Origin of the sequence: Enterococcus sp. DIV2384 (assembly GCF_050534975.1) — a bacterium.
In the GTDB taxonomy this organism is placed as follows: Bacteria; Bacillota; Bacilli; order Lactobacillales; family Enterococcaceae; genus Enterococcus; species Enterococcus faecalis.
In genome coordinates this window covers 2,695,001-2,743,156 of record NZ_CP172905.1, presented here as the reverse complement: position 1 = coordinate 2,743,156, position 48,156 = coordinate 2,695,001, and the positions used below count along the sequence as shown (strand labels likewise).

Below are 48,156 nucleotides of genomic sequence, written 5' to 3'. Positions count from 1 at the left end.
ACAGTGACCTCCTATATGTTTAAATTTTGGTTATCTAAAAAATGTGGATAACTTAAAAGAATGAGCATAGTCGATTTTAGCATTTTTTTAAAACTTTTTCCACAAGCAATTGTTCAATGTGGAAAAAAAGTACACAAGGGTGAAAAAAGTTTTCCACAGGGTGTCGACACTTGCGGAAGAAAGTGGTTGCTGAATGAGTTATCCACAAAAAGTTGAGAATAATTAAGCTTGACACAATCATGTTTCAAGAACTTATCAACAGCTGAAAAAACACCTGTGCAAAACTTTTTAACAGGCTGTTTTTTTGTGTAAAACTAGTGGAAAAATGGCTGTGAACAGAAAAAAATGTGGAAAACTATCCACAAGCTACTCACAGGAAAATTTAATTTGTGGATAATTGAAACGAATCTTTCTCAGGAAATATTTCTTAAATTTTATTGACAAAAGACCCTATTACTCGTTATACTATCAAAGTATGTCTATATATTGATGGATAGTTACAATTTCAGGAGGTGTAATTGCATGAAAAGAACGTATCAACCAAATAAACGTAAACGCCAAAAAGTTCACGGATTCCGTAAACGTATGAGCACTAAAAATGGCCGTCGCGTATTAGCAAGCCGTCGTCGTAAAGGTAGAAAAGTTATTTCTGCTTAATGATGGTCTGGTCTTTTAAACAGTCAATTTCTAAGAACCCTTAGTTATCTCCATAATTTTTTGGAAGATGTGAAGATAACTAAGGGTTCTTTTTCTGTTTTCAATAAAAGAAAGCAGGATTCTATAGAAAAGGCTACTAAAAAAGAGCGGAAATATGCTATTATTATTAAGAAGTAAAAAAATATAGAAACAAAGGGATGCCGATGAAAAAGTCCTACCGTGTCAAGAAAGAAAAAGAATTTCAACAGGTGTTTAATAAAAAACAATCTTGTGCAAATCGTCGTTTCGTGGTGTACGTTTTAGAGAAACCACAACAAGCCCATTTTCGAGTGGGGATTTCTGTTGGGAAGAAAATTGGAAACGCGGTCACAAGAAATGCTGTGAAGCGGAAAATCCGCGCGAGTTTATTTCAATTAAAAGACCGTATCTCTCCAGAAATTGATTTTATCGTGATTGCACGTCCAGGATTGGAAAAGTTATCGTCTGAAGAAGTGAAAGCTAATTTAACACATGTGTTAAATTTAGCTAAAATATTAGATGTAAGAGAGGGAATTGAGTAGTGAAGAAGTATAAGCGCTTATTATTAATGGCTGGGTTAGTGACCTTAGTCTTTGTTTTATCCGCCTGCGGAACCGCGCCCGTAAGTGAAAGTAGTACAGGAATTTGGGATCGATACATTGTTTATTATTTTGCCCAAGCGATTAAGTTCCTATCATTAGGCGGCAGTGTCGGAATTGGGATTATCCTATTTACGTTAGTCATCCGGATTATTTTATTGCCGTTGATGCATTTCCAAACGAAGAGTATGCGTAAAACACAAGAGTTGCAACCGCAATTAAAGGCCTTGCAACAAAAATATTCTTCAAAAGATCCTGAAACACAACGCTTATTCCGAGAAGAACAGCAACGTTTGTATGCAGAGAATAATGTGAATCCTTACATTGGCTGTTTACCACTGTTGGTTCAACTACCAATTATGATGGCTTTGTATCAAGCCATTTCACGCGTGCCTGAGTTAAAAGAAGGAACGTTCTTGTGGTTAAGCCTCGATAAGCCGGATCCGTATTTAATTTTACCGATTTTAGCGGCTGTCTTTACGTTTGCTAGTACGTATCTTTCAAGTATGAGCCAACTAGAAACAAATGCCTCACTAAAAATTATGAATTACGTTATGCCAGCGATGATCTTCTTTATGGGGATTTCATTAGCCAGCAGTTTATCTCTTTACTGGGTGGTCTCAAATGCCTTCCAAACAGGGCAAACATTGTTATTAAACAATCCATTCAAAATCCGTAAAGAGCGGGAGGAAGCAGCACGTCAAGCCAAAGCACGGGAGCGAGCGCTTGAACGAGCAAAAAGTCCTAAGAAAAAAGGGAAGAAAAAATAAAGGAGGTCGTTCAGATGCCGATTTATGAAGGAAATACAATCGAAGAAGCAACGCAGAAAGGCTTACAAGCACTTGGTTTAACCAAAGAGGATGTTACAATTGATGTGTTAGACGAAGGAAAAAAAGGATTTTTAGGTCTAGGAAAAAAACTTGCCCAAATTTCAATGGAACCAACGATTAGTGAGCAAGTCACAGAAGCGGTCGAAGAAACAGTGGAAGATATTGTTGTTGCCGATGAAGCAACAGCAGTGGAAGAAGCAGTTGAGGAATTAACCGAAGCAATTCCTAGTCTCTCAGAGGAATCAACACATTCTTTAGAAAATCTGGAAGACGAAGCTGCTATTACTGAATTAGCGATGTATTTAACGAATATTTCAAATGAACTGAACGCCCCTGCCATGGTTCGCTTAGCGCGCGAGAATGGCAATATTATCTTCCATTTAGAAACAGAAAAACAAGGTATCTTAATTGGAAAACACGGAAAAGTGTTAAATGCGTTACAGTATTTAGCGCAAGTCTTTATTCACCGCATTGCAAGCAATAAGCTATCGATTGTTGTGAATGTCGGAAATTATCGTGAAAAACGTCATGAAATTTTGGAACGTTTAGCGAAACGCACCGCGGAAAAAGCCAAACGCACTGGGCGGCCAGTCTTCTTGGAACCAATGCCGGCTTTTGAAAGAAAACAAATTCATCACACGCTAAGTAAAGATGAGCAAATCAAAACCCATTCTGAAGGGGATGAACCTTATCGGTATTTAGTGGTTGAACCAGTTAAGAAGTATTTTTAAACAGAGGTCGGGACGGAACCGTTTAGCTCCGAGAAATAAGAAGGAATTTCCGAAAATTGCTTTTTAATTTTTGGAGAATTTCGGCTTATTTCCGAAGGAGTTGGTTCTGTTCCCGCCGTTTATCAGGTTTTGAGCATGGAACAAAAATCCAAAGTGATTTTTGTTCCATGCTCTTTCCCAGTTAAATGATTTTTTAGCCGTCTTCGTTTCTTTTTTTGTGTTATGATAATCAGTAATTACTCCAGTAGTAAATTCAAATGAAAAAGTTTTGTAAAGAGACGTAGGGGGAGCAACAGGTATGCGTACGGAGAAAATACTGGTTGTAGATGATGATGCAGCAGTTCGTCGTTTGATTTGGAAAGCGTTACAATCAACAGGTATTCTTATTTACCAAAGTGAATCAATTGAAAAAACAAAAGATATCGTGTCCAGAGTTACCTTTGATTTGTTCATTTTAGATGATAACTTGGAACATGACAGCGATGGTTACTACTTAGTCCAAATGATTAGAGAGAAATATCCACTGGTGCCAATTATCTTTTTTAGTAGCAAAAAAGAAGAAGAGGATATTATTGCAGCCTTGGAAATGGGCGTGGATAGTTATATAACGAAACCTTTTTCCTTGAATGTTTTTAAGGCTCAGGTGATTGCTTCGTTGAATCGAGCTCGAATGATTCGAAAACAATTGAATGTTTACAAAAAAGAAGAGCTACAGGTAGGCGATTTCCGTTTTGATTATGGTCGTTATCAACTATTTAAAAAGGATTTACCTATCTCATTGTCTTCGAAAGAAGTTCAATTAATTCAATTTTTTCTGGAGAATCCCGAGCAAGTATTCTCTAAAGAACAAATTTACAGCAGTGTTTGGGGTACTGGGGATGTCGATGCGAATACGATTATGGTTTTTATTAATCGTTTACGAAGTAAATTAGAAGAAAACCCGAAAGAACCTTGTTACCTTCGGACCGTTTGGGGCATTGGTTATACCTTTACGCCAGATGGTTGCGTACAAAAAAAATGAAAAAAGGCCCGCAGTTGCACGAGCGACTGCGGGTCTTTTTTGCTTATTCAATTTGTCGACGTTCCATTTCTTTCAAAATAAATTGAAGCGAACGATTTAGATGTTCATGGGTTAAAAGTGTGATCTGGTCAATATTCTTTGTTTTCATTCCGCGGAAAATTAACCAATGTTCTTCTAGGGCAATACTACGACGTTCTGAGGCACGAATCGCAATATCTCTGAAATAGATTAAGTAAGCATGGAGATCAGTCACAATTTTTTTTAAACGTAGCATCTGACTCTTAGTATAAATAAAGGAATTAAAATCTGAAAAGTTCTGTAGTAAGTCATCTACTTGGTTATTTTTATTGTATTGTTCTCCTTCGAGAAGTAAGGCTTCCAATTCATCAAAATCTTCTGGTGTCATGAGTTCCATGGCTTTAATGGTTGCTAAAGTGTCCAAAGATTTACGAATATCATAAATTTCATAAGCATCTTTCATACTAATCCCTTTAACCACGATACCCACCATAGGTATATGTTCCACCAATTGTTCTTTGACCAATTCTTGTAAAGCAAAGCGAATGGGCGTCCGACTAATGTTTAATTGCTCGGAAAATTCTTTTTCGTTAATCCGTTCACCCGCAGGAATATCCCCTAAAATAATGGTTTTTTTAAAGGCTTCATAGGTACAAATTTTTAGAGGTTTACTGCTGGTTAAATCTAAGTTCCGTTTTACTGCTTCAACCGTTGGATTCATATGAGGCACCTCCCTATAGGTTATTTTTATAGATAATAAATATAATATTAAAAATGAAAATATAACGCAAGAAAAGACAAAATGAAAAGAAAACCGAGGAGAAAAGGTACTCCTACGGTTTTAGCGACGACGTTTAATTTTGTGGAATAAATAAAGGCATGTGACCTAAAGCAACAATTGTTACAACGAAAATAACGAAAATTCCTAAGGCATATTTTGCCGATTCTTTTTGCCATTGACCCATATCTAAACCAGTTAAACGTAATAGCAAGTAAATAAATGCCACTAATGGACTTAATAAGTGGAACGCTTGCCCCATTAAGGAAGCTAAAGCCATAGACATATTGTCAAATCCATAAGAACGTCCAGCTTCTGCTAGGACTGGTAAGACACCGAAATAGAAACCATCGTTTGAAATAAAGAATGTTCCTGGTGCTGAAATGAACGCAATCACTAAGCCCCAAGCGCCGGCTAATTGTTTTGGAATAATATTAACAAAGCTATTTGCTAAGGCATTGGCCATACCAGAACCTTGGAATAAGCCCATGAAGACGCCAGCAGCAAAAACTAAGATAACTACTTGCACAGCATCACCAGCATTTGCACTGATGCGGCTGCTTTGATCTTTTAATTTTGGATAGTTAATCATTAAAGCGATACAAGTACCAACTAGGAATAATAATAACGGTGGCATTTCAATCCACGAAGGCAAACCTAATTGACCAACGAATGAACTTAGGACTAACCAACCGATTAAGACAATCGTTAAAATACCATTGAACGCAAAATTCTTTGGACGACGAATTTCTAATAACTCAGGATCGTTAACAATAGTCATTTCTTCCAATTCTTTATCAGTAAGCGTTGTCACGCCTAAGCGAGCACGTTCTTTTTTCCCCATGCGATAAGCAACAAAGAAGATAACATACAATACAGATAAAATCATACCAGGTGCTAAATAAGAAAGAATGTCGGCATCAACTTCTAGTACGGCCATGGCACGAGCTGTTGGACCGCCCCAAGGTAATAAGTTCATAATGGTGTTTTGTAAGATAACAAGCACACCTAAATTCATCAATTTCATATTAAGTTTTTTGTAGATGGGAATAAACGCAGAACAGCAAATCAAGGTCGTGGTTGTTCCATCTCCGTTTAAGGAAACAGCAGCAGCAACTACCGCAGTAGCCATCAAGACTTTCATTGGATCGCCTTTAGCAAAGTAAATCATTTTTTTAGTGATTGGGTCAAACAAACCAGCATCCAACATAATAGAGAAGTAAAGAATGGCAAATAATAACATAATACCAGTTTTTGAAGTAGTTGAAATCCCATCTAAGACGAAATTCCCAATGTTGACTTCAGGGACAACACCGTCAGCACCAGGTGGCGGACTCGCTACTCCAGTTGCAATTGCAATCAAAGTAAAAATAAGAGGAATAATTACTAAAGATGTAAACGGTGACAATTTCTTTTTCATGATTACATACATAAAGATGATAATCATACCATAAGCTAAAATAGTGAGTAACATGTTTTTCTTCCTTTCTTTTTTTAGAACTTTTTTGTAAGCGTTAACAACCGGTGTTAATAAAAAAGAATAGCCATGAGAAATGTTTCACAGTATTCTGGTTTACAACAAAAAATATTTTTTGTGTTTGTCTATAGTGTGAGAATATACAAACTTTCGCAGAGAATAAATAGCCTAAAACAAAAAGAACATCAAAAAAACAATTCAACAATCAAATTCTTATTAATAACTTAATATAATATTAATAGAATCTTAACGGCTGGTAAATGCTTATATACCAATGTTTACAGAGTTTTTTTCACAAAATAAACAATAAAAGAACAATCTGAGCTAGTGTTTTCACTAGGTTTTTTAACGGTTTTTTCTATAATGAACGTATACCAAGAATTAGTGAAAGGAGAGACAATATGGGCCTATTTAAGTCCTTATTCAAGAAAGAGCAACACACACAGGATACCGAGATTAATGAAAGCGTTATCCAACGTGAAGCGGATAACTTGGAAAAGCGATGGATAGATATACCAGCATATATTCCTGCTGAGCCAAAAGAATATCAATTGGTAAGTATTGTGGCCACTGCCATCGCAGCAGGAGAGTTTCCAGAAAGTCGTTTTGTTATCAAAAAAATCGCAAAACGAAATCCAGAAGCAAAAGAAGTTGCCATTATTGCAGCCAGTATAGCTGCAGAGCTTTCAGAAGAGTCTCAGCTAGTTGTCAAAAGAATTTCAAAACAAAACCTTGAGGAGGATCATTATGTTACGCAAATTTAAAATTTCAATTGATGGGAAAGAATATTTAGTCGAGATGGAAGAAATCGGTGGCGTCCCACAACCAGCACCTGTTGCGCCACAACCAACAGCGCCAGTTGCTACGACAGAAACACCAGCCCCTGCTGTTGAAGAAGCCCCAGCGCCAGCAGCACAGCCAGCCGCCCCAGCAGGAGCAGATGCAATGCCTGCGCCAATGCCAGGAACTGTGTTAAAAGTATTAGTCAATGTTGGTGATACGGTGTCTGAGAACCAACCATTGTTAATTTTAGAAGCAATGAAGATGGAAAATGAAATCGTTGCAGGAAAAGCAGGTACGGTAACAGGAATTCATGTTACCCAAGGCCAAATTGTGAATCCAGGGGAACCATTAATAACAATTAACTAGAATTAATTTAAGAAGAGGAAGTGATTTGTGTGGAGACACTGATTCAAGGTGTTATAGGAATGGGCCAAGAACCAGGACGCATTGTGATGATGCTGATTGGTGGACTATTAATGTATTTAGGAATAAAAAAAGAGTATGAACCAACACTTTTAGTGCCGATGGGTTTAGGAACGATTTTAGTGAACTTTCCTAATTCCGGCGTATTGAGCGCTGGCGGCGAGCCAGGTCCGTTTAATGTTCTTTTTGATTTTGGAATAAAAACAGAATTATTCCCGTTATTATTATTTATTGGGATTGGGGCAATGATTGATTTCGGGCCATTGTTACAAAATCCGTTTATGTTGATGTTTGGTGCCGCTGCACAGTTTGGGATTTTCTTTACAGTTATTATGGCTGTTTTATTAGGTTTTGATTTAAACGATGCTGCTTCGATTGGGATTATTGGTGCCGCTGATGGTCCAACGTCTATTTTCGTAGCAAATACCTTACATTCAAAATACATGGGGGCCATAATGGTTGCCGCTTACTCCTACATGGCGTTAGTTCCGATTATTCAACCAGTAGCGATTAAAGCAGTGACGACGAAAGCCGAACGTCGGATCCGTATGACTTATCGGGCCGGTGAAGTTTCTCAAACAGCGAAAATTCTTTTCCCGGTTGTTATTACGATTGTCGCAGGGTTAATTGCGCCGGTGTCATTACCATTAGTTGGTTTCTTAATGTTTGGGAACTTATTAAGAGAATGTGGCGTTTTGGATCGTTTATCCATTACAGCTCAAAATGAATTGGTAAATATTATTAGTATCTTGCTAGGACTATCTATTTCCGTTAGCATGAACTATGCAGAGTTCTTAAAAGTCGATACGTTGATGGTTATTGGCTTAGGGTTAGTCGCCTTTATTATGGACTCAGTCGGCGGCGTGCTTTTTGCTAAATTCTTGAATTTATTTAGAAAAGAAAAAATCAATCCAATGATTGGTGCTGCGGGTATTTCCGCTTTCCCAATGTCTAGTCGGGTTATTCAAAAAATGGCTACGGATGAAGACCCACAAAACTTTATTTTAATGCATGCTGCTGGTGCCAACGTTTCAGGACAAATCGCTTCTGTAATTGCTGGTGGCTTACTATTAGCCTTTTTAACATAGGACGGAAAGGAGAACGAATACATGTCTGTTAACATGGAAGATTTAAAAATTGCTTTTGAACTGTTAGGTTTTGGTTGGGGCGGCGTTTTCGTTGTTTTATTTATCATTTATCTAGCATCTAAATTACTAACAAAATTATTTCCAATTAAAAAATAAAGGAGGTTATTGCTGTGAGCAGCGTATATACAATGAAAAGAATCTGGTTGCAAAAAGATAAAAAAGCTTATCAAGCTTGGCGCGAATTAATGGAAAAAGCCGCATTGCAAACGACAGAAGCACTTGATTACACCGTTGGCATATATGATGACACAGCATTAATCGCCTCTGGCTCGCTTTCAGGCAAAACGATTAAGTGCGTGGCCGTTTGTAAAAAATATCAATCTGAAAATTTGTTAACCCAATTGGTAGTTCATCTACTTGAAAAACTGAGAGAAGAAAACCAATTACACAGTTTTTTGTATACAAAACCAAAAAATGAACAAATTTTTCAGTCGCTAGGCTTTCAAAAAGTGGTTGCGAATCAAGAGGTGCTATTTATGGAGCAAGGCAAACCAGATTTTGCCGATTATCTTGGTTACCTGACACAGCATAAAAAAGCAGGACCAGCCAGTAGCATTGTCATGAATGCAAATCCTTTTACGAAAGGCCATCAGTACTTAGTCGAAAAAGCAGCCCAAGAAAGTCCGCACGTTTATGTGTTTGTTTTATCTGAAGATAAATCGCTGTTTTCAAAAGAAGCACGTTTCGCAATGGTGCAAAAAGGGGTAGCCCATTTACCCAATGTGACAGTCCTATCTACAGAAGATTACTTAGTTTCGTCTGCGACTTTTCCTACCTATTTTTTGAAAGAAAAAGCGCCATTAGAGGTAGCTGCAATTCAAGCAACGCTTGATGCAACGTTATTTAAAGAAAGAATTGCGCCAATACTTGAAATTCAGCAACGTTATGTGGGAGAAGAGCCTTATTCAGAAGTGACCGATGTCTACAATCAAGCAATGCAACAAGTTTTCGGAAAAACGATAACGCTAACCATTGTCCCGCGATTAGCGATTGGTGGAGAGCTGATTAGTGCGACGAAAGTTCGCAAAGCGATGGCTGAAGGCGACAAAGAGACACTCAAGAAGTTTTTACCAGCAACAAGTTATCAATACTTAGTAGAACACAAGAAACTAATGAGGTGAAGAAAGTGAAGATTATCAAAAATGCTACTGCAGGGACAGTAGAATCAAGTGATATTATGATTACCGTCCAACCCATTGAATCAACAGAAAATACCATTGAATTAGAAAGTAGTGTCGAAAAACAATTTGGCAATCAAATTCGTCAGGTGATTACGACAACTTTGGAACATTTAGATGTCCAAGGCGTTGCGGTCAAGGCGATTGATAAAGGGGCATTAGATTGTACGATCAAAGCTCGGATGATTACAGTTTTACATCGAGGCGCTGAAAAAGAAACATATGATTGGAAGGAGTTGGACTCATGGAACGTTTAAGAAGAACAATGATGTTTGTCCCTGGAGCGAACGCAGCAATGCTAAGAGATGCACCTTTGTATGGGGCAGATTCAATCATGTTTGATTTAGAAGATGCAGTTTCATTAAAAGAAAAAGACTCTGCCCGTGTTTTAGTCCATTCTGCTTTGAAAACTTTCGATTATGGCAATATTGAAATTGTTGTTCGAATCAATGCTTTAGATGCCGGTGGCGCAGAAGATATTGAAGCAATGGTCTTAGCTGGTGTCGATGTGATTCGTTTACCAAAAACAGAAACAGCCCAAGATATAATTGATGTCGAGGCAGTCATTACAGAAGTAGAACAGCAAAATGACATTCCCGTAGGAACAACGAAAATGATGGCTGCTATCGAATCGGCTGAAGGTGTTCTAAATGCGCCCGCGATTGCCAAAAGTTCAACTCGCTTGATTGGCATCGCGTTAGGCGCCGAAGACTATGTTACCAATATGAAAACACGGCGCCATCCAGATGGCCAAGAACTATTCTTTGCTCGTAGCATGATTTTACATGCCGCTCGAGCAGCTGGGATTGCAGCTATTGATACGGTCTATTCAGATGTAGACAATACGGAAGGCTTTGAAGCCGAAGTTCGTTTGATTAAACAGCTAGGTTTCGATGGGAAATCGGTGATTAACCCTCGTCAAATCCCATTAGTTAATACTATTTATGCGCCAACAGAAAAAGAAATCCAGAATGCTAAGGAAGTAATCTGGGGCATTCGGGAAGCCGAAGCAAAAGGTTCCGGTGTTATCTCCGTAAATGGAAAAATGGTTGATAAACCAATTGTTGAACGAGCTGAACGGGTCATTGCGTTAGCATTGGCGGCTAAATTAATTACCGAGGAGGAAATATAGACATGGTAGTAAATAAAGTAGGCAAAGACATTCCTCAATCTTATGCAGAGCAATACGGCATTTATGAAGGAGAATTAGCACACATTGATGCTTATCAAGAAGCGAGCCGAGCAATTAAACCAGTGAAACCTCGGGAGACAAAACTTTTAGGAAGTATTCGTGAAGCAATTGAAAAAACAGGGTTGAAAGATGGCATGACCATCTCTTTCCATCACCATTTCCGTGAAGGAGACTATGTGATGAATTTAGTTTTAGCCGAGATTGCCGCCATGGGGCTGAAAAACATTTCGATTGCACCTAGTTCAATTGCAAATGTTCATGAACCTTTGATCGAACACATTAAAAATGGAGTAGTCACCAACATTACTTCTTCAGGTTTGAGAGATAAAGTAGGCGCCGCTATTTCAGCAGGTATCATGGAAAATCCTGTGGTGATTCGTTCACATGGTGGCCGGGCACGGGCAGTAGCAGCAGGTGATATCCATATTGATGTAGCTTTCTTAGGTGCACCAAGTTCAGACGCTTATGGAAATGCGAATGGAACCAAAGGAAAAGCTACCTGTGGTTCTCTTGGATATGCGATGGTCGATGCAAAATATGCGGATCAAGTGGTCATCATTACTGACACATTAGTACCATATCCTAATACCCCTATCAGTATTCCACAAACAGATGTTGATTATGTGGTAGAAATTGATGCAATTGGTGATCCAGATGGAATTGCCAAAGGCGCGACACGTTTTACAAAGAATCCTAAAGAATTATTGATTGCTGAATATGCCGCAAAAATAATTACACATTCTCCTTACTACAAAGAAGGCTTCTCATTCCAAACAGGAACAGGTGGCTCTTCACTAGCAGTTACGCGGTTCATGAGAGAACAAATGCTTAAAGATGGCATTAAAGCAAGTTTCGCTTTAGGCGGAATTACGAATGCAATGGTGGAACTTTTGGAAGAAGGCTTAGTAGAAAAAATTATTGACGTCCAAGACTTTGATCATCCATCAGCTATTTCTTTAGGGGAAAATGCCAATCATTATGAAATTGATGCCAATATGTATGCTTCACCGCTTAGCAAAGGGGCGGTTATTAATCAATTAGACACAGCTATTTTATCTGCTTTAGAAGTGGACACAGATTTTAATGTAAATGTCATTACTGGTTCAGATGGTGTCATCCGTGGTGCTTCTGGCGGACATTCCGATACAAGTATGGCTTGTAAAATGAGTCTAGTGATTGCACCACTTGTTCGTGGACGGATTCCAACAATCGTTGAGCAAGTAAATACAGTCGTTACACCAGGTACGAGTGTCGATGTCGTAGTAACGGAAGTCGGCATTGCAATCAATCCAAAAAGAACAGACTTAATTGATTGTTTTAAAACCTTAGATGTTCCTCAGTTTACGTTAGAAGAGTTGAAAGACAAAGCCTACAACATTGTTGGCACCCCGGAACCAATTAAATATAGAGACAAAGTTGTTGCGTTAATTGAATACCGAGATGGTAGTCTAATTGATGTGGTACGCAATGTTTAATGGGGAAAAAGTAACACTTTTAGAGATGTTGGATGCTCGCGAACAAAGAGCTGCCACACAGAAGGAGTTGTTAGAAACAGCACCAGAAGCTAGTCTCTTATCTGCCACAATGAATATTCCTGGAGAAGTGAAAAATTCGCCCACCTTAACGGCTGTTTTTTTAGAAGTAATTGACGAAGTCGAGCAACAATTGCTGGATCAAGTACCGATTGTTAATTTTTACCGGAATGAAAAAACAGGGCCTGAATATTATTTGGCAGTTTCGTTAGCCCCACAAGAATTAAAACAAAGAATGGTCAAAATTGAAGAAACACATCCTTATGGTCGTTTAGTGGACCTAGATGTTTTATGGGGAAATGAGGAACTAAAAAGCCTTCATCGAGGAGATTTAGGCTTGCCACCACGGCGCTGTTTTATTTGCCAAGAAGAGGCGAAAGTCTGTGGACGAAATCGACGTCACAGTCTTGAAGCAATGCAAGAAAAAATAACAGAAATAATTTTGACACGAAAGGAGCAGCCAAGTGAGTAAAAAAATTCGTTTTACAGAAACGGTGCTACGGGATGGACAACAAAGTTTAATTGCAACACGGATGCCAACCTCAGATATGCTGCCGATTATTAAAACAATGGACGAGGCAGGATTTCATGCATTAGAAATGTGGGGCGGGGCAACGTTTGATTCCTGTGTCCGCTATTTAAACGAGGATCCTTGGGAACGTCTTCGCCAAATTCGCAAAGAAGTTAAAAATACCAAACTTCAAATGTTATTACGAGGACAAAATTTACTAGGATATCGTCATTACGCTGATGATGTGGTGCGGGCCTTTGTCGAAAAATCAGTTGAAAATGGGATTGATATTATTCGTATTTTCGATGCCTTGAATGATGTCCGTAATTTACAAACAGCAATTCAAACAACAAAAGAAGCTGGCGGACACTGTCAAGCAGCGATTTCTTATACTACGAGTGAAATTCATACCATCGATTACTTTGTAAAATTAGCCAAAGAATTAAGTCAAACAGGAGCGGATTCCATTTGTATTAAGGATATGGCAGGCGTTTTGACGCCACAAACTGGTTTTGAATTAGTGAGCAAAATGAAAGATGCCATTGATTTACCTTTAGAGGTGCATACGCATGCGACTAGTGGTATTTCTGAGATGACCTATTTAAAAGTTGCTGAAGCAGGTGCGGATATCATCGATACAGCTATCTCTTCTTTCGCTGGCGGTACGAGTCAACCAGCCACAGAATCTGTAGCCATTGCGTTAGAAGATTTAGGCTTTGAAACAGGTTTAAATATGGAAAAAGTAACAGAGATTGCTGACTATTTCAATCCGATTCGTGATCGTTTTAGAAGTGAAGGCATTTTAAACCCTAAAGTTAAAGATACGGAACCGAAAACCTTGATTTATCAAGTACCTGGTGGTATGTTATCAAACTTATTAAGTCAATTAACGGAGCAAGGCTTACAAGACAAATATGAAGAAGTTTTAGCTGAAGTACCTAAAGTAAGAGCAGATTTAGGGTATCCACCACTAGTTACGCCGCTTTCACAAATGGTTGGAACACAAGCCTTAATGAATGTGATTTCTGGGGAAAGATATTCCTTAATACCGAATGAAATCAAAGATTATGTGCGCGGAGAATATGGCAAATCACCAGCACCTATCGCAGAAGAGATTAAGCAAAAAATCATTGGGGATGAAGAAGTGATTACTTGTCGACCAGCGGATTTATTGAAACCAGAGTTGCATAGTTTAGAAAATGAAATCCAACAATATGCAAAATCTGAAGAGGATGTCCTATTATATGCGATGTTCCCACAACAAGGAAAAGACTTTTTAGGACGTCGTGAAGATCCTTTTTACGATGTACCGTTACAGAAAGTGACAGTCAAACTTGACTTGCCAGAATAGAACGGGCAAGTGCTCCGCAAATGTATAAAGAAGCAAGGGTTTGAGCGACGATAACGGTTGTTCAAACCCTTGCTTCATCAAATATAAAAAAGGCAGCCCGTGAAAGGAAGTGACAATGTGTTAGAAGAAGTTCTAGCAATTCATCAAAAAAATATTGGTGTGCTAAGTCTTGAAGCAACAGAAGCGGTGTTAAACCATCATGATTTAGCCAAAATGTATACACCTGGTGTCGCAGAATTGAGTTTAATGATTGCCCAAAATCATGAATTAGCGCGCGAGTGGACCATTAGTGGTAAGTTAATTGCGGTTATTACAGATGGGTCAGCTGTTCTGGGTCTCGGCAATATGGGCACGCAAGCGGGCTTGCCAATTGTTGAAGGTAAAGCTTTGCTTTATAAAAATTTGGCGGGGGTCGATGCTATTCCTTTAGCACTGGAACAAAAATCAGTGGACGAGATGGTTCAAACAATTGAAAATTTACAAAATAGTTTTGCAGGAATCCATTTAGAAGATATTTCTGCACCAAAATGTTTTGAAATTGAAGAAAAACTTCAACAACGTTTGAACATTCCTGTGTATCATGATGACCAAGAAGGCACAGCCATTGTCGTTTTAGCTGGGCTAATCAACGCAGCCAAAATTAAAGGAAAACCTTTAAATCAATTACGTGTGGTGATTAACGGAGTTGGTGCTTCTGGTGTAGCGACCGCTAAGTTATGTATTCAAGCGGGGATTACGCATCTCACCTTAGTAGATCGCCAAGGTGTTTTAAGAGAAGAAGACCCGACATTGAATCCTTACCAACGTGCTTTGCTTCGACAGGTAATAAAACCATCAGTAGAAAACAAAGATTTAGCCACCGCTGTCGTCAATCAGGATGTTTTTTTAGGCTTATCAGAAGCGGATGTGCTAACGCCAGCCCTGATTGAATCAATGAACCAAGACCCAATTATCTTTGCTTTAGCAAATCCTAAACCAGAAATTGAACCAGCCCTCGCCCAAGCCAATGGCGTCCGTTTATTAGCAACTGGTTCTTCCAAATATCCGAATCAAGTGAACAACATTTTAGCTTTTCCAGGTCTTTTTAAAGGGTTATTGGCAGCGAAAGGCAGAAAAGTCGATGTCGGTTTGCAAATGACAGTAGCACGAAGCTTGGCCGCTATGATTTCAGAACCCACAGCAGAAAAATTCATACCTAATGTATTTGATGGCGGCGTAGTTGACACGGTTTTTAATGCTGTACTAGACTATATAAAACAAGAAAAGGCCACGGCAGAAGAAGGGACGTAAAAGGCAATGACAAAGCAAGCAAGGAGTAAATTAGCGCAGCAAGCACAATTGGCACTACTCTATGAAGTGACCTGTTTAAATAAACCAGGCTTGGTGGATCCAGTCGATGCAGGCGCCCATCAAGATATGGATGTTTTCACTTTTTTAGAAAGTAGTGTGGTTTTGACTCCTTATTTTGAAACCTTCGTTCAAGCTGGGACAGAGCTACGTCATTTGCCGATTGAGGCAACATTTCGCACGATTCGACAAGTTGGTTTAGAAGCAGAACGAGCGATGTTTGAGGCAACAGAAGGGATCAATACACATAAAGGAGCGATTTTTTCTCTAGGTATTTTTTTAGCTATCTGTGGTCGTTTAATGATTTGGGAGACCCCTTGCACCTTACAATTGTTTCAACAAACGCTTCAAACAATGACGCAAGACTTATTGGCTGACTTTGAAAACCTCGCTACGAATGAGCTAGAAAAACTAACTTGGGGTGAACGACTATTTGTTCAGCATGGTTTGACTGGAATCCGTGGTGAGGCGCAACAAGGTTATCCCGCTGTCTTTGAACAGGGAGTGCCTTATTATCAAAAACATCAAGGCACACAACAACAAAAACTCATTGATACGCTCCTTTATTTATCGCTCTATGTTGAGGATACGAATTTGATTAAACGAAGTCAAAATGTCCAAATTTTTGAAATATATCAACCGTTAATCCAGGAATATTTTGCTTTAGGGGGGACACAAACGTTACGGGGAACCCTTTGTTTAGAAAGATTGAATCACTTATTCAAAGAAAAAAATTGGAGTATTGGTGGCAGTGCAGATGCTTTAATTTTGGTGGTGTTTTTAGATAAACTAATGAAATTAAATTGGCTGACCCCTTAATTAAAAAGATAGTTACAACGCTGATTTGGTCAGTTATTTTGACCTTATATGCTTATGGAAAGGTCTCAAGAGAATTCAAGAAAGCGATTGACAAATACCACGAAACACAGTATATTTTATTACGAAATCATTCTTATCAGAGTATACAAATACGATGATAAACAGTTGAAGCGAATCTTGATTTGCTTTTCCTAAACCTGATTCTTTTAGAATCAGGTTTTTGTTTATCTAAAAGGCGGCATTCGTTCAAAAACGGCTGTCGCCTTTTTTTATGAAATTTTTTTAATATAAAAAATTTCATAAAAAAATCTTAAAAACAGAAAAAATTGTTATAGATTAGAGTCATTTTTTTGATGTAAAGTTTTTATGACTTACAGCCATAAAATTGATAAAAACAGTCAAAGAAGCAGAAAAAATAATAGTGGAATTTCTCAAAAAAATAAAAAAATTTTCCGTTATTTAATTATCGATTTATCAAACGATAAGTTATAATAAAATAATTTATTTATCTTTAATGATTGGGGAGAAATGTATAAACTTCCTCATTTTCCTCTCATTGTATAATAACTCACTAATGAATTAGTGAGTTTTTTAACATATCCAGGATGTTTGTTATCAAATGAATTTTTATATAAAAATTCACAGCATTATATTTTGAAAAGCTGAGGAAATGTACTAAACTGCAGGTGTTAAATCCATTTAAATCGCTAAAGGGGGAGATGAACAACTAGGGGAAGCTAATGATCTTGGTATTTATCGTTTATTTTAAAGAAAAGAGGGACGATCAGATGAAAAAGAAAATTGTTGAGGATTTTAATCGGAAAAGTCAGCATAAAAAATGGACAAAACGCAAGATGCTTAATTTAGCAATATCAAGTGGTTTATTATTTACGTCATTAGCAATCCCTGTAAGTATAGCTGTTACCTCTGGCACAATCAGTGCATCAGCAGCGGTCTTGGATATCGAACTATTATCAAATGTTACGTCAAATAATGACAGTGGCACTTCAACGAGTAATCGTTGGACAGCCGCAAACCAAAATCAACCAGTTAATTTCACGGTTTCTGGTGGCGCTTTAGCAGATGCTTCCGCTGTGTTTAGTGGACAAAAACAAGCGGTGTTAGTGGTTCCTCCTGAGTTAAGAGGAAATGTAGCTGCAGCAGGCAGCGCAGCAATCAATACCAATGTCACGATTGATCTTTCAAAAGTTACTTTTTTGACCGCCGTTTTGAATGCAGCCAATGATTTAACCAATGTGATTACTCAAATTACCAGTGGGGCTTTAGGGAATTTAACTGGTGTTGATATTGATTTGACGGAAGTGAATCGTCAGTTGGAATTAGTGAATAACATTGAAAACTTAGGTGCTGCTTCATTTACAGCTCCGGAAACATTAGCAGCTGACGGCTCATACATTAGCGCACCAATTAGTGATGGTTTAGGGTTAGTTTTAGCCCAAAATGTTTCAAACATCTTACAAGATTTGAATGCGGCAGTTCAAGCTTTGGAGGCAAAAGGAACCAGTATCCCAAGTAATCTTGTCGCTACAGCCATAAATGCAGCCTTGCTTCCTGTCAAAGGCACGGTGAACGTGGCTGTTTCAGGTGCTTTGCCTTTATTAGCGGTTGGTGGTTCAGGCGTAAATGAGTTAGTGGATGCTTCTTTACTAGGCGCAACTACGGTTACTTTACCAACTACCGTTTCAACACCTCAAAATTTATCCAATAATTTAGATGCTCGTTTTGTAGGAACAGTCGTTCAAACAGATCTTTTAGACGTTAATTTATTAGCAACAGCAGACGGTGTATCCAACATTTATTTTGCTGCAGGTACTACTAGTGAAGTAACCGCACCTACCGTAACAGGAGTAACAGGCAATTCAACAGCAGGTTACGAGGTCAAAGGCACCGCCGACGCCAATGCCACGGTTGAAATCCGAAATGCAGGAGGTGCCGTGATAGGTACAGGTACTGCTGATGGGACAGGGGCATTTACAGCTACCATTCCCGCAGGTGAAGCAGGCACCAATGAAACATTAACCGCCGTAGCGAAAAACGCCAGCGGTACAGAAAGTACGCCAACAACGTTCCAAACGCCAGCGGATGAAGCAACCGTAACCGCACCAACAATCACAGGAGTGACAGGTAATTCAACGGCAGGTTACGAGGTCAAAGGAACTGCCGACGCCAATGCCACGGTTGAAATCCGAAATGCAGGAGGCACCGTAATAGGCACAGGTACCGCCGATGGGACAGGGGCATTTACAGTTACCGTTCCCGCAGGTGAAGCAGGCGCCAATGAAACGTTAACCGCCGTAGCGAAAAACGCCAGCGGTACAGAAAGTACGCCAACAACGTTCCAAACACCAGCGGATCCTAATACGCCCGTGGCGACGCCAATTGTTGAGACTGTAACAGGTAGTACAACAAAAGGCTATGAGGTCAAAGGGACTGCTGAAGTTGGCACCACCATTGAGGTTCGCGATGCAGCTGGCACGGTCCTTGGTACTGCAACAACTGGAACTGACGGAAAATATACAGTGACTTTAGATCCAGGAAAAGCAACAGCCAATCAAACGCTGAGCGTTGTAGCGAAAAACGCTAGTGGCACGGAAAGTCAACCAGAAACGGCGACAACACCAGCTGATGTCACTGCACCAACAGTTGATAACATCACAGGCAACTCTGGTTCGGGTTATAAAATTACAGGAACAGCAGACCCTAACACAACAATCGAAGTTCGTGATCCAGCTGGGGCAGTCATTGGTACAGGTACCTCTGATGCGAATGGTGATTTTACTGTAACGCTACCAACGGGAACGACAAATCCTGGGGATACGTTAACAGTGATTGGAAAGGATAACGCAGGAAATGAAAGTCAACCGACTGAAGTCCTTGTTCCTGCTGATGCCACGGTGACAGCACCAACTGTAACAGGAGTAACAGGTAATTCAGTTGCTGGTTATCAGGTGACAGGCACCGCTGATCCGAATGCTACCATCGAAATTCGTGATGCAGATGGGAACGTGATTGCAACAGGGACTGCCGATGGGACTGGTTCCTTTGCTGTGAACCTTCCAGCTGGGACGGCAAATGCGAATGAAACATTGACAGCGTTAGCCAAAGATCCTGCTGGCAATACAAGTACACCGACAACCTTCCAAACACCAGCAGATGAAGTAGTGGCACCGCCAAGTGTCGACAAAGTTACTGGGAATACAACACAAGGATATCAAGTGACAGGTACCGCTGAACTTGGCACCACCATTGAAGTTCGTGCAACAGACGGAACAGTTTTAGGCACCGCAACAACTGGACCGACTGGCCAATATACTGTGACGTTAGCTTCAGGAAAAGCAACAGCTAAACAAACAGTGAATGTAGTTGCTAAAAATGATACTGGACTTGAGAGTCAACCAACTACAGCTATGACACCCGCTGATGTTACCACACCAACAATTGGTGACATTACTGGAGATTCAACAACTGGTTATGAAATCACTGGGACGGCGGACCCTAATACCACCATTGAAGTACGGAACCCAGATGGAACAATTATTGGTACAACGACAACGGATGATCAAGGAAACTTTACTGTGGACCTTCCAGCGGGAGCCGCTAATCCTGGTGATACATTAACAGTTGTTGGAAAAGACGGTGACGGCAATGAAAGTCAACCAACGGAAGTGACGGTCCCTGAAGATGCAACCGTAGCAGCACCAACTGTGACGACTGTTACAGGAACAACTGCCACTGGGTATCAAGTAACCGGCACGGCAGAGCCAAATGTCACCATTGAGATTCACAATGAAGCAGGTTTAGTTATTGCTACGGGAACGACTGATGGTGCTGGCGCCTTTACAATCACTCTTCCGACGGGCACAGCAACAGCTAACGAAGCCTTAACTGCCATTGCGAAAGATGCTGCTGGGAAAGAAAGTAATCCGACTGCTTTCAAAACACCTGCTGATCCAGATGCACCAGTCGCGACACCTACTGTTGACAAAATCACTGGTAGCACGACAAAAGGCTATCAAGTAGTAGGAGCAGCAGAAGTTGGTACAACAGTTGAGGTGCGTGACGCCGATGGCACAGTCCTTGGCATGGCAACTACTGGAACTGATGGCAAATACACAGTGACTTTAGAGCCAGGGAAGGCCTCAGCTAACGAAACAATAACTGTCGTAGCGAAAAATGCAACAGGAAAAGAAAGCCAGCCAGCTACAGCAACTACACCAGCCGACTTAGCCACACCAACCATTGATTCTATTACCGGAAATTCTAGTAAAGGTTACGAAATCACTGGAACGGCGGAGCCAAAAACCACTATTGATGTCCGTGACGCAGACGGAACCATCATTGCTGCTACAACTGCTAACGAAACCGGCCAATATACGGTGACTCTACCAGCTGGCGTAGTGACACCAGGAGAAACGATTACGATTATTAGCAAAGATGGCGCTGGCAATGAAAGTCAACCAGCTACAGCCGTTATTCCAGCGGATGTTGTTTTAGCGGCGCCAACTATTACGAAGGTTGAAGGAAACAAAGCCAATGGCTATACAGTCACTGGAACTGCTGATCCAAATGTCACGGTTCAATTTTACAATAGCAGTGAACAATTATTGGCAAGTGGCAATACAACTACTGGAGGCACCTTCTCCGTTCATATTGCAGCAGGGTTAGCAACAGAAAAAGAAACGTTAACCGCACTAACCACAGATACACAAGGAAATGTGAGTCCTAAAACCACATTTATGACGCCAGCCGATATTACGGGAGAACCAGAGATTAAAATTGCGGCACCAACTGTTTCTTCAGTTTTAGGAACGTCTAAAGCCGGCTACCTTATCAAAGGAACAGCTGAACCAAACCGAATCATTCAAATTAGTAACCGACTATTAAGAAGTGTGATTGCTGTAGGTGCCACCGATGCTGAAGGCAACTTCGCTATCCAATTAACAGCGGGACAAGCGACTGCTCAACAAAGTTTACTTGCGACAGCTACCGATGGCGCAGGACATTACAGTACGGATACAACCTTCATGACACCAGCTGACCCAACGAATCCTGGAGGAGGCAATGGTAACACTGGCGGAAATAACGGCAATACAGGCGGCAATACAGGAAACAATGGCGCAACTGGCGGGAATAATGGGAATGGTTCAAACACAGGTTCAAATCCAAATGGGGGTTCTGGTTTAGGCACAACAGGTTCTGGCTTAGGTTCACTAGGCAATGGCCTCGGTGCAAATGGTAGTGGCTACAATCCGAAACTAAGTACCATCAGTTATGGCACTGGAAATCACGGGAAAACAGGCTACTTACCTAGTACAGGTGAAAAAGAGTCCTCAGCCGTGACAACAAGTTTGTTTGGCGCCTTTGTCGCACTCCTTGCGAGCATGGGAATCATCAAACGCAAACGTAAAAACTAGCTCTCTCCTTTAATTCCTATAGATGAGAAAACGTATTGTTGAGAATTCCCCACTCAATGATACGTTTTCTCGTTCCATTTAATGAAGAAAAATTGCCAAATAGAATAAAATGTGCTATTCTATTTTCAGAAAATCGAAGGAACAAGCAGTGAAAGTGCTAAATCCAACCTGAATTTTTTAATGCAGGAGGAGTGGGCGCTTTTTTTGTTGTTATGAAGAAAGGAAGCTAATTATGCAATCAGCTACAATGGAATTTGATACAATTGCGGCGATTTCTACGCCGCCAGGTGAAGGTGCGATTAGTATTGTTCGTTTAAGTGGCGAGCAAGCAGTTGCTATTGCAAACAAAGTTTATCGGTCAGGCACTAAAGATTTAGCTAAAGTCCCCACGCACACGATTCATTATGGTCATATTGTTGATCCGCAAAACGATCAATTGATTGATGAAGTCATGCTTTCTGTGATGCGGGCACCGAAAACATTTACACGAGAAGACGTGGTAGAAATTAACTGTCATGGCGGCATTGTCGTGGTGAACCAATTATTGCAATTACTGTTACGTGAAGGCGCACGAATGGCCGAACCTGGGGAATTTACAAAACGTGCTTTTCTAAATGGCCGAATGGATCTTTCACAAGCAGAAGCAGTGATGGACTTAATCCGTGCTAAAACGGATAAAGCGATGAATGTTGCATTGAATCAATTGGATGGTAACTTGTCGACGTTAATTCGTTCATTAAGACAAGAAATTTTAAATACTTTAGCGCAAGTAGAAGTTAATATTGATTATCCAGAGTATGATGATGTCGAAGAATTAACCACGAAATTACTTTTAGAAAAAGCCGAATTTGTGAAAGCGCAGATTCAACAATTATTAACGACCGCTAAACAAGGAAAAATTTTGCGAGAAGGCCTAAGTACAGCAATTATTGGCCGACCAAATGTCGGGAAATCCAGTTTGTTAAACCATCTGTTACGAGAAGAAAAAGCTATCGTTACAGATATTGCTGGAACGACACGTGATGTCATTGAAGAATACGTTAACGTTCGCGGTGTTCCTTTAAAATTAATTGATACAGCGGGGATTCGCGAAACAGAAGACATTGTGGAACGAATTGGTGTCGAACGCAGCCGCAAAGCGTTAGCAGATTCGGATTTAATTTTGTTGGTCTTAAATCAAAGCGAAGAATTGACAGAGGAAGATCGTCAACTGTTGGAAGCAACGAAAGGCTTAAAACGCGTTATTCTTTTAAATAAAATGGACTTACCGACAAAACTAGATCCTAACGAATTACAAGAATTAGTCCCTGCAGAAGAAATTTTATCCGTTTCGGTGTTGTCAAACACAGGCTTAGACCAGTTAGAAGCGAAAATTGCTGATCTTTTCTTTGGCGGCCAAACAGGCGAAAAAGATGCTACCTATATTTCTAATACACGTCATATTGCTTTGCTAGATCAAGCAGCGCTTTCGTTACAAGAAGTGATTAACGGCATCGAAGCAGGTATGCCAGTCGATTTAGTTCAAATTGATATGACCCGTTGTTGGGATTACTTAGGGGAAATCGTCGGCGATAGTGTCCAAGATGAATTAATTACACAGTTATTTAGTCAATTTTGTTTAGGAAAATAAGACAAGAGAGGAATTTTTTATGAATCAATATCAAGCAGAATCATATGATGTTATTGTCGTCGGTGCTGGACATGCTGGCTCTGAAGCAGCCTTAGCAGCCGCACGAATGGGCGTTAAAACGTTACTTTTAACGATTAATTTAGATATGGTTGCTTTTATGCCATGTAACCCTTCTGTTGGTGGACCTGCCAAAGGAGTCGTTGTCCGAGAAATCGATGCATTAGGCGGCGAAATGGGTAAAAACATTGATAAAACCTACATCCAAATGCGGATGCTAAATACTGGTAAAGGTCCAGCAGTGCGTGCGTTGCGCGCGCAAGCTGACAAACATGCCTATGCGACAGAAATGAAACATACCATTGAAAAAGAAGAAAATTTAACCCTTCGTCAAGGGATTGTTGAAGAATTAATCGTGGAAGATGGCGTTTGTCGTGGTGTTGTAACTTCAACAGGTGCCGCATACCGTAGTCAAGCAGTGGTGATTACTGCCGGTACTGCCTTGCGTGGCGAAATTATTATTGGTGAATTAAAATATTCATCAGGACCAAACAATTCGCAACCTTCCGTTGGTTTAGCCAATCATTTAAAAGAATTAGGTTTAGAAATCGATCGCTTTAAAACAGGAACGCCGCCACGAGTAAAATCAAGTACGATTGATTATTCTGTGACAGAGGAACAACCAGGCGATAAAGAACCCAACCACTTTAGTTACAGCACGCCAGATAGTGCCTACAATCAAAACCAAGAACCTTGTTGGTTAACTTATACGAATGAAACAACGCATGAAATTATTCAAAAAAATCTACACCGCGCCCCAATGTTTACTGGGATTGTTGAAGGTGTGGGCGCTCGGTATTGCCCATCCATCGAGGACAAAATTGTTCGTTTTGCAGACAAACCAAGACACCAATTGTTCTTGGAACCAGAAGGGTTGAATACCGAAGAAGTTTACGTCCAAGGCTTATCTACTTCTTTACCAGAAGATGTCCAAACAGAAATGCTTCATTCTGTTGAAGGATTAGAAAAAGTAGAAATGATGCGTACTGGTTACGCCATTGAATACGATGTGGTAGTCCCTCACCAATTACGCCCAACATTAGAAACAAAGGTCATTGAAAATCTTTATACAGCAGGTCAAACGAACGGAACTAGTGGCTACGAAGAAGCTGCTGGTCAAGGCTTGATGGCAGGAATTAATGCTGCATTGAAAATTCAAGGCAAAGAGCCTCTTGTATTAAAACGTAGTGATGGCTATATTGGCGTCATGATTGATGATTTAGTTACAAAAGGCACTAACGAACCTTATCGCTTATTAACGTCACGTGCGGAGTATCGTTTGATTTTACGACATGACAATGCGGACTTACGTTTAACAGAAATGGGTCATGAAATTGGCTTAGTCAAAGAAGAACAATATGCCGCCTATCTAGTCAAAAAAGCGGCTGTTGAAGCGGAAATTGCCCGCTTAGGCAAACATCGGATTAAACCAACCAAAGAAGTGCAAGCATTTTTGGAAACCAAAGGCGCTGCTGGCTTAAAAGACGGTATTTTAGCTAGAGATTTTCTGAAACGCCCAGAAATCAGTTATCAAGAAGTCGCTCAATTTATTCCCGCACCTGAAGAGGCGCTCGATCCGAAAGTAATTGAACAAGTAGAAATTCAAATCAAGTACGAAGGCTACATTAAAAAAGCCATGGAAAAAGTTGAGAAACTAAAACGCATGGAAGCAAAACGCATTCCAGAAAACATTGATTACCAAGCGATTAACGGCTTGGCGACAGAAGCAAAACAAAAACTACAAAAAATCCAACCAGAAACGATTGCCCAAGCAAGCCGTATCAGCGGTGTGAACCCCGCTGACATTAGCATTTTGATGGTCTACATCGAACAAGGAAAAATCGCGAAAGTGCAAGGATAATAAAAATTTGAAGCAGTTGCTTCTTCACGGATGATTGATTGTGAAGAAGCAACTGCTTTTTTGTTTTGAATTAGTCTACTCTTTTTTCTAAACTACAAAAAAAGACTGTCTTAAATAATTTCACAAACTGACCTATACTGAAAGCGCAAACAAATGATAGGAGTGGAACAAATGACAGATTGGTTAGGAATTAAAGGAAAAGTAGTGATTGTTACAGGAGGCTCATCTGGTATTGGTCACAGCATTGTTGAAAGCTTGTTAGCACAAGAGGTCTATGTCGCTAATTTTGATATTTCAGCATCAGAAACGCAACATGAGCATTTACTCTTTGTGAAAGTCGATGTAACTTCTCGAGCAGAAGTAGAAGCAGGTGTCGCTCAAGTGGTTGAAAAATTTGGAACCGTAGATGGCCTAGTAAACAATGCCGGCATCAATATTCCACGTCTATTGGTGGATAAAAATCATCCTCATGGGCCTTATGAATTATCGGATGAGGTATTCGACAAAATTGTAGCCATCAATCAAAAAGGGCTCTACCTAATGAGCCAAGCAGTGGGCCGGATTCTTGTACAAAAACAAGCAGGTGTCATTATTAATATGTCTTCAGAAGCTGGATTAGAAGGCTCCGAAGGGCAAAGTGCTTACGCTGCAACGAAAGCAGCGGTCAGCAGTTATACACGTTCATGGGCTAAAGAGTTAGGAAAATCAAACGTCCGTGTCGTGGGGATTGCGCCAGGTATTATGGAAGAAACGGGCTTGCGCACTTTAGCATACGAAGAAGCATTGGCTTATACACGAAATATTTCTGTTGAGCAATTGCGAGCAGGTTATTCAAAAACAAGTACGATTCCATTAGGTCGTAGCGGAAAACTCCATGAAGTCGCTGACTTAGTATGCTATTATTTATCAGACCGTTCAAGCTATATTACAGGCATCACCACAAACGTAGCTGGAGGTAAAACAAGAGGATAGAGGTGGGAAAACTAAATGACGCTAGTAAATAGATGGTACCAAGTAATAAAATTACTAGTTGATCACAAAGGAATGAGCTTACAGGAATTGCAAGAGAAATTAGCCGCAAGTCCTCAAACAGTTCGTAAAAACATTGATACATTGAATGATGAATTAATCGGTATCGCCCAAATTATTCAGAAGGAAAATCTCTTTCAGTTAGAAATCAATAACTTTGAAGGTTTTGAAGAGGTTTTGTCTGGACGGCTAAAAAGGGAATCTGATTTTAATTCTTCAAGCAAGCGTGTTTCCTACATTATCAAACGATTAATAGAAGAAGATCAATTTATTTCAACTTATGATTTATCCGAAGAACTCGCCGTTAGTCGCGGCACAGTTAATAAAGACATTAAGCGCATGAAAGAGCTGATTGCTCCTTGGCAGGTTGCGGTTGTAGGCACGCCAAACCGTGGCATTCATTTAGAAGGAAAAGAGTTTGATTTACGCTTACTTCATGTGAATTACGTCCAAGAATATTTTGAAGAACAGTTTCTTCATGAAACTACCAAACAAATGATACAAAAAATAATCAAAGAAACAAGACTAGCAAAACAAGATAGTTTTCTTTTACGAAGAGTGGTTTCAATTGTTTTGCAGCGTGTTTTAGCTGGAAAACTCATTACGGAACTACCACCAGAATATGTTGATTATGTTCGTCATAACGAGCAGATTGAAGAACTGATGTATCATTTGGAAATAACCTATAATGTAACGTTAAGCCAATGGGAACGTTCCTTTATCAGCTTTCCTTTTAACATCAACACAAACCATATTCGTAATTCTTTATTGGCTGATGAAGGACTCTTAGCTGACTATTTTCAAAAAATGATGAAAAAAATTCATCATTCAGTTGTTGTTGAATTTGATGAGGACTTCTTGTTTTCAGAAATGAAAGATCATTTAAGAAACGTGATGAATCGACTCGTTTTTCATGTGGAATGTCACGATTTATTTTATGGAGAAATTGAACGTCAATATCCTTTGGCCTATGAATTAGCCAAGATTGGCTTGCAAGAATTGGGCCGTTTGTTAAATCGTTGTGTGCCGACGGTTGAATTTGGGTATCTCGCTTTGTATTTTGAACTAGCATTGAGAGGGAACTATGAAGCGGGAGCCAAAAAAGAAATCGCTGTAATCTGCAGTACAGGTCATGGAACGGCCTTGATCATTCAGCGGCAATTGGAAAAAGTTTTGGGTCCAGACGTCCAGATTGCCCATTTTTCTGAAGAAGAGGCAGAGAGAAGAGAATTGAATCAATATTTTGCTATTTTTACAACCATTCCCTTAAAAAATATTCGACCACAAACACCGATGATCCATTTAACTAATTTATTTAACGATACTTGGCTCAGAAATGAGTGGCAGAGAGCAAAAGAAATTCGTTCCGTGGAATCTCAAAATATTCATATGACCTATCAATTATTAGAGAATACTCAAGGTTACCGAGCGAATATCCAGAAAATGGTTGCTGATTTAGAAGCAGAAAAATTAGTAGATCCTCAATTTATCGAACGAATTTTTACTAGAGAAGATCAACAAACAACTATTTTTGAATCGGGGATTGCCTTTCCCCATACAATTAATCAAGCCTTACCAACGATTATTTTATCGATTGGGGTTTTTGAAGAATCACTGGTTACATCAGAAGGTAAAGTTGATGTTATTTTGCTGTTGGGTATTCCAGAAGAGCTGACGGCCACTGTTGAAGCAGAGTTACTACAACTATATGACCGCTTGTTTACAATCGCAGGAGACGAACGTTTACGTAATGAGTTACGGAAGCAACGAGATGTTTTAGCAGTTAAAGAGTGGATGCAAAGGAAGGGGATTATCATATGAGTTTTATCTACGTATTCGGAGCGCTTTTTTTAACAGCTTACTTCGTTCAGATAGCTATGGGAATGAAACAGATTAAACACTTTAATCAAAACTACCAAGAATTGCGACAATTAGGGAAAGTCGCGATTGGTCGACGTGCAGGGAAGTTAAAAGCTGGCACGATTATCTTGTTTGCTGTGGATTCGCAAGGGAAAATCTTAGCCGCTAGAAAGATGCAAGGTGTCACCGTTCTAGCTAAATTTCATCCCTTACCTCAGTACGTGAACGAGGATATTCATTATATGGATCATTACCATCCACTCGTACAAAAGGAAAATAAATTAACCCAAAAAGCGATGGAAAATGCACGAGAAATTTACTTACGTGTTGAGCTTGGCAATTATCAAGAAACACAACCATTAACGCCGCTTAATGGAGCCAAAATTCAATGGCAATTATGGAAAAATAAAGTACAAACAAAATTGAAAGGAAGTGTCGAGTAATGTCTTATATTACAAAATTTGCGGAAGGATTTATGCACCTTTTCCAAACAGGAGCAGAAACATTTATTTCTTGGATGACAGGCATCGTACCTGTTGTTTTGATGTTAATGGTAGCTATGAATACTTTAATTGCTTTTCTAGGAGAAGAAAGAGTAACCAAAGTAGCCAAACTTTCTGCCAAAAATCCTGTTACGCGATATTTAGTGCTGCCTTTTTTATCCGCTTTTATGTTAGGCAATCCAATGTCCTTTACGATGGCTCGATTTTTACCAGAATACTATAAACCTAGCTATTATGCTGCACAAGCGCAATTTTGTCATACCAGTAATGGAGTTTTCCCTCATATTAATCCTGGTGAATTGTTCGTTTGGTTAGGGATTGCGCAAGGGATTGATACGTTAGGACTAAATTCGATGGACCTAGCGATTCGCTATATGTTTGTAGGGATATTAATGAATTTTATTGGCGGTTGGGTTACCGATTTCACTACCGCCTATGTTTGCAAACAACAAGGAATTACCCTTAGTAAAACAGTAGAGATTGCTGTGGATTAGAAAGGAGCAAGGTGCGATGACGTACAATAGTATTAAGGTAGTTAAAGGAAATGGCGGTTATGGTGGGCCCTTAGTAATTACACCGACAGAAGAAAAACATAAATTTATTTACATTACAGGTGGCGGCGAGAAACCCGCAATCGTTGATAAAATCGTAGAATTGACAGGAATGGAAGCGGTCAATGGTTTTAAGACATCGATTCCAGATGATGAAATCGCATTAGCCATAATTGATTGTGGAGGCACTCTTCGTTGCGGAATTTATCCTAAAAAAGGAATTCCTACTATTAACGTTGTTCCAACTGGCAAAAGTGGTCCCTTAGCACAATACATTAATGAGACAATTTATGTTTCCGCTGTAGGCCCGAAACAGATTACATTGACATCAGAAGAAGCTGCTGCTGATACAGAAAAGCCCACCTCGAAAAAAACAGAATTTAAATATGATACAAGTAAAAAAATTACTGAACAAAAAGCGGAACAACAAAGTTTTGTTGCGAAAATTGGTATGGGTGCAGGAAAAGTTGTAGCGACATTCAACCAATCAGCCCGTGAAGGCGTACAAACGATGATCAACACAGTGATTCCGTTTATGGCATTTGTTTCTTTATTAATTGGTGTGATTCAAGGTTCAGGAATTGGTGAATTTTTTGCCAATATCATGGCGCCATTGGCAGGAAACATTGTGGGGTTAACAATTATTGGTTTTATTTGTTCTCTGCCGTTTCTTTCTCCTTTATTAGGTCCTGGAGCAGTAATCAGCCAAGTAATTGGTACGTTAATTGGTGTGGAAATTGGGAAAGGCAACATTCCGCCACAACTAGCCTTACCAGCATTGTTTGCTATTAATACACAAAACGCGTGCGACTTTATTCCCGTGGGCTTAGGCTTGGAAGAAGCTGAAGCTGAAACCGTTGAAGTCGGGGTCCCTTCTGTTTTATATTCTCGTTTCTTAAATGGTGCCCCTCGAGTACTAGTTGCTTGGTTAGCAAGTTTTGGATTGTATAGTTAAAAAATTTTTTTTGGAGGATGGGAAATGTCAGTATTTACAACAAAGGTTCAGTCTATTGGGCCAGAAGCCGAATTATTTAAAGAAGAAAAAATGGTCATCTTATTTGGAAAAGATGCACCAGATGCTTTAGCAGATTATTGTTATAACATTGAGGTTCAGCCAGTCACAGAAGCGATTACGGACAAGCAAACGTTAGTGATTGATGAACAAACTTACCAGATTACCGCTGTAGGCGAGGTAGTATTAACTAATTTAGACACATTGGGTCACATTACTATTAAATTTGATGGCGCAACAACACCTGAATTACCAGGTACATTATATGTTGAAGAAAAAGCTATTCCTGAAATAACTGTTGGTACAACAATCACTATTCTATAATTATCGTTTAAGGGAGGAACGTAAAAGATGGAATTTATGCTAGATACAATTAATCTTGAGGCTATTCGAAAGTATCAGAAAATTTTACCACTGGCAGGCGTGACGTCTAATCCCAGTATTGTTAAACAAGCAGGAAAAATTGACTTCTTTGCGCAGATGAAAGAAATCAAAAAAACGATTGGACAAGCGAGTTTGCACGTCCAAGTGGTCGGTCAAACGACAGAAGAGATGCTAGAAGATGCCCAAACCATTGTACAACAATTAGGCCAAGAAACATTCATTAAAATCCCAGTCAATGAAGCAGGCTTGGCAGCCATCAAACAACTAAAGCAGGCAAATTATCGGATAACAGCAACCGCTATTTATACAGAATTTCAAGGCTACCTAGCGATTGCGGCAGGTGCAGATTATTTAGCACCGTATTATAATAGGATGGAGAATTTAACAATTGATTCTCAAAAGGTTATTGAGCATTTAGCTGCAGAAATTAAACGGACGAACGCAAAGAGTAAGATCTTAGCTGCTAGTTTTAAAAACGTGGCACAAATTAATCAAGCCTGTCAAATGGGGGCGCAAGCGGTCACTATCGCACCAGAACTCGTGACACAAGGCTTGGCAATGCCCGCCATTCAAAAAGCAGTAACTGATTTTCAGGAAGATTGGGTTGCTGTTTTTGGAGTAGAAACGGTAAACGAATTAGCATAAAAAGAACGAGAAGAAAAAGCGGCCATTTTTCTTCTCGTTCTTTTTTTTGTTTCACATGAAACATCTACGATTATTCACTTGCTTAAAAATTAGACAATTTTCTTTATTTGTCAAAGAATTTCTTAAAAAAAAGGGTTATCTTTTGGGTATTTTTTTTGGTAGCAGTATGATGAGGGTATCAAATGATAGGAGGAAACGAGAATGAGATACACAAATGGAAATTATGAAGCATTTGCTCGACCAAGAAAACCAAAAGGTGTAGATGACAAGAGTGCCTATATCGTTGGTGGTGGCCTAGCAGGTTTAGCAACGGCTGTTTTCTTAATTCGTGACGGTCAAATGAAGGGCGAAAATATTCACATTTTTGAAGAACTCACGCTGTCTGGCGGTTCTTTAGATGGTAAATTTATTCCCCATGATGGCTTTGTCACTCGCGGCGGACGCGAAATGGAAAACCATTTCGAGTGTTTGTGGGATCTATTTCGTTCGGTACCATCATTAGAAGTAGAAGATGCCTCTGTCCTAGATGAGTTTTACCGTTTAGATTTAGATGATCCGAATTCTTCAAATTGCCGCATTATTCATAACCGTGGCGAACGTGTCCCAGATGATGGACAATTTACTTTATCCAAAAAAGCACAAAAAGAAATCGTTGATTTATTTATGACTTCTGAAGATCAATTAATTGGCAAAAAAATTGAAGATGTTTTCGGCGAAGAATTTTTTGAATCCAACTTTTGGATCTATTGGTGTTCAATGTTTGCTTTTGAAAAATGGCACTCTGCCATTGAAATGCGCCGTTACATCATGCGTTTTATCCACCACATCAAAGGTTTGCCTGACTTTACAGCCTTGAAGTTTACCAAATACAATCAATACGAATCGTTAGTGAAACCATTACTAAGCTTTTTAACCAATCAAGGGGTAGACTTTCAATATGAAACAACGATCAATGATATCCAAGTCGACATCAAAGGAGCTACTAAAGTTGCTCGGCGATTATTGCTGACACAAGCGGGCAAAACCAAAGAAATTCCTTTAACTGAAAATGATTTAGTTTTCGTAACGAATGGCTCAATTACTGAAAGTTCGACGCAAGGAGATCATCATACACCAGCACCAATTACTCATGAACTAGGGGGAAGTTGGAATCTCTGGAAAAACTTAGCAAAACAATCCCCAGAATTTGGGCACCCAGAAGTTTTCTGTGAAAATTTACCAGATGAAAGTTGGTTTGTCTCAGCAACGATTACGTGGGAAAATTTCGATATTGAACCGTATCTTTCTCGGTTAACACATCGTAAATTACGCACAGGAAAAATTGTCACAGGTGGTATTATTACTATCAAAGACTCTAATTGGATGATGAGTTTCGCTATGCATAGACAACCGCATTTTAAAGAACAAAATGATCAACAATCTATAACTTGGGCATATGGATTACTTTCTAATAAACCAGGAAATTATATCAAAAAACCAATCGAACAATGTACAGGCCAAGAAATTACGCAAGAGTTACTTTATCATTTAGGGGTCCCAGAAGGGGAAATTGAACGTATTTCAGAAGAATCGGCTACCACTATTCCGGTTTATATGCCGTTTATCACTTCTTACTTTATGTTAAGAGAACCAGGCGATCGACCATTAGTTGTACCAAACGGCTCTAAAAATCTTGCTTTCATTGGGAACTTCGCAGATACTGAACGAGATACGGTGTTTACAACAGAGTATTCTGTACGGACAGCGATGGAAGCTGTTTATCAATTGCTAGAGGTTGAACGCGGAGTACCAGAAGTGTTTGCTTCTGCATACGACTTGCGCGTCTTAGCAAACTCTGTTTATTATTTATCTGACAAGAAAAAATTAACAGAAATGGATATGCCGTTCGTAGAACGCAAAATGGTTGAACACTTTGTGAAGAAATTTGAGGATACGTATATTGGTGATATTTTAAGAGAAAATCATTTAATTTAGTTGAAAAAGCGAGTGTAAATCACTCGCTTTTTTGGTTGTTTTATTAACCGTTGAATAAATATTCATAATTGTGTATATTTCTTTTATGATTTTATGGATATTAAATATATAATATGTTGAATGGGGGTAGCCAGTGGGCAACTTCGCAAAAAAATCTTAATTTCTGAAGAGACTTTTTCAAAATTTTGTTGAAAAGAAGGCGCATTTTTACCATAGTTTCTTCACATTTAACGGCTATTATTTAAACATACCCGATAAACAAAACCCTAACAAAACACTTTTTCATTTTTTAACTCCTCCGCCCGCCCTTCCCCAAAGGGCGGGTTGTTTTTTTGCTTTAAAGCAGTTGGCATTTTGCGGGGAAAGGATTATCATTATAGAAGAAGTATATAGAAAAAGGCGGCGAGAAGATGGGACGTTGGCAAGAATTACAACAAGCAATGAGTGCTGGTGTAGAGGCGGCGATTGACGCTGGCTGGGACCGCCAAGCTGTTTATGGATTAGTGGAAAGTGCCATAAAAGACACGCGTTTCTTGCCACTTGAGCAAGCGAAAATAGCAGTCGCGGAACTGTTTTCTGAAGTGGAAGAAGTGGGCTCTTCAGCGTATGAGCGATTATTTCGCTTTTCGGCTTATCGTCCGCAAGAAAAGCTCTCGTTACTGTTATGGCAATTAGGTGCAGTGTTGGATCAGCATGGCATGTTGCAATTAGTAGGACCTTATCGTTTCTCGAAGACGATTGCACCGCATGCGACGTTTTGGCATTTGTTGGCAAAAACAGTTCAAAAAGCCTATCCGTTAGGTCTTCTTGGGAGCTTTAATCAAGAGAAAGCGAAAAAGATACATCAATTAAGAATGTATATTGATCGTCAAAATATCACGTATATCCGCGATTTTTTTAAACAAGAAGGGGACACCGATGAACAGGCATTAAAACGTTATGTTTTTGCGGCCAAGCCGCAAGGGATGGGCGGGCGGAAGCTGAAAAAAAGCTCTGCTCGTTTGCACAACAAATACCCTGAGGGGGCATCTTATTCTTTGATTAATAAGAAACGATTGACGCCTAATTTTCACAGTGAGTTTATTTTGAATGAAGAAGGGACCTTTGTAACCCAGTGGGATGTGTTAGTTGAGGACTGGCGAGGCAGATTAATTAGTAATCCAGCCTATTATCAAGCGGCCAAAAACAGTGAATACCAGGAAAAAGTCTTGAATGGTGAATCGTTTAATTATGCAAATCGGAATAATCGTACCCATGAATTACTAGATAGTTCACCACCAGGGAGATTTGATCATCAATTACGAAAAACAGCCAAAAAAGGTTGGTTAAGTCCCCGTATCCAAGAATACGACTACCGCAGAGAACGACAAATAAAGTGCGATGATTATAGTAAGTAAAACAAGCCAATGTTTCACATGAAACATTGGCTTGTTTTACTCTTAGAGAAAGGCGGTTTTCGTTGCCGCCAATTGAACATTTTGGCCCGTGGCTAGAGACTTTTTACCACATAAAAAGGCGGATTTTTCTTTTATCATTCAGGCAAAAATCTTCCGAAAAGCATTGCAAGAAATTGCTATTTGCGTTAAAGTAGGAAAAGATGATTGTGAAACATTTTTCTGTTTCACAAAAAAGGAAGGAGTCTTTATGCTACCCGAAGAATTTAGACAACTATTAGCCGCAAAAGGCATTGAATTGACAGACCAACAGATGACACAATTTGACCAATATTTCCATTTACTAGTAGAATGGAATGAAAAAATGAATTTAACAGCCATTACAGAAGAAAAAGAAGTTTATTTGAAACATTTCTATGATTCTGTTTCGTTGGCATTCTTTGAAGACTTTGCTAGCGATAAAGCCATTTGTGATGTTGGCGCAGGCGCAGGATTTCCAAGTATTCCTTTGAAAATTGTTTTTCCTTCATTAAATGTCACAATTGTTGACTCTTTAAATAAACGAATTACTTTCCTAACAGAGTTGGTGAATCAACTAGGTTTGGCTAATGTTTCTTTGTATCATGATCGTGCAGAAACATTTGGTCAAAAAGCAGAATTTCGTGGCGCGTTTGATTACGTTACAGCGCGAGCAGTTGCACGATTAAATGTTTTAAGTGAACTGTGTTTACCCTTAGTTAAAAAAGAAGGCTATTTTTTAGCCTTAAAAGCATCGAAAAGTGAAGAAGAAATTAATGAAGCAAAACCTGCAATCGCTACATTAGGCGGTCAATTTCAGAAAGAAGTTGGTTTTACTTTGCCGATTACGGCAGACGAACGCCACATTGTCGTGATTCAAAAGAAAAAAGAAACCCCTAAAAAATATCCCAGAAAACCTGGATTACCAAATAAACAACCGATTAAATAAGATGGAGGCACACACATGACACGAATTATTTCTGTAGCGAACCAAAAAGGCGGCGTTGGTAAAACAACGACCACTGTAAATTTAGGCGCATGTTTAGCAAACTTAGGCAAAAAAGTCTTACTGATCGACATTGATGCACAAGGAAATGCTACCAGTGGCATGGGTGTCCCTAAACCAGATGTCGCACACGATGTGTATGATGTCCTTGTAAATGAAGAACCAATCACTAGCGTGGTTCAACATACCAGCCGTGAAAATTTAGATATTGTCCCTGCAACTATTCAATTAGCAGGCGCTGAAATTGAATTAACTTCAATGATGGCTCGAGAATCACGCTTGAAATTAGCAATTGATGAAGTAAGAGACATGTATGATTTCGTTTTAATTGATTGCCCGCCTTCTCTAGGGCATTTAACAATCAATGCTTTTACAGCAAGTGATTCGATTCTAATTCCTGTTCAATGTGAATATTACGCATTAGAAGGCTTGAGTCAATTGCTAAATACGATTCGCTTGGTTCAAAAACATTTTAACCCTGAATTGAAAATTGAAGGGGTCTTGTTAACCATGTACGATGCTCGGACCAATTTAGGTGCCGAAGTCGTTGAAGAAGTCCGTAAATATTTCCGTGAAAAAGTCTATGACACGATTATTCCAAGAAATGTCCGTTTATCCGAAGCACCAAGTCATGGTTTACCAATCATTGACTATGATATTCGCTCAAAAGGTGCCGAAGTGTATCAAGCACTAGCAAAGGAAGTGTTGGAGAATGAATAAAGGCAAAGGTTTAGGCAGAGGCATCGATGCCTTGTTTCAAGATATCGCAAAGCTAGAAGATGTCGACGTTAAGAACGAACAAGTGACAGAAATTCTATTAAACGAACTTCGTCCCAATCCTTACCAACCGCGGAAAACATTTGATGAAACCTCTTTACAAGAACTTGCAAACTCGATTCTACATTCCGGTGTGTTTCAACCGATTATTGTTCGTAAATCGGCAGTTAAAGGCTATGAAATTATTGCAGGTGAGCGTCGGTTCCGGGCTTCTAAATTAGCCGGCAAAGAAAAAATTCCCGCAATTATTCGCGAATTTGATGAAGAATCCATGATGCAAGTTGCTGTTTTGGAAAACTTACAAAGGGAAGATTTAAATCCGCTAGAAGAAGCAGAAGCCTATGAAATGCTAATGAAAAATTTGAAATTAACACAAGCGGAAGTCGCAGAACGTTTGGGAAAAAGTCGCCCGTATATTGCCAATTATTTACGGTTGCTAACTTTACCAGATGCGGTCAAAGCAATGGTTCAAAAACAAAGCATGTCAATGGGTCAAGCACGGACGTTATTAGGCTTGAAGAACAAAGAACAGCTATTGCCATTAGCTAATCGTTGTATTAAAGACAATTTAACGGTTCGACAATTAGAACAACTTGTCGCTGAATTAAACGAAACACAAGGCAAAAAGGGCAAAAAAGCGAAAAAAGCCATCAAAGAAAAACCCATTTATATTCGAGAAAGTGAAGACCGCTTAATGGATAAATTTGGGACAACCGTAGCGATTCAAGAAAAAGAAGGCAAAGGAAAAATTGAAATTGAGTACTTGTCCTCTTCGGATTTGGCTAGAATTTTAGATATTTTAGATATTCATTTTGACGAGGAATAAAAAGCAAAGTGAGAAAGTAAGACAGAAAGTCACAAATCCTTTTGCTAGTTTCGTTAAAAAATGGTATTGTAATCATGGTATTTTTATATAAGTAAGAGAAGAAAGAAGGCTTGGAACATGTATGATTTAGGCGATATTGTCGAAATGAAAAAGCCGCATGCTTGCCAAGCAAATCGTTGGCAAATCATTCGCATGGGCGCTGATATCAAAATCAAGTGCACGAATTGCGGGCATATTGTCATGATGCCGCGTCGTGATTTTACTAAAAAATTAAAAAAAGTAATCGAGAAAAAAGCAGACTAATGCTTTGATGCCTCTAATAGAAAAGAGAATAGACTGAGAGAAAGAGTGGAAAACAAATGGCACTAACAGCTGGAATTGTCGGCTTACCAAACGTTGGTAAATCGACCCTATTTAACGCAATTACAAAAGCAGGAGCAGAAGCTGCAAATTATCCCTTTGCAACGATTGATCCGAACGTCGGCATGGTTGAAGTACCAGATGCCCGTTTACAACGCTTGACAGAACTAGTAAAACCGAAAAAAACAGTTCCCACAACGTTTGAATTTACAGACATCGCCGGAATTGTTAAAGGTGCCAGCAAAGGAGAAGGGCTGGGAAATCAGTTTTTAAGTCACATTCGTCAAGTAGATGCAATCTGTCACGTGGTTCGTTGTTTTGATGACGAAAATATCATGCGTGAACAAAATCGGGATGCGGATTTCGTTGATCCTTTAGCAGACATTGATACAATTAATTTAGAGCTAATTTTAGCAGATTTAGATTCAATCAATAAACGCTATACTCGCGTGGCAAAAATGGCGAAAGCAAAAGATAAAGAAGCGGTGGAAGAATTAGCTGTTTTAGACAAAATTAAACCAGTTTTAGAAGAAGGTTTATCTGCTCGTACGATTGAATTTACGCCAGAAGAAGAGAAAATTGTTAAATCTCTTTTCTTATTAACCACAAAGCCGGTCCTTTATGTAGCAAATGTTTCAGAAGATGAAGTGGCGGATCCAGACAACAACGAGTATGTACAACAAGTTCGTAATTTTGCAACCAGTGAAAATGCGGAAGTAATCGTAGTTAGTGCGCGAGCAGAAGAAGAAATTGCTGAATTGGATTCTGAAGAAGACAAGGCTGAATTTTTAGAAGCAATGGGCATTGAACAATCTGGCTTAGATCAATTGATTCGTGCGGCTTACGATTTGTTAGGCTTAGCTACCTACTTTACAGCTGGTGAACAAGAAGTTCGTGCATGGACGTTCCGTAAGGGAATCAAGGCACCTCAAGCAGCTGGGATTATCCACAGTGACTTTGAACGAGGCTTCATTCGTGCGGAAACAGTTTCTTATGAAGACCTAGATAAATATGGCAATATGCAAGCTGCCAAAGAAGCGGGCCGTGTTCGTTTAGAAGGAAAAGACTACGTCGTTCAAGATGGCGATGTTATGTTGTTCCGTTTTAACGTTTAAAAAAATGTGCCCAACAAGCAATTTGTTTTGGGATAAGCCCACATATTTAAGGCCATTCAGCCGTTTAGAAAGAGGTTCCCTCTACATGAGGGTGAGGAGGATACAACTATGGAAGCAGAAGCATTACGAGCAATCGTGGCTGAGAATCGTCAATTAGAACAGAATTTGACTAAAAGAAATGAACAATACATTTTTGACTTAAAAAAATCATTAAAAGCGGCTAATTTATCTGAAGAAGAGCTAGCATTGGCTCTACACGGTATTTTGCCAGAATTAGTAGCCGGTCAAAAAACAGGCAAAACAGCCCGTCAGTTATTTGGCACTGTTTCAGAACGGACGGAAGCAATTTTAAATAAACCAGCAGAAGTCAAAGAACCAGCGGGCTGGATGATTTGGCTCGACAATACCTTACTATTACTTGGTTTATTAACAATCATGTTAGCGGCGATGTCTCTATTTTCAAAAGGAACTGCACAGCCTCTCGGATTAACCACATATATCTTAGGTGCGATGGCTGGGGGTTATGTTTTCTATCTAATGCACAAATATGTTTACCGTTTTGATCGTCAAGGTGGCGACAAAAGCAAACGTCCTGGTTGGTTAAAAACGACTGCCATTCTATTTGGCGGAATGTTCTTGTGGATTGCAGTTTTCGCTGGTTCAGCGATGCTGCCACCAGTGATCAATCCCATTTTAGATCCGATGATTGCTTTAGTAATCGGTGCGTTAGCCTTTGTAGCACGCTATTTCTTCAAGAAAAAATACAATATTCAAGGCAGTTTCATGACACGTCAATAAACGGCGCGCGCTCAATTGTGAATGCGCTCGGCTGACGCAGAAACTGCAACAAGCAAAGTCGCTCTCTCAATAGAGCGTTTTAACAGTTAAAGCCTGGGGGATTAGTCGAAAAAACTAGTGTCCCAGGCTTCTGTTTTCAGAAGTTTGTAAAGAAAGGAGCCCCTCTTATGGGACAACAAGTGAAGTCTTGGTGCCGTCAACACGAGCGGCTACTCATTTTTATTAGTTTTCTCTTATTAAGTGGACTTTCTCTCTATTTTGTCTATTTTCAAGAGAATTTTTTACGAGCAAGTGATTTCCGCTTTCATCAAAATCGGGTGGAAGGTCTCGCATTAGCAATTAAAAACAACGACTGGTTTCCTAAAATCAATTATTTTTTCTTGGGAGGCTATGGCTATGCCTCTAGTTTGTTTTATCCAGATGCGTATCTTTATTTACCTGCGCTTTTGCGTGTTCTGGGGCTTTCCTTTGTCGCTAGTATGGCGATTTTTGTGTTTGCAGTAAACTTGGCAACATTTAGTCTTACTTATTATGCAGGCCGATTAATGGCGCTCTCTAAAAAAAGAAGCTATCTCTTTGCCATTTTGTATGGCTTATCTATTTACCGCATGCAAGACTTGTTTAATCGCCAAGCGTTAGGAGAATTTTTGGCGCTAAGTTTTTTTCCGTTGGTCTTAGCGAGCCTGTTTTTATTACGAAAGGGAACCACGAAATATTGGCCATTATTAACGCTGGCGATGACTGGGATTGGGTTGGCTCACTTTATTTCTATTGAAATGGTTTCTATTTGGATTGGGTTATACATTCTGTTTTATTGGCAGCAGTTTTTTAAAAAGGAGGTCCTGTTGGCATTAGCGAAGGCTGCAGGTTTGACGCTGCTTTGGCTGGCCTTTTATCTTTTACCAGTTGCTGAACAAATGAAAAATCAAGTGTTTAAAGTTACATCCAATCCACTCACTTATATTTCCGAAAGAAGTTATCCCATTGATTCTCTTTTCATTAATAGTTTAAAGAGCAGTGTTTTTCACGCGAAAACAGCGAATCTAGGAACCCTTTTGTTTGTGGGACTTGTTGTAGCAGTGGTTTCGCTTGCCAGCAAAAAAATTCAGGACAAACGGTTTATTGGTTTGACGCTGGTACTCTTATTGATGGTTACCACGCTTTTTCCTTGGCACTGGCTGAACCACACGCCTTTAAATACGATTCAGTTTCCTTGGCGGTTTTTAGGGATTCTTTCCGTAATGCTCGCTTTTTTCATTGCACAAGACGAATGGGGCGTTTTCCGTAAATCTTGGACCGTGGTTTTGTTGGTTTTCCTTGCCATCAGCAATTTAGGCATTTATCAATATCAAAGTATTCAGTCACAACAAGGCCGCCTGTTAACAAAAGCTGAGTATGAGCAGCCAACGCCTTTTTATATCGGTGCGGGCCATGAATATTTACCAGATGAAATCAATTATCAGGAATTATTGAAACAGAAAAAACGACCACTTGATTATTCGGCAGAACAAGTAACCATTACAAATGTTAGAATGCCTTATGGGAAAATTTCATTTGACTACCAAGTGGTGAATCAATCAGCGAAGGTGACCGTTCCTTTTATTTATTACTTAGGCTATCAAGCCACGATTCAAATGAAAAACCAAACGGGCGCTAAAAAAATGAGCCTAACCAATCAAGGAGGCTTAGCCGCTCTTTCTTTATCTGGTACAGGACATGTCGACATCCGTTACCAAAGAACAAAAGTGCAAAAAATAGGAACAATGATGACCTTGCTTTCTGTCGGCGGTTTTGGATTTAGCCGATTTTTACAACAAAAAAAGAAACACAAGATAAAAGAACAACGATGAAAGTAGGACCTTAATTAGGAAGAGTTGAATAAAGGACAAACCGATTTCGGCGTTTTGTCCTTTATTCCTCATTGATTATTTAAACAAATCTAGTTGACTTCCTTAGTATTATCTGTTATTTTCATATATAAAATTAAGTCGAGGAGTGGACAAAAAAATGTCAAATTGGGAAACAAAATTTGCGAAAAAAGGTCTTACATTTGATGATGTGCTATTAATCCCTGCAGAAAGCCATGTCTTACCAAATGATGTAGACATGAGTGTACAATTAGCTAAAAATATCAAGTTAAATATTCCATTGATGAGTGCCAGTATGGATACTGTTACAGATAGTAATATGGCAATTGCGATGGCTCGTCAAGGTGGACTAGGTGTCGTACATAAAAATATGACTGTCGCCCAACAAGCAGACGAAGTACGTAAAGTCAAACGTTCTGAAAGCGGCGTTATCATTGATCCATTCTTTCTAACACCAACAAACTTAGTAGCGGATGCAGAAGAATTAATGAGTCGTTACCGTATTAGCGGTGTGCCGATTGTAGAAACAATGGAAAACCGTAAATTAGTCGGAATTATTACAAACCGTGATATGCGTTTTGTAACCGACTACCAAATCAAAATCGAAGAAGTCATGACAAAAGATCATTTAGTCACTGCGCCAGTTGGCACATCTTTAAAAGATGCAGAAAAAATCTTACAAAAACATAAAATCGAAAAATTACCAATCGTTGATGAAGCAGGTCGCTTAAGTGGCTTAATTACAATTAAAGACATTGAAAAAGTGATTGAATTCCCAAATGCTGCCAAAGACGAACACGGTCGTTTACTTGTGGCGGCAGCAGTCGGTGTCACTAGTGATACGTTCGAACGTGCGGAAGCATTATTAGAAGCAGGTGCGGATGCGATTGTCATCGATACTGCACATGGCCATAGTGCCGGCGTTATTCGCAAAATTAAAGAAATTCGTGAAACGTTCCCTGAAGCAACATTAATTGCTGGTAATGTTGCCACTGCTGAAGCAACCAAAGCATTGTATGATGTCGGCGTGGACGTTGTCAAAGTTGGTATTGGACCTGGTTCAATTTGTACAACACGTGTCGTTGCTGGTGTTGGTGTTCCTCAATTAACAGCGATTTATGATGCTGCTTCTGTAGCTAGAGAATATGGTAAAGCAATTATCGCTGATGGCGGTATTAAATATTCTGGTGATATCGTGAAAGCCTTAGCTGCTGGTGGACATGCTGTAATGCTAGGAAGTATGTTAGCAGGTACAGATGAATCTCCAGGCGAATTTGAAATTTATCAAGGCCGTCGTTTCAAAACTTACCGTGGCATGGGCTCATTAGGCGCAATGGAAAAGGGATCAAGTGATCGTTACTTCCAAGGAAGTGTCAATGAAGCAAACAAATTAGTGCCAGAAGGAATCGAAGGACGTGTTGCTTACAAAGGAAGCGTTTCTGATATTGTCTTCCAATTAATCGGTGGCTTGAAATCAGGGATGGGTTACGTCGGTGCAGCAGACCTGAAAGCGTTGCGTGAAGAAGCACAATTTGTTCAAATGAGTGGTAACGGATTGAAAGAATCACATCCACATGACGTTCAAATCACAAAAGAAGCACCAAACTATTCTGTTCAATAAAATAAAAGCTGATTTTTTTGAAATTTAAAAGAGGCAGACGTCATTTCGACGTCTGCCTCTTTTTCTGTAGAATGAAGGAGTTGCTTCTGTTTCCGCCGTTTATCAATTTTTAAGCCTGTAACAAAAATCCAAAGTGATTTTTGTTACAGGCTCCTTTTCCTATAGAAAAAAAGCCGTTATCTGATATCAGACAACGACCTTCATCTTCCCCTTATTTAATAACTGTTAGGTTACCCATGTAAGGAACTAGGACTTCTGGTACAGTTACAGAGCCATCCTCGTTTTGGTAGTTTTCTAAAATAGCAGCGACTGTCCGTCCTACGGCTAAACCAGAACCATTGAGTGTATGCGCATATTGGACTTTATCATTTTCATCACGGTAACGAATCATCGCACGGCGCGCTTGGAAATCTTCACAGTTTGAGCATGAACTGATTTCACGGTATGTCTCTTGAGCGGGAATCCAAACTTCCAAGTCATAAGTTTTCGCAGCTGAGAAGCCCATGTCACCTGTTGAAAGAGCCATGACACGGTAAGGTAATCCCAGTTTTTGCAGAATTTCTTCGGCATTATTCGTCATTTTTTCTAATTCCTCATAAGAATGCTCTGCATCACTAAATTTAACCATTTCGACTTTATTAAATTGGTGTAAACGAATTAATCCTCGTGTGTCACGACCAGCGCTACCAGCTTCAGAACGGAAAGAAGGGCTCAAGGCCGTAAAGTAAATCGGTAAATCCTTGCCATCTAAAATTTCATTGTTGTAGTAATTAGTTAACGGGACTTCTGCCGTTGGGATTAACGTTAAATCTGTATCTTGTAATTGGAAGACATCTTCTTTAAATTTAGGAAATTGGCCAGTCCCGAACATGGCGGTGTCATTAACGATATAAGGCGTAATCATTTCTGTATAGCCATGTTCATAAACATGTAAATCTAACATGAAGTTGTATAACGCACGTTCTAAGCGAGCACCTAAGCCTTTGTAATAAACAAAACGGCTACCAGCTACTTTGGCACCACGTTCAAAATCTAGAATGCCTAAGTTTTCAGCGACTTCCCAGTGTGGTTTTGGTTCAAAAGCAAAAGTTCTTGGTTCACTCCAACGACGTACTTCTACATTTTCTTCTTCACCAGCACCAACAGGCACAGAATCATCTGGCAAATTCGGTAAAGTAGTTGTGATCCCACGTAGCTCTTCGTCAATAGCGTTAATTTCTGCATCTAATGCTTTAATATTACCGCCGACTTCTTTCATTTCCGCGATTTTGGCCGTTGCATCTTCTTTGTTTCGTTTTAATTGAGCAATTTCAGCAGACACATCATTCCGGTATTTTTTCATTTCTTCGACTTTGACTAATAAATCACGGCGACTTTCATCTAAACGCAGAAATTCCACTAAGATTTCTTCTTTCACGCCACGGGTTTGTAGCTTTGCTTTTACTTCGTCAAAATTTTGACGCATCATTTTTACATCTAACATATTTTTTCCTCCTTAAAATTAGTACATAATCAATAATAACTGTTGTAGAAAACAACAAAAAAGCCATCTCACCCCAAAAATAAATATTCTTGGGACGAAATGACTGGAAATCTCGCGGTACCACCCAAGTTCAGTAATGTTACTGCCCTTGATTTGCAGATAACGGCTGCAGACCGTTCCAACTTATTTCGCTGGACACCTGGAAGAGACGGACTTCTTTATAGATGAATGTTTGCTCGCACCCCCGCAAACTCTCTGGAATTCAGTGCCATAAATACTTTTTCTCTTAGTTTTCTCTTTTCTATAGAATACCGAAAAAGTTCAGGGATGTCAATTAACTCTCTGATTTCTTGTTGGTACGCTGTAAGGGTAGATGAATAATAAAGGAAGTCCACTTTTGATCAGACTTCGCATAAATATATCCACCATGTAAAGCGACAATACTTTGTGCAATAGCCAGACCTAAACCAGTACCACCCGTTTCTTGTGATCGGGATTCTTCGACACGATAGAAGCGGTCAAACAACTGATCTAAAGAATGTTTAGGAATAGCTGGTCCATCATTGCGAACAGCAATAATTGCTTCGGTGCCGACTTTGTCTACTTCCATCACAATATGATGGCCGCCTTTGCCATATTTCAAAGCGTTTGAAAGAAGGTTGTTAAAGACTCGGACTAGTTTTTCTGTATCGCCTTCCATCATTAAAGAAGCTGGATTGGCTTTTACTTGGATTTGCATATTAATCTTTTTCGCTTCCAATTCAAAATCGGCAGCAAGCTGTTCAATTAATTGTGCCATATCAAAAGTCGTCGTATGAATCGGTACACTTGGTTGACGGACTTTTGTATATTCAAAAAGATCATCAACTAATAATTTCATTTGTTTCGCTTTGACGTAAGCGGTATGCGTATATTTCAGTAAATCTTCTTGGCTATGAAATTGACGATCTTCAATCAATCCCAGATAACCAATAATAGAAGTTAACGGTGTCCGAATATCATGACTGACATTCGTAATTAATTCATCTTTTGATTTTTCAATTCGCCGTTCATCTTCAATGGCTGCGACAGTACTATCCACCAGACCGTTAATACTCGTCACGACTTTTGCTAAATCACCACTTAATTCAAACGGAATGCGGTGATTGTAATTACCATCAGCGATGTAATGTAACTCACTGATAATATGACGCAATTGCATTTGATGGTAGCGACGAATTAAGCGCCAATAGAGAACAGCTGCATCTACTAAAAAGAAAATAGGTAAGACAAATTTATTCCAGCTCCAAAACAAATCAGTATTTAATTCTTTAGCGACCGCATCCTTAGTGGCCCAGATGACACCAGCTAAGGGCGAGTTTTCACTAAGTAGTTGTCCTAAAAGGAACATAATTGAGACATTTAATAGTAGTAATAAAACAATTGTCACAATTGCTTCTGCTAATAACTCGCTGATTTCTTTAGAAGTTAAGGTAATTCGTTTTTGTTTTTCAATCTTTTTAGGTTTAACGAGCATCGATCTTATATCCAACTCCCCACACTGTTTGAATGACTTTTTCTCCACCAGTTGCTTCTTCAATCTTATCCCTTAAATGACTGACGTGAACCATCACGGTTTTAGCAGAAACAATACTTTCTTGTTGCCACACACGCTCAAAAATTTCATCCGCACTAAACACACGATTTGGATGACTAGCTAATAGATAGAGGATACCAAACTCAAGAGCGGTTAATTGAATTTCTTTTCCTTCTATTGTTTTGACTTCGTGAGAGTCCTTATTAATCATTAATGGGCCGACTTCTAATTCATCGGGTTCTTCTTTGGTTAATTGCATTTGGCTTCTACGTAAAATAGACTTTACCCGAGCCATTACTTCTAAAGGATTAAAAGGCTTGGTGACATAATCGTCTGCACCAGCAACTAAGCCTTTGATTTTATCCATATCGGTTGTTTTTGCTGTTAACATAATAATTGGAATTTGCGATTCTTTTCGAAGTTCTTTTACTACTTCCATTCCATCCATGATTGGCATCATAATGTCCAAGATTAATAAATCGATATCTGGTGTTGTGTGCAATTTGGATAACGCTTCTTTTCCATCATAAGCTTTCACGACTTCGTATCCTTCATTATGAATATAAATACTCAATAGTTCTACAATTTCTTTATCATCATCTGCAACTAAAATTTTCATAAGCGTTCATTTCCTCCATATATAAAAAAATCTCTTTTCCATATTTTAACAAATAATTGCTAAAAAGGACAAAATCCTTGATATATTACGATAAATTTAGAAGATTTTGCTAAAAGTTAATAAACTATAGCCAAAAAAGGATGAAAGGGGGTAAAAAACGAACGAAAATACCTATACCAATCATAATAATCGGTATTGAAAAAAAGTTTAAAAAAAGTGAAAATAATGATTGACCAATGCTTGAAATCTTGGTATATTATTACATGTCGCAAGGCGAGTCACACAGCTGAGCGATTCAGAAATCAATAATTAAATAACAATTCTTGATTTCAAATCTCTCGAAAAAAGTTTGAAAAAACAACAAAAAAGTTGTTGACAAATAACAAACGAGATGATAAGATATAGAAGTTGTCACAACAGACAACAACAACCAAGCAAAACAACTTAAAAAAACTTTTTTAAAAAAGTTCTTGACATTCAAACGAAAGTTTGTTATGATATAAAAGTTGCTGCGAGGTAACGTAGACCTTTGAAAACTGAACAAAGAATAGACGAACCAAATGTGTAGGGCGTCTTGATTCAATTCAAGACAACAAACATTTTTAACAAGCAAGCAATATGCTAGCAAACAAATTGAGCTTAACAATCGCAAGATTGTTCTAACTTTTATTATGAGAGTTTGATCCTGGCTCAGGACGAACGCTGGCGGCGTGCCTAATACATGCAAGTCGAACGCTTCTTTCCTCCCGAGTGCTTGCACTCAATTGGAAAGAGGAGTGGCGGACGGGTGAGTAACACGTGGGTAACCTACCCATCAGAGGGGGATAACACTTGGAAACAGGTGCTAATACCGCATAACAGTTTATGCCGCATGGCATAAGAGTGAAAGGCGCTTTCGGGTGTCGCTGATGGATGGACCCGCGGTGCATTAGCTAGTTGGTGAGGTAACGGCTCACCAAGGCCACGATGCATAGCCGACCTGAGAGGGTGATCGGCCACACTGGGACTGAGACACGGCCCAGACTCCTACGGGAGGCAGCAGTAGGGAATCTTCGGCAATGGACGAAAGTCTGACCGAGCAACGCCGCGTGAGTGAAGAAGGTTTTCGGATCGTAAAACTCTGTTGTTAGAGAAGAACAAGGACGTTAGTAACTGAACGTCCCCTGACGGTATCTAACCAGAAAGCCACGGCTAACTACGTGCCAGCAGCCGCGGTAATACGTAGGTGGCAAGCGTTGTCCGGATTTATTGGGCGTAAAGCGAGCGCAGGCGGTTTCTTAAGTCTGATGTGAAAGCCCCCGGCTCAACCGGGGAGGGTCATTGGAAACTGGGAGACTTGAG

The 48,156-nt window shown here is 39.5% G+C and carries 42 protein-coding genes, 1 rRNA gene and 1 other annotated feature (1 of these 44 running past the window's edge); of the genes, 38 read left to right on the top strand and 5 right to left on the bottom strand.

Annotated elements, in window-relative coordinates:
• The first annotated feature begins 522 nt into the window (after positions 1-522).
• From rpmH to IGK54_RS13080, 5 genes are all read left to right on the top strand, one after another.
• On the top strand, positions 523-657 hold the full coding sequence (rpmH, locus tag IGK54_RS13100; RefSeq protein ID WP_002356012.1) for a 50S ribosomal protein L34: 135 nt from the start codon (positions 523-525) through the stop codon (positions 655-657).
• 203 nt (positions 658-860) lie between these two features.
• A complete protein-coding gene (gene rnpA, locus IGK54_RS13095; protein ID WP_002356011.1) occupies positions 861-1,217 on the top strand; it encodes a ribonuclease P protein component in 357 nt (118 codons plus the stop codon).
• Positions 1,217-2,044: a YidC/Oxa1 family membrane protein insertase gene (locus IGK54_RS13090; protein ID WP_002356010.1), complete on the top strand. Its 828-nt coding sequence runs from the start codon at positions 1,217-1,219 to the stop codon at positions 2,042-2,044. The genes rnpA and IGK54_RS13090 overlap by 1 nt, the downstream gene beginning before the upstream one ends.
• Positions 2,045-2,058: 14 nt before the next feature.
• Positions 2,059-2,835: an RNA-binding cell elongation regulator Jag/EloR gene (gene jag / locus IGK54_RS13085; protein ID WP_142957502.1), complete on the top strand. Its 777-nt coding sequence runs from the start codon at positions 2,059-2,061 to the stop codon at positions 2,833-2,835.
• 298 nt (positions 2,836-3,133) lie between these two features.
• Positions 3,134-3,856 (top strand): response regulator transcription factor, encoded by a 723-nt coding sequence (locus tag IGK54_RS13080; protein ID WP_002363545.1) that lies wholly within the window; start codon positions 3,134-3,136, stop codon positions 3,854-3,856.
• Positions 3,857-3,899: 43 nt separating this feature from the next.
• Here the strand turns inward: IGK54_RS13080 and IGK54_RS13075 are convergent, their stop codons facing one another.
• On the bottom strand, positions 3,900-4,595 hold the full coding sequence (locus IGK54_RS13075; protein WP_002356006.1) for a GntR family transcriptional regulator: 696 nt from the start codon (positions 4,593-4,595) through the stop codon (positions 3,900-3,902).
• 133 nt (positions 4,596-4,728) lie between these two features.
• On the bottom strand, positions 4,729-6,126 hold the full coding sequence (locus IGK54_RS13070; protein ID WP_002356005.1) for a CitMHS family transporter: 1,398 nt from the start codon (positions 6,124-6,126) through the stop codon (positions 4,729-4,731).
• Between the two features lie 404 nt (positions 6,127-6,530).
• Between IGK54_RS13070 and IGK54_RS13065 the strand changes: the two genes are divergently transcribed.
• The 32 genes from IGK54_RS13065 to guaB all read left to right on the top strand — a co-directional run bounded on the left by IGK54_RS13065 (position 6,531) and on the right by guaB (position 43,137).
• On the top strand, positions 6,531-6,893 hold the full coding sequence (locus IGK54_RS13065) for a hypothetical protein (RefSeq protein ID WP_002356004.1): 363 nt from the start codon (positions 6,531-6,533) through the stop codon (positions 6,891-6,893).
• Positions 6,877-7,278, top strand: coding sequence for an acetyl-CoA carboxylase biotin carboxyl carrier protein subunit (locus tag IGK54_RS13060; RefSeq protein ID WP_002363547.1), 402 nt, complete (start codon positions 6,877-6,879; stop codon positions 7,276-7,278). The genes IGK54_RS13065 and IGK54_RS13060 overlap by 17 nt, the downstream gene beginning before the upstream one ends.
• Before the next feature lie 29 nt (positions 7,279-7,307).
• Positions 7,308-8,423, top strand: coding sequence for a sodium ion-translocating decarboxylase subunit beta (locus IGK54_RS13055; RefSeq protein WP_002383526.1), 1,116 nt, complete (start codon positions 7,308-7,310; stop codon positions 8,421-8,423).
• A 21-nt stretch (positions 8,424-8,444) separates the two neighbouring features.
• Entirely contained in the window at positions 8,445-8,579 is a 135-nt protein-coding gene (locus IGK54_RS13050; RefSeq protein WP_002356001.1) for an OadG-related small transporter subunit, read from the top strand.
• Positions 8,580-8,611: 32 nt separating this feature from the next.
• A complete protein-coding gene (citC, locus tag IGK54_RS13045) occupies positions 8,612-9,604 on the top strand; it encodes a [citrate (pro-3S)-lyase] ligase (protein ID WP_430603377.1) in 993 nt (330 codons plus the stop codon).
• A 5-nt stretch (positions 9,605-9,609) separates the two neighbouring features.
• On the top strand, positions 9,610-9,918 hold the full coding sequence (gene citD, locus IGK54_RS13040; RefSeq protein WP_002355999.1) for a citrate lyase acyl carrier protein: 309 nt from the start codon (positions 9,610-9,612) through the stop codon (positions 9,916-9,918).
• On the top strand, positions 9,906-10,793 hold the full coding sequence (citE, locus tag IGK54_RS13035) for a citrate (pro-3S)-lyase subunit beta (protein ID WP_002355998.1): 888 nt from the start codon (positions 9,906-9,908) through the stop codon (positions 10,791-10,793). Before citD ends, citE begins: the two co-directional genes overlap by 13 nt.
• A 2-nt stretch (positions 10,794-10,795) precedes the next feature.
• Positions 10,796-12,328, top strand: coding sequence for a citrate lyase subunit alpha (gene citF / locus IGK54_RS13030; protein WP_430603087.1), 1,533 nt, complete (start codon positions 10,796-10,798; stop codon positions 12,326-12,328).
• Entirely contained in the window at positions 12,321-12,857 is a 537-nt protein-coding gene (gene citX, locus IGK54_RS13025; RefSeq protein WP_002390266.1) for a citrate lyase holo-[acyl-carrier protein] synthase, read from the top strand. Before citF ends, citX begins: the two co-directional genes overlap by 8 nt.
• Positions 12,850-14,247 (top strand): oxaloacetate decarboxylase subunit alpha, encoded by a 1,398-nt coding sequence (locus IGK54_RS13020; RefSeq protein WP_002359205.1) that lies wholly within the window; start codon positions 12,850-12,852, stop codon positions 14,245-14,247. Before citX ends, IGK54_RS13020 begins: the two co-directional genes overlap by 8 nt.
• A gap of 117 nt (positions 14,248-14,364) precedes the next feature.
• Positions 14,365-15,537: an NAD(P)-dependent malic enzyme gene (locus IGK54_RS13015; RefSeq protein ID WP_010711863.1), complete on the top strand. Its 1,173-nt coding sequence runs from the start codon at positions 14,365-14,367 to the stop codon at positions 15,535-15,537.
• A gap of 6 nt (positions 15,538-15,543) precedes the next feature.
• Positions 15,544-16,413, top strand: a complete 870-nt coding sequence (citG, locus tag IGK54_RS13010; protein ID WP_002370585.1) for a triphosphoribosyl-dephospho-CoA synthase CitG — start codon at positions 15,544-15,546, stop codon at positions 16,411-16,413.
• A gap of 740 nt (positions 16,414-17,153) precedes the next feature.
• Positions 17,154-21,848 (top strand): Ig-like domain-containing protein, encoded by a 4,695-nt coding sequence (locus IGK54_RS13005; protein ID WP_430603085.1) that lies wholly within the window; start codon positions 17,154-17,156, stop codon positions 21,846-21,848.
• Positions 21,849-22,080: 232 nt separating this feature from the next.
• A complete protein-coding gene (gene mnmE, locus IGK54_RS13000; protein WP_002379284.1) occupies positions 22,081-23,478 on the top strand; it encodes a tRNA uridine-5-carboxymethylaminomethyl(34) synthesis GTPase MnmE in 1,398 nt (465 codons plus the stop codon).
• Positions 23,479-23,497: 19 nt separating this feature from the next.
• Entirely contained in the window at positions 23,498-25,396 is a 1,899-nt protein-coding gene (mnmG, locus tag IGK54_RS12995; RefSeq protein ID WP_142957492.1) for a tRNA uridine-5-carboxymethylaminomethyl(34) synthesis enzyme MnmG, read from the top strand.
• A 171-nt stretch (positions 25,397-25,567) separates the two neighbouring features.
• Positions 25,568-26,368, top strand: coding sequence for an SDR family oxidoreductase (locus IGK54_RS12990; RefSeq protein ID WP_002379285.1), 801 nt, complete (start codon positions 25,568-25,570; stop codon positions 26,366-26,368).
• A gap of 15 nt (positions 26,369-26,383) precedes the next feature.
• Positions 26,384-28,246 carry a BglG family transcription antiterminator gene (locus IGK54_RS12985; protein ID WP_033594392.1) on the top strand — a complete coding sequence of 621 codons (1,863 nt, stop codon included), beginning with the start codon at positions 26,384-26,386 and terminating at the stop codon, positions 28,244-28,246.
• Entirely contained in the window at positions 28,243-28,728 is a 486-nt protein-coding gene (locus IGK54_RS12980) for a transcriptional regulator GutM (protein WP_142957491.1), read from the top strand. Before IGK54_RS12985 ends, IGK54_RS12980 begins: the two co-directional genes overlap by 4 nt.
• Positions 28,728-29,282: a PTS glucitol/sorbitol transporter subunit IIC gene (gene srlA, locus IGK54_RS12975; protein ID WP_002355983.1), complete on the top strand. Its 555-nt coding sequence runs from the start codon at positions 28,728-28,730 to the stop codon at positions 29,280-29,282. The genes IGK54_RS12980 and srlA overlap by 1 nt, the downstream gene beginning before the upstream one ends.
• Before the next feature lie 16 nt (positions 29,283-29,298).
• A complete protein-coding gene (srlE, locus tag IGK54_RS12970; protein ID WP_002355982.1) occupies positions 29,299-30,294 on the top strand; it encodes a PTS glucitol/sorbitol transporter subunit IIB in 996 nt (331 codons plus the stop codon).
• A gap of 24 nt (positions 30,295-30,318) precedes the next feature.
• A complete protein-coding gene (locus tag IGK54_RS12965) occupies positions 30,319-30,675 on the top strand; it encodes a PTS glucitol/sorbitol transporter subunit IIA (protein ID WP_002355981.1) in 357 nt (118 codons plus the stop codon).
• Between the two features lie 27 nt (positions 30,676-30,702).
• Positions 30,703-31,380, top strand: coding sequence for a fructose-6-phosphate aldolase (locus tag IGK54_RS12960; RefSeq protein WP_002355980.1), 678 nt, complete (start codon positions 30,703-30,705; stop codon positions 31,378-31,380).
• Between the two features lie 201 nt (positions 31,381-31,581).
• Positions 31,582-33,354, top strand: coding sequence for an oleate hydratase (locus IGK54_RS12955; protein ID WP_129194051.1), 1,773 nt, complete (start codon positions 31,582-31,584; stop codon positions 33,352-33,354).
• A 410-nt stretch (positions 33,355-33,764) separates the two neighbouring features.
• Positions 33,765-34,751 carry a DUF3114 domain-containing protein gene (locus IGK54_RS12950; protein WP_142957489.1) on the top strand — a complete coding sequence of 329 codons (987 nt, stop codon included), beginning with the start codon at positions 33,765-33,767 and terminating at the stop codon, positions 34,749-34,751.
• A 247-nt stretch (positions 34,752-34,998) separates the two neighbouring features.
• Positions 34,999-35,715 carry a 16S rRNA (guanine(527)-N(7))-methyltransferase RsmG gene (rsmG, locus tag IGK54_RS12945; RefSeq protein WP_002355977.1) on the top strand — a complete coding sequence of 239 codons (717 nt, stop codon included), beginning with the start codon at positions 34,999-35,001 and terminating at the stop codon, positions 35,713-35,715.
• 15 nt (positions 35,716-35,730) lie between these two features.
• Positions 35,731-36,492 (top strand): ParA family protein, encoded by a 762-nt coding sequence (locus tag IGK54_RS12940; RefSeq protein ID WP_002355976.1) that lies wholly within the window; start codon positions 35,731-35,733, stop codon positions 36,490-36,492.
• Entirely contained in the window at positions 36,485-37,375 is an 891-nt protein-coding gene (locus IGK54_RS12935; protein ID WP_002355975.1) for a ParB/RepB/Spo0J family partition protein, read from the top strand. The genes IGK54_RS12940 and IGK54_RS12935 overlap by 8 nt, the downstream gene beginning before the upstream one ends.
• Before the next feature lie 117 nt (positions 37,376-37,492).
• Entirely contained in the window at positions 37,493-37,678 is a 186-nt protein-coding gene (locus IGK54_RS12930) for a DUF951 domain-containing protein (RefSeq protein WP_002355974.1), read from the top strand.
• 56 nt (positions 37,679-37,734) lie between these two features.
• On the top strand, positions 37,735-38,850 hold the full coding sequence (gene ychF, locus IGK54_RS12925) for a redox-regulated ATPase YchF (RefSeq protein ID WP_002355971.1): 1,116 nt from the start codon (positions 37,735-37,737) through the stop codon (positions 38,848-38,850).
• Positions 38,851-38,958: 108 nt separating this feature from the next.
• Positions 38,959-39,648: a DUF1129 domain-containing protein gene (locus tag IGK54_RS12920; RefSeq protein ID WP_002363563.1), complete on the top strand. Its 690-nt coding sequence runs from the start codon at positions 38,959-38,961 to the stop codon at positions 39,646-39,648.
• Between the two features lie 167 nt (positions 39,649-39,815).
• On the top strand, positions 39,816-41,498 hold the full coding sequence (locus IGK54_RS12915) for a 6-pyruvoyl-tetrahydropterin synthase-related protein (protein WP_241408263.1): 1,683 nt from the start codon (positions 39,816-39,818) through the stop codon (positions 41,496-41,498).
• Between the two features lie 157 nt (positions 41,499-41,655).
• Entirely contained in the window at positions 41,656-43,137 is a 1,482-nt protein-coding gene (gene guaB, locus IGK54_RS12910) for an IMP dehydrogenase (RefSeq protein WP_002355966.1), read from the top strand.
• Positions 43,138-43,348: 211 nt separating this feature from the next.
• Here guaB and serS read toward each other — a convergent pair whose 3' ends face one another.
• The 3 genes from serS to IGK54_RS12895 form a co-directional block, all read right to left on the bottom strand.
• A complete protein-coding gene (gene serS, locus IGK54_RS12905; protein ID WP_002355965.1) occupies positions 43,349-44,620 on the bottom strand; it encodes a serine--tRNA ligase in 1,272 nt (423 codons plus the stop codon).
• 87 nt (positions 44,621-44,707) lie between these two features.
• Positions 44,708-44,914 (bottom strand) — a binding site (T-box leader).
• A 40-nt stretch (positions 44,915-44,954) separates the two neighbouring features.
• On the bottom strand, positions 44,955-46,136 hold the full coding sequence (locus tag IGK54_RS12900) for a sensor histidine kinase (RefSeq protein WP_002363566.1): 1,182 nt from the start codon (positions 46,134-46,136) through the stop codon (positions 44,955-44,957).
• Positions 46,126-46,815 (bottom strand): response regulator transcription factor, encoded by a 690-nt coding sequence (locus IGK54_RS12895; RefSeq protein WP_002355963.1) that lies wholly within the window; start codon positions 46,813-46,815, stop codon positions 46,126-46,128. Before IGK54_RS12895 ends, IGK54_RS12900 begins: the two co-directional genes overlap by 11 nt.
• Before the next feature lie 667 nt (positions 46,816-47,482).
• On the opposite strand from IGK54_RS12895, the gene IGK54_RS12890 reads away from it, so the two are divergent.
• Positions 47,483-48,156, top strand: a 16S ribosomal RNA gene (locus IGK54_RS12890) (it continues 887 nt past the right edge of the window).

Excerpts from the sequence above, each read along its gene's own strand:
- rpmH (WP_002356012.1), top strand. The coding sequence starts at position 523 with ATGAAAAGAACGTATCAACCAAATAAACGTAAACGCCAAAAAGTTCAC.
- rnpA (WP_002356011.1), top strand. The coding sequence starts at position 861 with ATGAAAAAGTCCTACCGTGTCAAGAAAGAAAAAGAATTTCAACAGGTG.
- jag (WP_142957502.1), top strand. The coding sequence starts at position 2,059 with ATGCCGATTTATGAAGGAAATACAATCGAAGAAGCAACGCAGAAAGGC.
- IGK54_RS13080 (WP_002363545.1), top strand. The coding sequence starts at position 3,134 with ATGCGTACGGAGAAAATACTGGTTGTAGATGATGATGCAGCAGTTCGT.
- IGK54_RS13075 (WP_002356006.1), bottom strand. The coding sequence starts at position 4,595 with ATGAATCCAACGGTTGAAGCAGTAAAACGGAACTTAGATTTAACCAGC.
- IGK54_RS13070 (WP_002356005.1), bottom strand. The coding sequence starts at position 6,126 with ATGTTACTCACTATTTTAGCTTATGGTATGATTATCATCTTTATGTAT.
- IGK54_RS13065 (WP_002356004.1), top strand. The coding sequence starts at position 6,531 with ATGGGCCTATTTAAGTCCTTATTCAAGAAAGAGCAACACACACAGGAT.
- IGK54_RS13060 (WP_002363547.1), top strand. The coding sequence starts at position 6,877 with ATGTTACGCAAATTTAAAATTTCAATTGATGGGAAAGAATATTTAGTC.
- IGK54_RS13050 (WP_002356001.1), top strand. The coding sequence starts at position 8,445 with ATGTCTGTTAACATGGAAGATTTAAAAATTGCTTTTGAACTGTTAGGT.
- citC (WP_430603377.1), top strand. The coding sequence starts at position 8,612 with ATGAAAAGAATCTGGTTGCAAAAAGATAAAAAAGCTTATCAAGCTTGG.
- citE (WP_002355998.1), top strand. The coding sequence starts at position 9,906 with ATGGAACGTTTAAGAAGAACAATGATGTTTGTCCCTGGAGCGAACGCA.
- citF (WP_430603087.1), top strand. The coding sequence starts at position 10,796 with ATGGTAGTAAATAAAGTAGGCAAAGACATTCCTCAATCTTATGCAGAG.
- citX (WP_002390266.1), top strand. The coding sequence starts at position 12,321 with ATGTTTAATGGGGAAAAAGTAACACTTTTAGAGATGTTGGATGCTCGC.
- citG (WP_002370585.1), top strand. The coding sequence starts at position 15,544 with ATGACAAAGCAAGCAAGGAGTAAATTAGCGCAGCAAGCACAATTGGCA.
- IGK54_RS13005 (WP_430603085.1), top strand. The coding sequence starts at position 17,154 with ATGATCTTGGTATTTATCGTTTATTTTAAAGAAAAGAGGGACGATCAG.
- mnmE (WP_002379284.1), top strand. The coding sequence starts at position 22,081 with ATGCAATCAGCTACAATGGAATTTGATACAATTGCGGCGATTTCTACG.
- mnmG (WP_142957492.1), top strand. The coding sequence starts at position 23,498 with ATGAATCAATATCAAGCAGAATCATATGATGTTATTGTCGTCGGTGCT.
- IGK54_RS12990 (WP_002379285.1), top strand. The coding sequence starts at position 25,568 with ATGACAGATTGGTTAGGAATTAAAGGAAAAGTAGTGATTGTTACAGGA.
- IGK54_RS12985 (WP_033594392.1), top strand. The coding sequence starts at position 26,384 with ATGACGCTAGTAAATAGATGGTACCAAGTAATAAAATTACTAGTTGAT.
- IGK54_RS12980 (WP_142957491.1), top strand. The coding sequence starts at position 28,243 with ATGAGTTTTATCTACGTATTCGGAGCGCTTTTTTTAACAGCTTACTTC.
- srlA (WP_002355983.1), top strand. The coding sequence starts at position 28,728 with ATGTCTTATATTACAAAATTTGCGGAAGGATTTATGCACCTTTTCCAA.
- srlE (WP_002355982.1), top strand. The coding sequence starts at position 29,299 with ATGACGTACAATAGTATTAAGGTAGTTAAAGGAAATGGCGGTTATGGT.
- IGK54_RS12965 (WP_002355981.1), top strand. The coding sequence starts at position 30,319 with ATGTCAGTATTTACAACAAAGGTTCAGTCTATTGGGCCAGAAGCCGAA.
- IGK54_RS12960 (WP_002355980.1), top strand. The coding sequence starts at position 30,703 with ATGGAATTTATGCTAGATACAATTAATCTTGAGGCTATTCGAAAGTAT.
- IGK54_RS12955 (WP_129194051.1), top strand. The coding sequence starts at position 31,582 with ATGAGATACACAAATGGAAATTATGAAGCATTTGCTCGACCAAGAAAA.
- IGK54_RS12950 (WP_142957489.1), top strand. The coding sequence starts at position 33,765 with ATGGGACGTTGGCAAGAATTACAACAAGCAATGAGTGCTGGTGTAGAG.
- rsmG (WP_002355977.1), top strand. The coding sequence starts at position 34,999 with ATGCTACCCGAAGAATTTAGACAACTATTAGCCGCAAAAGGCATTGAA.
- IGK54_RS12940 (WP_002355976.1), top strand. The coding sequence starts at position 35,731 with ATGACACGAATTATTTCTGTAGCGAACCAAAAAGGCGGCGTTGGTAAA.
- IGK54_RS12935 (WP_002355975.1), top strand. The coding sequence starts at position 36,485 with ATGAATAAAGGCAAAGGTTTAGGCAGAGGCATCGATGCCTTGTTTCAA.
- IGK54_RS12930 (WP_002355974.1), top strand. The coding sequence starts at position 37,493 with ATGTATGATTTAGGCGATATTGTCGAAATGAAAAAGCCGCATGCTTGC.
- ychF (WP_002355971.1), top strand. The coding sequence starts at position 37,735 with ATGGCACTAACAGCTGGAATTGTCGGCTTACCAAACGTTGGTAAATCG.
- IGK54_RS12920 (WP_002363563.1), top strand. The coding sequence starts at position 38,959 with ATGGAAGCAGAAGCATTACGAGCAATCGTGGCTGAGAATCGTCAATTA.
- IGK54_RS12915 (WP_241408263.1), top strand. The coding sequence starts at position 39,816 with ATGGGACAACAAGTGAAGTCTTGGTGCCGTCAACACGAGCGGCTACTC.
- guaB (WP_002355966.1), top strand. The coding sequence starts at position 41,656 with ATGTCAAATTGGGAAACAAAATTTGCGAAAAAAGGTCTTACATTTGAT.
- serS (WP_002355965.1), bottom strand. The coding sequence starts at position 44,620 with ATGTTAGATGTAAAAATGATGCGTCAAAATTTTGACGAAGTAAAAGCA.
- IGK54_RS12900 (WP_002363566.1), bottom strand. The coding sequence starts at position 46,136 with ATGCTCGTTAAACCTAAAAAGATTGAAAAACAAAAACGAATTACCTTA.
- IGK54_RS12895 (WP_002355963.1), bottom strand. The coding sequence starts at position 46,815 with ATGAAAATTTTAGTTGCAGATGATGATAAAGAAATTGTAGAACTATTG.